Origin of the sequence: Pseudomonas sp. Fl4BN1, from assembly GCF_009908285.1 — a bacterium.
In the GTDB taxonomy this organism is placed as follows: Bacteria; Pseudomonadota; Gammaproteobacteria; order Pseudomonadales; family Pseudomonadaceae; genus Aquipseudomonas.
This window is the reverse complement of the sequence record NZ_JAAARM010000042.1, coordinates 1-49535: the sequence shown is the minus strand read 5'-3', so window position 1 is coordinate 49535 and position 49535 is coordinate 1. Positions and strand designations below refer to the sequence as shown.

At 62.1% G+C, this 49535-nt stretch carries 43 protein-coding genes and 1 pseudogene; 31 read left to right on the top strand and 13 right to left on the bottom strand.

Annotated features, from left to right (window positions below):
* Positions 1–92 precede the first annotated feature (92 nt).
* Positions 93–2942, bottom strand: coding sequence for an RNA polymerase-associated protein RapA (rapA, locus tag GV818_RS29555; protein ID WP_161760004.1), 2850 nt, complete (start codon positions 2940–2942; stop codon positions 93–95).
* Between the two features lie 218 nt (positions 2943–3160).
* Between rapA and GV818_RS29550 the strand changes: the two genes are divergently transcribed.
* From GV818_RS29550 to ccoM, 3 genes are all read left to right on the top strand, one after another.
* Complete coding sequence (locus tag GV818_RS29550) at positions 3161–3502, top strand: aspartate-semialdehyde dehydrogenase (RefSeq protein WP_161778248.1); 342 nt, start codon at positions 3161–3163, stop codon at positions 3500–3502.
* A 159-nt stretch (positions 3503–3661) separates the two neighbouring features.
* A complete protein-coding gene (locus GV818_RS34175) occupies positions 3662–3823 on the top strand; it encodes a hypothetical protein (RefSeq protein WP_177435099.1) in 162 nt (53 codons plus the stop codon).
* Between the two features lie 144 nt (positions 3824–3967).
* Positions 3968–4084: a cytochrome c oxidase subunit CcoM gene (ccoM, locus tag GV818_RS34820; RefSeq protein ID WP_015634423.1), complete on the top strand. Its 117-nt coding sequence runs from the start codon at positions 3968–3970 to the stop codon at positions 4082–4084.
* A gap of 157 nt (positions 4085–4241) precedes the next feature.
* On the opposite strand, the gene GV818_RS29545 is transcribed toward ccoM, so the two are convergent.
* Positions 4242–5717, bottom strand: coding sequence for an inorganic phosphate transporter (locus GV818_RS29545; protein WP_161760002.1), 1476 nt, complete (start codon positions 5715–5717; stop codon positions 4242–4244).
* Between the two features lie 376 nt (positions 5718–6093).
* Positions 6094–6294: a hypothetical protein gene (locus GV818_RS29540; RefSeq protein ID WP_161760007.1), complete on the bottom strand. Its 201-nt coding sequence runs from the start codon at positions 6292–6294 to the stop codon at positions 6094–6096.
* Positions 6295–6981: 687 nt separating this feature from the next.
* Here GV818_RS29540 and pcaR point away from each other — a divergent pair.
* From pcaR to pcaC, 11 genes are all read left to right on the top strand, one after another.
* Entirely contained in the window at positions 6982–7824 is an 843-nt protein-coding gene (gene pcaR / locus GV818_RS29535) for a pca regulon transcriptional regulator PcaR (RefSeq protein WP_016962563.1), read from the top strand.
* A gap of 290 nt (positions 7825–8114) precedes the next feature.
* Entirely contained in the window at positions 8115–9461 is a 1347-nt protein-coding gene (locus GV818_RS29530; protein WP_161778247.1) for an MFS transporter, read from the top strand.
* 158 nt (positions 9462–9619) lie between these two features.
* Positions 9620–10477, top strand: coding sequence for a CoA transferase subunit A (locus tag GV818_RS29525; protein WP_161760000.1), 858 nt, complete (start codon positions 9620–9622; stop codon positions 10475–10477).
* Positions 10477–11256 (top strand): CoA-transferase subunit beta, encoded by a 780-nt coding sequence (locus GV818_RS29520; protein WP_161778246.1) that lies wholly within the window; start codon positions 10477–10479, stop codon positions 11254–11256. Before GV818_RS29525 ends, GV818_RS29520 begins: the two co-directional genes overlap by 1 nt.
* Positions 11253–12458: a 3-oxoadipyl-CoA thiolase gene (gene pcaF / locus GV818_RS29515; protein WP_178125187.1), complete on the top strand. Its 1206-nt coding sequence runs from the start codon at positions 11253–11255 to the stop codon at positions 12456–12458. The genes GV818_RS29520 and pcaF overlap by 4 nt, the downstream gene beginning before the upstream one ends.
* A 37-nt stretch (positions 12459–12495) precedes the next feature.
* Entirely contained in the window at positions 12496–13200 is a 705-nt protein-coding gene (gene pcaH, locus GV818_RS29510) for a protocatechuate 3,4-dioxygenase subunit beta (protein ID WP_161759997.1), read from the top strand.
* 1 nt (position 13201) lies between these two features.
* Positions 13202–13768 carry a protocatechuate 3,4-dioxygenase subunit alpha gene (gene pcaG / locus GV818_RS29505; RefSeq protein WP_161778244.1) on the top strand — a complete coding sequence of 189 codons (567 nt, stop codon included), beginning with the start codon at positions 13202–13204 and terminating at the stop codon, positions 13766–13768.
* Between the two features lie 185 nt (positions 13769–13953).
* On the top strand, positions 13954–15249 hold the full coding sequence (locus tag GV818_RS29500; protein WP_161759995.1) for an MFS family transporter: 1296 nt from the start codon (positions 13954–13956) through the stop codon (positions 15247–15249).
* 48 nt (positions 15250–15297) lie between these two features.
* Positions 15298–16662: a 3-carboxy-cis,cis-muconate cycloisomerase gene (locus GV818_RS29495; protein ID WP_161778243.1), complete on the top strand. Its 1365-nt coding sequence runs from the start codon at positions 15298–15300 to the stop codon at positions 16660–16662.
* Between the two features lie 11 nt (positions 16663–16673).
* Entirely contained in the window at positions 16674–17462 is a 789-nt protein-coding gene (gene pcaD / locus GV818_RS29490) for a 3-oxoadipate enol-lactonase (RefSeq protein WP_161759993.1), read from the top strand.
* Positions 17463–17484: 22 nt separating this feature from the next.
* Positions 17485–17877, top strand: coding sequence for a 4-carboxymuconolactone decarboxylase (gene pcaC, locus GV818_RS29485; RefSeq protein WP_161759992.1), 393 nt, complete (start codon positions 17485–17487; stop codon positions 17875–17877).
* Between the two features lie 105 nt (positions 17878–17982).
* Here pcaC and GV818_RS29480 read toward each other — a convergent pair whose 3' ends face one another.
* The 4 genes from GV818_RS29480 to emhA form a co-directional block, all read right to left on the bottom strand.
* Positions 17983–19245, bottom strand: a complete 1263-nt coding sequence (locus GV818_RS29480; protein WP_161778242.1) for an OprD family porin — start codon at positions 19243–19245, stop codon at positions 17983–17985.
* Between the two features lie 296 nt (positions 19246–19541).
* Positions 19542–21002, bottom strand: coding sequence for an AdeC/AdeK/OprM family multidrug efflux complex outer membrane factor (gene adeC / locus GV818_RS29475; protein WP_161759990.1), 1461 nt, complete (start codon positions 21000–21002; stop codon positions 19542–19544).
* The gene (locus GV818_RS29470) at positions 20999–24145 is read right to left on the bottom strand and encodes an efflux RND transporter permease subunit (protein WP_161759989.1); all 3147 of its coding nucleotides are present in this window, start codon (positions 24143–24145) and stop codon (positions 20999–21001) included. The genes adeC and GV818_RS29470 overlap by 4 nt, the downstream gene beginning before the upstream one ends.
* 3 nt (positions 24146–24148) lie before the next feature.
* Positions 24149–25306 carry an efflux RND transporter periplasmic adaptor subunit EmhA gene (emhA, locus tag GV818_RS29465; RefSeq protein ID WP_161778241.1) on the bottom strand — a complete coding sequence of 386 codons (1158 nt, stop codon included), beginning with the start codon at positions 25304–25306 and terminating at the stop codon, positions 24149–24151.
* A 265-nt stretch (positions 25307–25571) separates the two neighbouring features.
* Here emhA and emhR point away from each other — a divergent pair, with 265 nt between their 5' ends.
* Both emhR and GV818_RS34660 read left to right on the top strand, forming a co-directional pair.
* A complete protein-coding gene (gene emhR, locus GV818_RS29460; RefSeq protein ID WP_161760006.1) occupies positions 25572–26204 on the top strand; it encodes an efflux system transcriptional repressor EmhR in 633 nt (210 codons plus the stop codon).
* A gap of 162 nt (positions 26205–26366) precedes the next feature.
* Positions 26367–26480 (top strand): annotated as a pseudogene (locus GV818_RS34660) (DMT family transporter); the annotation flags it as partial.
* A gap of 275 nt (positions 26481–26755) precedes the next feature.
* Here the strand turns inward: GV818_RS34660 and GV818_RS29450 are convergent.
* Genes GV818_RS29450 through GV818_RS29440 form a run of 3 tightly spaced genes read right to left on the bottom strand, consistent with a single transcriptional unit; the run spans position 26756 to position 29326 of the window.
* Positions 26756–27805: an alkene reductase gene (locus tag GV818_RS29450; protein WP_161759987.1), complete on the bottom strand. Its 1050-nt coding sequence runs from the start codon at positions 27803–27805 to the stop codon at positions 26756–26758.
* A 33-nt stretch (positions 27806–27838) separates the two neighbouring features.
* Positions 27839–29005: an MFS transporter gene (locus GV818_RS29445; RefSeq protein ID WP_161778240.1), complete on the bottom strand. Its 1167-nt coding sequence runs from the start codon at positions 29003–29005 to the stop codon at positions 27839–27841.
* An 18-nt stretch (positions 29006–29023) separates the two neighbouring features.
* Positions 29024–29326 (bottom strand): ArsR/SmtB family transcription factor, encoded by a 303-nt coding sequence (locus tag GV818_RS29440; RefSeq protein WP_011059679.1) that lies wholly within the window; start codon positions 29324–29326, stop codon positions 29024–29026.
* A gap of 153 nt (positions 29327–29479) precedes the next feature.
* Between GV818_RS29440 and GV818_RS29435 the strand changes: the two genes are divergently transcribed.
* Positions 29480–30070, top strand: a complete 591-nt coding sequence (locus GV818_RS29435) for an ACP phosphodiesterase (RefSeq protein ID WP_161778239.1) — start codon at positions 29480–29482, stop codon at positions 30068–30070.
* 575 nt (positions 30071–30645) lie between these two features.
* Here the strand turns inward: GV818_RS29435 and GV818_RS29430 are convergent.
* Together GV818_RS29430 and olsB are read right to left on the bottom strand one after the other, a co-directional pair.
* Positions 30646–31440, bottom strand: coding sequence for a lysophospholipid acyltransferase family protein (locus GV818_RS29430; RefSeq protein WP_161760100.1), 795 nt, complete (start codon positions 31438–31440; stop codon positions 30646–30648).
* Complete coding sequence (gene olsB / locus GV818_RS29425; RefSeq protein WP_161760099.1) at positions 31440–32195, bottom strand: L-ornithine N(alpha)-acyltransferase; 756 nt, start codon at positions 32193–32195, stop codon at positions 31440–31442. The genes GV818_RS29430 and olsB overlap by 1 nt, the downstream gene beginning before the upstream one ends.
* 140 nt (positions 32196–32335) lie before the next feature.
* On the opposite strand from olsB, the gene GV818_RS29420 reads away from it, so the two are divergent.
* The 10 genes from GV818_RS29420 (at position 32336) to GV818_RS29375 (ending at position 43476) form a co-directional block, all read left to right on the top strand.
* Positions 32336–33235, top strand: coding sequence for an acyl-CoA dehydrogenase family protein (locus tag GV818_RS29420; protein ID WP_161778238.1), 900 nt, complete (start codon positions 32336–32338; stop codon positions 33233–33235).
* 464 nt (positions 33236–33699) lie between these two features.
* Positions 33700–34797 carry a serine hydrolase domain-containing protein gene (locus GV818_RS29415; RefSeq protein ID WP_161778237.1) on the top strand — a complete coding sequence of 366 codons (1098 nt, stop codon included), beginning with the start codon at positions 33700–33702 and terminating at the stop codon, positions 34795–34797.
* Complete coding sequence (locus GV818_RS29410; protein WP_161757733.1) at positions 34794–35123, top strand: amidase; 330 nt, start codon at positions 34794–34796, stop codon at positions 35121–35123. Before GV818_RS29415 ends, GV818_RS29410 begins: the two co-directional genes overlap by 4 nt.
* A 171-nt stretch (positions 35124–35294) precedes the next feature.
* Positions 35295–36470, top strand: a complete 1176-nt coding sequence (locus GV818_RS29405; RefSeq protein ID WP_161757732.1) for a M20 aminoacylase family protein — start codon at positions 35295–35297, stop codon at positions 36468–36470.
* 100 nt (positions 36471–36570) lie between these two features.
* Positions 36571–37875: an MFS transporter gene (locus tag GV818_RS29400; protein WP_161778236.1), complete on the top strand. Its 1305-nt coding sequence runs from the start codon at positions 36571–36573 to the stop codon at positions 37873–37875.
* Positions 37876–37877: 2 nt separating this feature from the next.
* The gene (locus GV818_RS29395; protein ID WP_161757730.1) at positions 37878–39335 is read left to right on the top strand and encodes an amidase; all 1458 of its coding nucleotides are present in this window, start codon (positions 37878–37880) and stop codon (positions 39333–39335) included.
* 64 nt (positions 39336–39399) lie between these two features.
* Positions 39400–40170, top strand: a complete 771-nt coding sequence (locus tag GV818_RS29390; RefSeq protein ID WP_161757729.1) for an IclR family transcriptional regulator — start codon at positions 39400–39402, stop codon at positions 40168–40170.
* Positions 40171–40346: 176 nt separating this feature from the next.
* Positions 40347–41654 (top strand): OprD family outer membrane porin, encoded by a 1308-nt coding sequence (locus GV818_RS29385; protein ID WP_161778235.1) that lies wholly within the window; start codon positions 40347–40349, stop codon positions 41652–41654.
* An 81-nt stretch (positions 41655–41735) separates the two neighbouring features.
* Positions 41736–42317, top strand: coding sequence for a YceI family protein (locus GV818_RS29380; protein ID WP_161757727.1), 582 nt, complete (start codon positions 41736–41738; stop codon positions 42315–42317).
* A 1-nt stretch (position 42318) separates the two neighbouring features.
* Entirely contained in the window at positions 42319–43476 is a 1158-nt protein-coding gene (locus tag GV818_RS29375; protein WP_161778234.1) for a phospholipase D-like domain-containing protein, read from the top strand.
* 228 nt (positions 43477–43704) lie between these two features.
* Here the strand turns inward: GV818_RS29375 and bglX are convergent, their stop codons facing one another.
* Positions 43705–45996, bottom strand: coding sequence for a beta-glucosidase BglX (bglX, locus tag GV818_RS29370; RefSeq protein ID WP_161778233.1), 2292 nt, complete (start codon positions 45994–45996; stop codon positions 43705–43707).
* 240 nt (positions 45997–46236) lie between these two features.
* Here bglX and GV818_RS29365 point away from each other — a divergent pair, with 240 nt between their 5' ends.
* Genes GV818_RS29365 through GV818_RS29350 form a run of 4 tightly spaced genes read left to right on the top strand, consistent with a single transcriptional unit; the run spans position 46237 to position 49198 of the window.
* Positions 46237–46845, top strand: a complete 609-nt coding sequence (locus GV818_RS29365) for a LemA family protein (RefSeq protein ID WP_161778232.1) — start codon at positions 46237–46239, stop codon at positions 46843–46845.
* On the top strand, positions 46845–47768 hold the full coding sequence (locus GV818_RS34815; protein WP_161778231.1) for a TPM domain-containing protein: 924 nt from the start codon (positions 46845–46847) through the stop codon (positions 47766–47768). The genes GV818_RS29365 and GV818_RS34815 overlap by 1 nt, the downstream gene beginning before the upstream one ends.
* A 33-nt stretch (positions 47769–47801) precedes the next feature.
* Positions 47802–48551, top strand: coding sequence for a TPM domain-containing protein (locus GV818_RS29355; protein WP_161778230.1), 750 nt, complete (start codon positions 47802–47804; stop codon positions 48549–48551).
* A gap of 29 nt (positions 48552–48580) precedes the next feature.
* Complete coding sequence (locus tag GV818_RS29350; protein WP_161757721.1) at positions 48581–49198, top strand: TPM domain-containing protein; 618 nt, start codon at positions 48581–48583, stop codon at positions 49196–49198.
* Positions 49199–49535 lie beyond the last annotated feature (337 nt).

The window sequence follows — 49535 nt, the reverse complement described above, 5'->3', positions numbered from 1 at the left end:
GGGTAACTCAAGGGCGCTGTCTGGGCGGGCGCGAGGTCATAAAAAAGGCCCGCACAATGCGGGCCTTTTCTTCAGCGTGCGAAACCGGGCAATCAGCCCGCCACCAGCACCCTGATCGCTTCCAGGCGCAGGGCTGCTTTTTCCAGCAGCGCCAGGCCCTGTTCGCGTTGTTGACGCAAGGCTACCAGCTCGCTGTCACGGACTGTCGGGTTGACGGCCTGCAACGCGGTCAGGCGCGCCAGTTCTTCATCGGTATCAGCCGCCAGCCGGCGTTGCGCTTCAGCCACGCGCTCGGCGTGACGTGGCGCGATCTTGGCTTCACCGGCGTTGATCTTCGGCGCCAGTTGGTCGCGTTGGGCCTGGATGAACTTGTTGGCGCTGGCCTTGGGTACGCTTTCCAGCTGGTCGTTCAGGGTCTCGAAGGCTACCCGTGCCGACAGGTCGTTACCGTTGGCATCCAGCAGGCAGCGCAGGGCAGCCGGTGGCAGGTAGCGACCCAGTTGCAGCGAGCGCGGGGCGACCACTTCACTCACGTACAGCAGCTCAAGCAACACGGTGCCAGGTTTCAGCGCCTTGTTCTTGATCAGCGCCACGGCGGTGTTGCCCATGGAACCGGACAGCACCAGGTCCATGCCGCCTTGCACCATCGGGTGCTCCCAGGTGATGAACTGCATGTCCTCGCGGGACAGCGCCTGGTTGCGGTCGTAGGTAATGGTCACGCCTTCGTCGTCGCCCAGGGGGAAGCTGGCGTCGAGCATTTTCTCGCTGGGCTTGAGGATCAGGGCGTTTTCCGAATGGTCCTCGCTGTCGATGCCGAAGGCGTCGAACAGGGTTTCCATGTAGATCGGCAGGGCGAACTGGTCATCCTGTTCGAGGATCGCCTCCACCAGCGCCTCGCCTTCACCGGCACCACCGGAGTTGAGTTCCAGCAGGCGGTCACGGCCGGTGTGCAGCTCGGCTTCCAGGCGCTCGCGTTCGCCACGGGCTTCGTCGATCAGCGCTTGCCATTCGCCGTCATCGGCGTTTTCCAGCAGTGGCAGCAGGCGTGGGCCGAACTGGTGCTGCAGGGCGTTGCCGGTCGGGCAGGTATTGAGGAAGGCGTTCAGCGCCTCGTGGTACCACTGGAACAGACGTTCTTGCGGGCTGGTTTCCAGGTAAGGCACATGCAGTTCGATCACATGTTTCTGGCCGATCCGATCGAGACGGCCAATACGCTGTTCCAGCAGATCAGGGTGCGATGGCAGATCGAACAGCACCAGGTGGTGGGCGAACTGGAAGTTGCGGCCTTCACTGCCGATTTCCGAGCAGATCAGCACCTGGGCGCCGAACTCTTCGTCGGCAAAGTATGCCGCGGCGCGGTCGCGCTCAAGGATGTTCATGCCTTCATGGAACACTGTTGCCGGGATGCCGGAGCGCACGCGCAGGGCATCTTCCAGGTCCATGGCGGTTTCTGCGTGGGCGCAGATCACTAGGACCTTGGTGCGCTTGAGCATCTTCAACTGATCGATCAGCCACTCGACTCGAGGGTCGAACTTCCACCAGCGCTGTTCTTCGTCCACAGCGTCAGGCAATGCCTGGAAGCTGACTTCCGGGTACAGCTCGGCGTGTTCGCCCAGGGGCAGTTCCAGGTATTCGTCCGGGCACGGCAGCGGGTAGGCGTGCAGCTTGCGCTCAGGGAAACCTTGTACCGCAGCGCGGGTATTACGGAACAGCACGCGGCCGGTGCCATGGCGGTCCAGCAACTCGCGCACCAGGCGCGCGCTGGCTTCGCTGTCGCCATCGTTGACCGCAGCCAGCAGGGCTTCGCCCTCGTTGCCGAGGAAACCATGGATGGTCTTGTGTGCTTCAGGGGACAAGCGGCCCTTATCCAGCAGCTCTTGTACGGCTTCGGCCACGGGACGGTAGTTCTCGCTCTCGGCGCGGAAGGCGGCGAGGTCGTGGAAACGGTTCGGGTCCAGCAGGCGCAGGCGGGCGAAGTGGCTGTCCTGACCCAGTTGTTCCGGGGTCGCGGTCAGCAGCAGCACACCGGGGATGGTCTCGGCAAGCTGCTCGACCAGCGCGTATTGCGGGCTGGCCTGCTCTTCGTGCCACACCAGGTGGTGGGCTTCGTCCACCACCATCAGGTCCCAGCCGGCGGCGAACAGCGCGTCCTGGGCCTTCTCGTCGTCCACCAGCCATTCCAGAGCCACCAGGGCCAACTGGGTGTCTTCGAACGGATTGCTGGCATCGCTTTCGATAAAGCGCTCTTCGTCGAACAGGGCCACTTGCAGGTTGAAGCGCCGGCGCATTTCCACCAGCCACTGGTGCTGGAGGTTTTCCGGAACCAGGATCAGCACCCGGCTGGCGCGACCCGAGAGCAGTTGGCGATGGATCACCAGGCCGGCCTCGATGGTCTTGCCCAGGCCTACCTCGTCCGCCAGCAGGACCCGTGGCGCGATACGGTCAGCGACTTCACGGGCAATGTGCAACTGGTGGGCGATGGGTTGGGCGCGCACGCCGCCCAGGCCCCAGAGCGAGGACTGCAACTGGCGGCTGGTGTGTTCCAGGGTGTGGTAGCGCAGCGAGAACCAGGCCAGCGGGTCGATCTGCCCGGCGAACAGACGGTCGCTGGCAAGACGGAACTGGATGAAGTTCGAGAGCTGGGTTTCCGGCAGGGTAACGGCTTCGTTCTGCCCGTTGAGACCGTGATAGACCAGCAGGCCGTCGACGTCGTCGACTTCCTGGACAGTCATTTTCCAACCTTCGAAGTGGGTGATGCTGTCACCCGGAGAGAACCTCACGCGAGTGAGGGGCGCATTCCGTAGCGCATACTGGCGGGTGTCGCCAGTGGCCGGATAGAGCACGGTCAGCAAGCGGCCGTCCTGTGCCAGAACGGTGCCTAGACCTAGCTCGGCTTCGCTGTCACTAATCCAGCGTTGCCCCGGTTGATACTGCTGCGCCATGCTGCCTGACTCCCGCTTTGAAAAAGCCGACTATCTTAACGGAACGACGCTTCTAGTCCAAAGAACTCTGATAAAAACGCCTGGATTAAACGGTAGCGTACCGTGGTGTTCGCTGGATACGAGGGCACGATTGGCTGACGACTGGGTCACAGTTTTGCGACCGATGGCTCAAGTCGCCCATGCCGCAGCCGACATCCTGCCGACAGGAGACTAATAATATGCTGCCACCGATGCTCCCCTTGAGTGCCGTGCCTATCACCTCCCAGCAGGATCCGATCCGCCAGCGCCCGGACATCCCGCCGGTGGTGCCTGTGCAGGAAAGCTCCAACGAAAGCACCATCGACCTGCAAAAGCGCGATCACGAGCAATCGGCCCTGTTGTTGCGTGAGGAACAGCAGCGCCAGCAGGAAAAACAGCGACGTCAGCGTGAAGCCGAAGAGGATCCGGAGCAGCATCTGGCGGTGCCTGGCGACGAATTGAATGCCGATAACACCGTGCCGGTGGCGCCCTTGATTGAAGACGCCCCGCGCCAGGGCTTGTGGGTGGATGTCGAGGTCTAGGTGGTGGAAAAAACACTCAGCAGCGACTTTATTGCCTGAGGACGGGTCTGATCACTGGCCAGCGGTGACGCCACGCCGCATTATTGGTACATCCGCCGGGGTCGCTCTGCACCTCTAGCAGTGCGGCCGATATTGACTTCTAGTGATGCAAGCCAAGCCATGAATCAAGACGACAAACTGATCGACCTGAACGCTGAGCGTGCCAAGCGCGTGCATGACCTGAATGAGAAGCGCCTGAACGAGGTGCGTCAGGCATTCGAGCAAGCCATGCCTTTGGGGAAAGCCAAGAAAAAATCGAAAAACAAACCGAAAAAGCGCTGAACAGGGCGCTTTCTGTTGATACAAGTCAGTTATTCCCCCTTCCTCGCGCCCCGTCTTGGGTGACATTGACCCCGGTCAATTTTCCCTCCCGCCTCTTTGGTTAACTTAGCCCTATCGCAACGAGGCAAGAGCAGGAGGCTAGTCATGTTTTTCGACAATGTGGTGATCGCCGGAGTGCTGACAGTCGGCCTCATGGTTCTGTTTTTCGCAGGGTTTGGATTCTTCATCTGGAAAGACGCGAATAAGCGTAAAAAACCTTAAGTCTCTCCAGAGCAACGAGCACGCAAGGCATTTTGGGCAACTTCGGTTGCCCTTTTTTTTGCCTGTAAGAAAGCCAGGATACGTTCAGCCAGTTTTGTTTGAGGCATAAAAAAAGGTGCCCCTTGAGGGGGGCACCTTTTTTATTGCGGGGTAGGTATCAGGTACCCAGGACCTTGGAGGCCGCCCAGAACAAGCCGGCAGACAAGGCCACGGTCGCAGGCAGAGTCAGGATCCAGGCCAGGAGGATGGTCTTCACCGTACCGCCTTGCAGGCCGCTCTTGTTGGCGACCATGGTCCCGGCCACGCCGGAGGAGAGGACGTGGGTGGTGGAGACGGGTAGGCTGAAGATGTTTGCCAGGCCGATCAGGCCCGCCGCAGTGATTTGCGCCGACATGCCTTGGGCGTAAGTCATGCCTTGCTTGCCGATCTTCTCGCCAATGGTCTGTACCACGCGCTTCCAACCGATCATGGTGCCCAGGCCAAGAGCCAGGGCGACGGCCAGGATCACCCAGAACGGTGCGTACTCGGTGGTGGCGGTGAGGTCTTTGCGCAGCTTGTCGAGGTCAGCCTTTTCACGGGCGGTCAGGCCAGGCACCTTGCCGACCTTCTTCGCGGTGTCGTCCAGGCAGAGCAGATAGCGACGTACTTCGATGCGGCCTTCCGGCGACAGGGCGTGGTAGTCGGAAACTCCCTTGAGGCTGCCCAGCAGCGCGGCGATGGTCGGTTCGGTCTGTTGCGGATTGCAACGGAATTTACCCGGCAGATCGTCTTTCACGCTTTTACCCAGGGCCAGGAACTCGCCCAGGGAATCGTGATTGCGCTGATAGAACTGGCTCAGGTGCAGGGTTGCGTCCCGGGTCCGTTCGATCTGGTAGGTGGTGCTGTTGAGGTCGAGCACGAACTGGGCGGGCACGATACCGATCAGTACCAGCATGATCAGGCCGATACCTTTCTGGCCGTCGTTGGAGCCGTGGACGAAACTTACGGCCATGGCCGAGATAACCAGCACCAGACGGTTCCAGAATGGCGGATGCTTCTTGTCATCGACCTTGCGCCGCTGTTCCGGGGTCTTGTGCATCTTCGAGATCGGGCGCCACCATTTCAGGCCGAGCAATACCAAGGCTGCAATAAGGAAGCCGGCCATCGGTGAGAACACCAGGGACGCACCGATATCGATCGCTTTCTGCCAGTTCACGCCATCGCTCAGGGGGATGTCGTTGAGCATGGCATTGGCCAGGCCGACACCGAGGATCGAACCGATCAGGGTGTGGGAGCTGGAGGCGGGAATACCGAAGTACCAGGTGCCCAGGTTCCAGGCGATGGCCGCGGCCAACAACGAGAAGACCATGGCCAGACCGTGACCGGTGTTGACATTGATCAGCAACTCGACCGGTAACAGGTGGACGATGGCGTAGGCTACGCCCACGCCGCCCAGCAGCACACCGAGGAAATTGAATACGCCGGAAAAGAATACGGCCAGGTGCGGCGGCATCGCTTTGGTGTAGATCACGGTGGCAACCGCATTAGCGGTGTCATGAAAGCCGTTGATGAACTCGTAGGCAAGGACAAAAGCCAGGGCGAGCAAGAGGCTCACAAGCACCCAAGCATCCAGTCCGCTGAATAAATCGATCATGAAGGTTTTCTGACCCGGTCATAAGGGGGCGCGATTATGCCAGAAAACCCTGGTAATCAATGCACAAGGTGCTCATCGGTAACATTCTTCAACGAAAAAGCTGACCGAGAGCAGAGTTTTCGCCAATTTTTGCCGGGCTTGGCAAGTCATTGACTTTATTGGGTTAAAACGTCGCGAGTAGTGGTTTGACCCAGGGAATGTGGGGCTTCAAACGCTTGTATGAAATTACAAAGAAAGGGCCTGCCGGGTGTCTCTCCTCGCCCAGGTGGGGCGAGGCGGTAAGGGGCCCGGGGTAGCGAGCATCAATAGTCTGCCTGGCCGCTGAGATCATCGAGCGGTCAAGGGAGCAAGCCCTGATAAAATCAGGCCGCCAGCATTATGGCTGTTCGGCCTTGAGCTCTTTTTCCATCTTTTGCAGCTCTTGGCTGAAGGCCTGATCGATAACACTTGCGCGTTTGCGCCAGGGTTTGCGTTCAGGTTCAGGCTGGGCGGCATAGCGGGTGATTTCGCCGCCATAAACTTCCTTGTAACGTTGCTCCTGGCGCTCAAGTTCCGCGCGCAGTTCGTCTTTCGTCACAGTGTTACCTAATTGGCTAGAGGTCCATTCCGGTGCAACGCATTGCCTTGGAGCGGCCATAAAGCACCAGACTCATTGCCTGTTGGGGCGCTGACTCTTGATTCTCTAAAGCGTGCCCTTTATTGCATGCGGCCACGTCACCGGATGAAAACGACTGTCGTAGCAACAGTGTTGTTTATTGCAAGCGGGTTGGCCGAATCTGATTTGTGGTCAAGCGCTTGCGACAGATGACTGATTACAACCTAAAGCCACCTGATTGAGGCAGAGGCGGGACCGACTCCACGTTCCTCACTCGAACAGTATAGCCTCGGCGAAGAATAACTCTATGGCTCACAAGTTTAAAACTGCCAACTTTATTGTGAGCGTTTTGTGACACGAAAGTTCTAATCACTTCCTCTACGACGGTTTTTGTCTTCGCACTCTGCTGCTCGAAGTCTATATGGGGTGATTCTCCTCTTTATACAAGTGACGAGCTGAAAAGTGACCTGCCACACCAGCATCCGAATAGCGATTGCGACGATGAGTTTTTGCAATAAGTCAGCGGGTTAATGTTTTGTCGCAGCCCGGGCGGCAGGTTGCGATTATCGGTCGATGGTTCGATAATCGCCCAATGTTGCAGGTGCCGGCTTGTGCTGTGTCTCCAATACGGCTTGTAATACGTAAGAATTTCGTCGCAGAGAACCTGAAATGAACGATCAGATGCGTAATTCCTTTACCTCAGTAGCTCCACCGATTGTGGCTTCCGCGGCGAAGAGGATTCAGGCGCTGACCGGCGACCCGGACTTCATGACGTCTCTGGCTCGGGGGCTAGCGGTGGTACAGGCATTTCAGGAGCGCAAGCGACACCTGACCATCGCCCAGATCAGCCACCGCACGGAGATTCCTCGAGCGGCAGTGCGTCGCTGCCTGCATACCCTGATCAAGCTGGGTTACGCCACCACCGACGGGCGCACCTATTCATTGTTGCCCAAAGTGCTGACCCTGGGTCACGCCTACCTGTCGTCGACACCCCTGGCGGTTTCCGCACAACCCTACCTGGACCGCATGAGCGAGCAACTGCACGAAGCCTGCAACATGGCAACCCTGGAAGGCGACGACATTCTTTACATCGCCCGTTCCGCGACCACCCAGCGGTTGATCTCCGTCGACCTCTCGGTAGGCGGGCGGTTACCGGCCTACTGCACTTCAATGGGGCGCATTCTGTTGGCCGCTCTGGATGACTCCTCGCTGCACGAATACCTCGAGCACGCTGACCTGCAGGCCAAGACCAGCCGTACCCTGCATACCCCGGAGGCGCTGCTGGAATGCCTGCAGCAAGTCCGTCAGCAGGGCTGGTGCATTGTCGATCAGGAACTGGAGCAAGGGCTGCGTTCCATTGCGGTGCCGGTGTACGACGCCTCGGGCCAGGTGCTGGCGGCACTGAACGTCAGCACTCACGCTGGTCGGGTCAGTCGTGCCGAGCTGGAGCAGCGGTTTCTTCCTGGCCTGTTGAGTGCCAGCCGCGATCTCAGCGCCCAGTTGTTTGCTTAAGCTGTTCGATAAACGCACAGATAAGCCTCTGATGAATTGACGCTGTTTCCCCTGGCTCATTAATGTCGCGGCAGCGTCATCGGCGGCAACGGGTGTGACCTGCCTGCCGCCGATGACCCGCCCAATAATAAAGAAGAGGCCAACACACATGAGCACGCTTTCCCTGCGTCGTTGCCGCGACCGTTCCTGCCGTCCCGCTAGAATCGCCTGATTCCACCATCTTTTCTCAAGTGACCTGATCAGCCCTGGCGGCATGCGCTCGCCTGCGTTTTAGCGTGGAAATAAACACCATGAACCAACCCCAATCCGCTGTAGGGAACTGCCTCGATGTGCAGTCCTTCATCAATGCCCAGCCCTTGTCCCGTTACCAGTGGCGAGTGGTGATCCTGTGTTTCCTGATTGTCTTCCTCGATGGCCTGGACACCGCCGCGATGGGTTTCATTGCCCCGGCGCTTTCCCAGGACTGGGGGATCGACCGTGCCAGCCTCGGCCCGGTGATGAGTGCCGCGTTGATCGGCATGGTCTTTGGTGCCCTGGGCTCCGGGCCTCTGGCTGACCGCTTCGGCCGCAAAGTGGTGCTGGTAGGCGCGGTATTGCTGTTCGGTGCCTTCAGCCTGGCTTCGGCCTACAGCAGCAACGTCGATCAGTTGCTGATATTGCGCTTCCTCACCGGTCTGGGGCTGGGGGCGGGAATGCCCAACGCCACTACGCTGCTTTCGGAATACACCCCCGAGCGCCACAAGTCGTTGCTGGTGACCAGCATGTTCTGCGGTTTCAACCTGGGTATGGCTGGTGGCGGTTTCATTTCCGCCAAGTTGATACCGGCTTTCGGTTGGCACAGCCTGCTGCTGATCGGCGGCGTCCTGCCGTTGATCCTGGCCCTGGTGCTGGTGGTCTGGCTGCCGGAATCGGCGCGTTACCTGGTGGTACGCAATCGCGGCACCGACAAGGTCCGCAAGACCCTGGCGCCGATTGCCGTGGCCATCGTCAGCGAGGCGGGCAGTTTCAGCGTGCCGGAGCAGAAGACAGTGAAGGCGCGCAACGTCTTTGCGGTGATCTTTTCCGGCACCTACAGTACCGGCACTTTATTGCTGTGGCTGACCTATTTCATGGGGCTGGTGATCGTCTACCTGCTGACCAGCTGGCTACCGACCTTGATGCGCGACAGCGGCGCCAGCATGGAGCAGGCTGCCTTTATCGGCGCCTTGTTCCAGTTCGGCGGGGTCCTTAGTGCTGTGGGGGTGGGTTGGGCGATGGATCGCTTCAACCCGCACAAGGTGATTGGCTGTTTCTACCTGCTGGCCGGAGTCTTCGCCTACGCCGTCGGGCAGAGCCTGGGCAACATCACTGTACTTGCCACTTTGGTCCTGATCGCTGGCATGTGCGTCAACGGCGCGCAATCGGCGATGCCGTCCCTGGCTGCGCGTTTCTACCCGACTCAGGGGCGTGCTACCGGGGTGTCGTGGATGCTCGGCATCGGTCGGTTCGGCGCGATTCTCGGCGCCTGGATGGGTGCCACCCTGCTGGGCCTGGGCTGGAACTTCGAGCAGGTGCTGACGGCCTTGGTGATCCCGGCGGCCTTGGCCACCACTGCGGTGGTGATCAAAGGCATGGTCAGCCATGCGGACGCCACCTGAGAGAGGATCGATAGCCTCGCAACAATCCGTTCGATAATCGAACGCTCAGTCGATTATCGGATTGTTTGGGGTTTTGCTCCGGCTTAATCTTCAGTCACTGCGGCGCGCCCAGAGCGCCTTTTCTCCAGTCGCTGAATAACAACCGGGAGACCCCACCCATGGCTGCAATCCTTTCGCTGCACGACGCGGTGAAGCAGTTCATCAACGACGGCGATACCGTCGCGCTCGAAGGCTTCACCCATCTGATCCCTACGGCCGCAGGTCATGAAATCATCCGCCAGGGCAAGAAAGACCTGACCCTGGTACGGATGACGCCTGACCTGATCTATGACCAGTTGATCGGTGCCGGTTGCGCTCGCAAGCTGATTTTCTCCTGGGGTGGCAACCCTGGCGTGGGTTCCCTGCATCGCCTGCGCGACGCCGTGGAAAAACAATGGCCGCAGCCCCTGGAGATCGAGGAGCACAGCCACGCCGACTTGGCCAACGCTTACGTTGCAGGCGCTTCCGGCCTGCCATTCGCGGTATTGCGGGCCTATGCCGGCTCGGATCTGCCCAAGGTCAACCCGCTGATCAAGAGCGTGACCTGTCCCTTCACCGGTGAAGTGCTGGCCGCGGTGCCTTCGGTACGCCCTGACGTCACGGTGATCCACGCACAGAAGGCCGACCGCCAGGGCAACGTCCTGTTGTGGGGCATCCTTGGCGTGCAGAAAGAAGCGGCCCTGGCCGCCAAGCGTTGCATTGTCACCGTCGAGGAAATCGTCGATGACCTGAAGGCTCCGATGAACGCCTGCGTATTGCCAACCTGGGCCCTGAGTGCGGTTTGCCATGTGCCTGGCGGTGCTCATCCGTCCTACGCCCACGGCTACTCCGAGCGTGACAATCGCTTCTATCAGGCCTGGGACCCCATCGCCCGCGACCGTGAGACCTTCACCGCGTGGATCAACGAATACATCCACGGCAGTGCTGACTTCAGTGAATTCCAGGCCAAGCTGGCCGCCGCTTCGGAGGCCAAGTAATGACCTACTCCACCAACGAAATGATGACTGTTGCGGCGGCCCGTCGCCTGCAGAACGGCTCGGTCTGCTTCGTCGGCATCGGCTTGCCGTCCAAGGCCGCCAACCTGGCGCGCCTGACCTCGTCGCCGGACGTGGTGCTGATCTACGAGTCCGGCCCAATCGGTGCCAAGCCCAGCGTATTGCCGCTGTCCATTGGTGACGGCGAGCTGGCGGAAACCGCCGATACCGTGGTCCCCACCGGTGAGATCTTCCGCTACTGGCTGCAGGGTGGACGCATTGACGTGGGTTTCCTTGGTGCGGCCCAGGTCGACCGTTTCGGCAACATCAATACCACCGTGGTGGGTGACTATCACCGGCCCAAGGTACGCCTGCCGGGCGCCGGCGGTGCTCCAGAGATTGCCGGTTCGGCAAAAAGCGTGTTGATCATCCTCAAGCAGTCGTCGCGTTCCTTCGTCGACAAGCTGGACTTCGTGACTTCCGTCGGTCACGGCGAAGGCGGCGACTCGCGCAAGCGCCTGGGCCTGCCTGGAGCCGGTCCGGTGGGAATCATCACCGACCTGTGCATCATGGAGCCGGAAGCCGGCAGCCATGAATTCATCGTCACGGCACTGCACCCGGGGGTGACCCGCGAGCAGGTGGTGGCCGCCACTGGCTGGGCCATCCGTTTCGCCGATCAGGTGGCCGAGACCGCCGTCCCTACCGAAGTCGAACTCACTGCCCTGCGTGACCTGGAAGCCCGCACTGCCGCGGCCCATGGTCAAGCGCCTGGAGAAGCCTGATGCGTGAGGTATTTATCTGTGATGCGATCCGTACCCCCATTGGCCGTTTTGGCGGGGGGCTGTCGGCAGTCCGCGCCGATGACCTGGCTGCGGTACCGATCAAGGCGCTGATGGAACGTAATCCAGCAGTGGACTGGAACGCCCTGGACGAGGTGTTCTTCGGCTGTGCCAACCAGGCCGGTGAGGACAATCGCAATGTGGCACGCATGGCGTTGCTGCTGGCAGGTCTGCCGGACAGCGTGCCGGGAGTCACCCTCAACCGCCTTTGTGCTTCGGGCATGGATGCCATCGGCACCGCGTTCCGTGCCATTGCCAGTGGTGAGATGGAACTGGCGATCGCCGGCGGCGTCGAGTCCATGTCTCGCGCGCCTTTTGTCATGGGCAAGGCCGACAGCGCCTTCTCGCGCAACATGAAACTGGAAGACACCACCATCGGCTGGCGTTTCATCAATCCGCTGATGAAAGCCCAGTACGGCGTGGATGCCATGCCGCAGACCGCCGACAACGTAGCGGACGACTACCAGGTGTCCCGTGCTGACCAGGACGCCTTTGCCCTGCGCAGCCAGCAGCGTACCGCCGCCGCCCAGGCCGCAGGGTTCTTCGCCGAGGAAATCGTCCCTGTGCGCATCGCCCACAAGAAGGGCGAGACCGTGGTGGAGCAGGACGAGCATCCTCGTGGCGACACCACCCTGGAGACCCTGGGCAAGCTCAAACCGGTCAATGGCCCGGACAAGACCGTCACCGCCGGCAATGCTTCGGGGGTCAACGACGGTGCTGCGGCATTAATCCTGGCCTCAGCCGAGGCAGTGAAAAAACACGGCCTGACGCCGCGTGCGCGAGTTCTGGGGATGGCCAGCGCCGGTGTCGCACCTCGGGTAATGGGCATCGGCCCGGTGCCGGCGGTGCGCAAGCTGGTTGAGCGCCTAGGGATCGCGGTCGGTGACTTCGACGTCATCGAGCTCAACGAGGCCTTTGCCAGCCAGGGTCTGGCGGTGTTGCGCGAGTTGGGTCTGGCGGACGACGCGCCGCAGGTCAACCCCAACGGCGGTGCTATCGCCCTGGGTCACCCATTGGGCATGAGCGGCGCGCGCCTGGTGTTGACCGCACTGCATCAACTGGAAAAGACCGGTGGTAAAAAAGGCCTGGCGACCATGTGCGTGGGTGTTGGCCAAGGTTTGGCACTGGCCATCGAGCGCGTCTGAATGACTGCCCTATATAAGAAGAGAACGAGGAACCACCATGAGTGACAAGCCCGGTTACCGGCGCCCGCAAGCGGGTACTCAGCCTGATTATCTGCACCCGGCCTACCAGTCGACCAACACCCGGTCGCCGTCCAAGCCGCTGGTGTTCCTGCCCCATTCGCTGTCGGAAATCACCGGCCCAAGCATCGGCGCCGAGTACCTGCAGGACCAGGACAACGACCTGACGGCCCAGCATGCCGGTGAGCCCCAGGGCGAGCGGATCATCATCCACGGCCGGGTACTGGACGAAAACGGACTGCCGGTGCCGGGGATCCTGGTGGAGATCTGGCAGGCCAACGCCGCCGGTCGCTACAACCATGACCGCGACCTGCACGACGCGCCCCTGGACCCGAACTTCACCGGCACCGGGCGCACCGTCACCGACGCCGATGGCTGGTACCAGTTCCAGACCATCAAGCCCGGCGCTTATCCGTGGGGCAACCACCACAATGCCTGGCGTCCGGCGCACATCCATTTCTCGCTGTTCGGCCCGAGTGTCCTCACCCGTCTGGTGACCCAGATGTATTTCCCCGGGGACCCGCTGTTGGCCTACGACCCGATCTACAACTGCGTGCCGGACACCCGTGCCAAGGAACGCCTGATCGCCAGTTTCGACCTGGAGAAAACCATTCCTTCCTATGCCCTCGGTTACCGTTGGGACATCGTCCTGCGCGGCCGTGACGCCACGCCGATGGAGAAATAACATGACCCTGACCGCGACCACGTCCCACACCGTTGGCCCCTACTACCACATCGGCCTGACCTGGCTGAACCGCGAGGACCTGACCCAGGCCGGTACCCTGGGCGAGCGGGTGGCAATCACCGGCCAGGTGGTGGACGGTAACGGCAACTTCGTCAACGACGCGATGCTGGAAGTCTGGCAGGCCAACGCTGCCGGTAAGTATCGCCACCCTGAAGACGACCAGGACAAAGCCCTGGATCCGAATTTCCAGGGCTTCGGGCGGGTGCCGGTGGATGCCGAGGGGCGCTTTCGCTTCACCACCATCAAGCCGGGTACTGTCCCGGGCCTCAAGGGCACGATCCAGGCGCCGCACCTGGTGGTGCTGGTGTTCGCCCGCGGCCTGGTCAAGCACCTGCTGACCCGCATCTACTTCGACGGCGAGCCGGCCAATGCTGCCGATCCGTTGCTGGCCTGTGTGCCCGCAGAGCGTCGCGAGACCTTGCTGGCCAAGACGGATGCCAGCGGCCAGTACCAATGGAATGTGATCCTCCAAGGCACTGATGCGGAAACCGTGTTCTTCGACTACTGACGGGAGGCGACTGCCGTCCTGGTTCTTGTGGCGGCTGTCACAGGCTGCGCCAGCCCGGGCGTGGCGATTACGCTGACGCTGGCGCTATCGCCGACACGCCACCCGAGCTTTCGGCGGCGGCTACAGGGAGCGGGAATGTTGCCAGGTGTGTCTAGACTCACACTGTCCCCCACGAGTGAAAAGCCATGACTACAACTACAAGTCACTACACCGGAGAGGAACGCCGCAAAAGGATTTTTGCAATTGTCGGTGCCTCCTCCGGCAACCTGGTGGAATGGTTCGACTTCTACGTCTATGCCTTTTGCGCCATCTACTTTGCTCCGGCGTTCTTCCCCTCTGATGATCCTACGGTGCAGTTGCTCAACACTGCCGGGGTGTTCGCCGCAGGCTTTTTGATGCGCCCCATCGGTGGCTGGTTGTTCGGCCGGGTCGCCGACCGCCACGGGCGCAAGAACTCGATGATGATCTCGGTGCTGATGATGTGCGCCGGTTCCCTGGTCATTGCCTTCCTGCCGACCTATGCCAGCATCGGCGCCTGGGCACCGTTCCTGCTGCTGGTGGCGCGCCTGTTTCAGGGGCTGTCGGTAGGGGGCGAATACGGCACCACCGCCACCTACATGAGTGAAGTGGCGCTCAAGGGCCAGCGCGGTTTCTTCGCTTCCTTCCAGTACGTGACCCTGATTGGCGGGCAACTGCTGGCGGTGTTGGTGCTGGTGATCCTCCAGCAGTTTCTCGATGAAGCGGAGCTCAAGGCCTGGGGCTGGCGCGTTCCATTCGTGATCGGCGCCATGGCGGCGGTGATCTCCCTGCTGCTGCGCCGTTCGCTAAAGGAAACCACCAGCAAGGAGATGCGCGAGGACAAGGACGCCGGCAGCATCGCGGCGTTGTTCAAGAATCACTCGGCGGCCTTTATTACCGTGCTCGGCTACACCGCCGGCGGCTCGCTGATTTTCTACACATTCACCACCTATATGCAGAAGTACCTGGTGAACACCGCAGGCATGCACGCCAAAACCGCCAGCTACATCATGACCGGCGCGCTGTTCCTCTACATGTGCATGCAGCCGTTGTTCGGCATGCTCGCGGACAAGATCGGCCGGCGCCGTTCGATGCTCTGGTTCGGTGCCCTGGGTACCTTGTTCACGGTACCGATCCTGTTGACCCTGAAGACCGTTACCAGCCCTTTCCTGGCCTTCGTATTGATCACTCTGGCCCTGTCCATCGTCAGCTTCTACACCTCCATCAGCGGCCTGGTGAAGGCCGAGATGTTCCCGCCGCAGGTGCGCGCGCTAGGGGTGGGCTTGGCTTATGCGGTGGCCAATGCGATCTTCGGTGGCTCGGCGGAGTGGGTGGCCCTGAACTTCAAGAACATGGGCATGGAAAACACCTTCTATTGGTACGTCACAGTGATGATGGCGATTGCCTTTCTGTTCAGCCTGCGTTTGCCGAAACAGGCCGCGTACCTGCACCACGATCTTTGACCTGTGTGCCTGCGCCCGGCTCGGGCGCAGGCTTGCTAAGGACTGTTTATGACCTTGACTGCGAGCAATCAGTTGTTCGATGCCTACTTTACTGCCCGGGAAATGCGCAGAGTGTTCTGCGATCAGGGGCGGGTCCAGGCGATGCTCGATTTCGAAGCGGCCCTGGCCCGGGCCCAGGCCCGGGTTGGGGTGATCCCCGCCAGTGCGGTGGCGCCCATCGAGGCGGCCTGTCACGCCGCGCTGTATGACTTTCAACTGCTGGGCGAAGCGATTGCCACGGCCGGCAATTCGGCGATTCCCCTGGTCAAGGCCCTGGGCAAGCAGATTGCCCGCTGCGATGGCGAGGCCGAGCGCTTTGTGCACCTGGGAGCCACCAGCCAGGACGTGATGGACAGCGGCTTGGTGCTGCAACTGCGCCGCGCCATGCAACTGCTGGAGCAGGACCTGGAGCGCCTGGGGGGGATCCTGGCCGCCCAGGCCAAACGTTTTGCCGCGACCCCGATGGCCGGACGGACCTGGTTGCAACACGCCACGCCGGTGACCCTGGGCATGAAGATCGCCGGGTGGTTGGGGGCTCTGACCCGCAGTCGCGAGCGCCTGCAGCAACTCAAGCCGCGCCTGCTGGTGCTGCAGTTCGGCGGTGCCTCCGGGACCCTGGCTGCCCTGGGTGAACAGGCGCTGCCCATCGCCGAAGCCCTGGCCGACGAATTACACCTGAGCCTGCCGGAACAGCCCTGGCACACCCAGCGCGATCGCCTGGTGGAGTTTGCCTCGGTGCTGGGCTTGCTGGCCGGCAGCCTGGGCAAGCTGGGACGGGACATCAGCCTGCTGATGCAGACCGAGGCGGCCGAGGTCTTCGAACCCTCGGCGCCGGGCAAGGGTGGTTCGTCCACCATGCCGCACAAGCGCAATCCGGTGGGTGCAGCGGTCTTGATCAGCGCGGCGACTCGGGTGCCTGGCCTGTTGGCGACGATGTTCAGCGCCATGCCCCAGGAGCACGAACGCAGCCTGGGCCTGTGGCACGCCGAATGGGAAACCCTGCCGGAAATCTGCTGCCTGGTGTCCGGCGCCCTGCAACAAGCCTTGCTGGTGGCCGAGGGTCTGGAAGTCGACAGCACGCGGATGGCGCGCAACCTCGACCTGACCCAGGGGCTGGTGCTTGCCGAGGCGGTGAGCATCGCCCTGGCCCAGCGCCTGGGCCGGGAAACCGCCCACCATTTGCTGGAACAATGCTGCAAGCGCGCGGTGGCCGAACAGCGCCATCTGCGCGCGGTGTTGGGGGATGAGCCCCAGGTCACGGCCGAGCTGTCGGCGGCGGACCTGGACCGTCTATTGGACCCGGCGCATTACCTGGGCCAGGCGCAGGCCTGGGTCGAGCGTGCCGTGGCTGAACATTTTGCCTTGAAGGCCTGAAGGAGACTGCTGTGGGATTCGTGAAACTCGCCGAGGGCGATCTGCACTATCAACTCGAAGGGCCCGAGGGCGCGCCGGTACTGGTGCTGTCCAACTCCCTGGGCACCGATCTGAACATGTGGGACAAGCAGATGACGGCTTTCACCCGGCATTTCCGGGTGCTGCGGATGGACACCCGTGGCCATGGCCGCTCCCTGGTCACCGAAGGCCCCTATAGCATCGAGCAACTGGGGCGCGACGTCGTCGCGCTGCTGGATGCCCTGGATATCCCGCGCGCGCATTTCTGCGGTTTGTCCATGGGCGGGTTGATCGGCCAGTGGCTGGGGATCAACGCCGGCGAACGCCTGCACAAGCTGGTGGTGTGCAACACCGCGGCGAAGATTGGCGAGCCGTCGGTGTGGAACCCGCGGATCGAGACCGTGCTGCGTGATGGCCAGGCGGCCATGGTGGCGCTGCGCGATGCCTCAATCGCCCGCTGGTTCACCGCCGACTTCGCCGAAGCTCACCCTGACCAGGCCAAGCAGATCACTGACATGCTCGCGGCCACCTCGCCGCAAGGCTATGCGGCCAACTGCGCGGCGGTGCGGGATGCGGATTTCCGTGAGCAACTGGGAGTGATCAAGGTGCCGACCCTGGTGATTGCCGGCACTGAAGACGCCGTGACACCACCGTCCGGCGGGCACTTCATCCAGCAGCACGTGGCGGGCGCCGAGTACGCCGAGTTCTATGCCGCGCACCTGTCCAACGTCCAGGCCGGCGACGCTTTCAGCGCCCGGGTCGTGGATTTCCTGCTGGCCTGAGAGACGATTCAAGGAGCCCTTTGTGGACGAGAAACAACGCTATGACGAAGGCATGCAGGTACGCCGCGCGGTATTGGGCGATGCCCATGTCGACCGCAGCCTGAATGCCCTGACCGAGTTCAACTCGGAGTTCCAGGAAATGATCACCCGCCATGCCTGGGGCGACATCTGGACCCGCCCGGGCCTGCCGCGGCACACCCGCAGCCTGATCACCATCGCCATGCTGATCGGCATGAACCGCAATGAAGAACTCAAGTTGCACTTGCGGGCCGCCGCCAATAACGGCGTGAGCCGCAGCGAGATCAAGGAAGTGATCATGCAGAGCGCGATCTACTGTGGCATCCCGGCGGCCAACGCCACCTTCCACCTGGCGGAATCGGTGTGGGACGAGTTGGGCACCGAATCGCGCCTGTAGGAGCCGGCTTGCCGGCGAAGGGGCGTGTCGGTTGATCTGCGGTGCCCCTGATCGCGAGCAAGCTCGCTCCTACAGGAGCGAGATCGCGATGTGCTCGGGGCAGGTTTACAGCAGGCTGAGCGGGTAGCTGATGATCAGGCGGTTCTCATCGAACTCGTTGTTGCTGAAGTCCCGGCGCATGGTGGAGTTGCGCCATTTCAGGTTGAGGTTTTTCAGCGTGCCGCTCTGCACGGTGTACGCCAGTTCGCTTTCCCGGCCCCATTCCTTGCCGTTGCTGACGGTGGCGGTGTGTACGTTGCTGCCGCTGATGTAGCGGTTCATCAGCGTCAGGCCCGGTACGCCGAGGGCGGCGAAGTTGTAGTCATGGCGCACCTGCCAGGATTTTTCCTTGGCGTTGTCGTAGCTGGCGTTGAAGCTGTCGTTGGCCAGGGTGCCGCCGCTGGTGCCGTTGACCCGCATCCAGCCGTTGTCGCCGGTGAGCTTCTGCAAGCCGACATAGAAGGTGTTGCCGCCGTATTTGGCTGAGAACAGGCCGGACCAGGTACGGTTTTCCAGATCGCCGGCGCGGGCGCTGCCGTCTTCCTTGCCATAGAAGAAGCCGAGGTTGGCGCCCAGGGTCCAGTCGCCCAGGGGTTGGCTGTGGATCAGGTTGACGAACTGCTGGCTGTAGATGTCCTTGAGCTCGGCATTCCACAGGCCGATCTGGGTGCGTTTGTCGTTGAAGGCGTATTCCGCACCCTGGAAGTTGAAGCGATCGGAGGTGAAGGCCGCTTTGCCGAACATCGTCATGTCGCTCATGCTGCTGTCGTCGCGCGGGCTGTTGCCGCGGAACTGGCCGCCGTAGAGGGTCAGGCCGGCAATTTCCTTCGAGGTGATCTGGCCGCCACGGAAGGTCTGTGGCAATGAGCGACCATCATCCGAGCGCAGGATCGGTAGCACGGGCATCCACTCGCCGACCTTGACCTCGGTCTGCGACAGTCGAGCCTTGAAGGCCACTCCCAGGCGCCCGAAGTTGTCTGCCGGGCGGCCGTCGCGATCCAGGGGGAGCAACTGGGTGCCACCGGTGCCTTTGCCGCCATCGAGTTTCTGCGAGTACAGCCCCAGTACGTCGATACCGAAACCGACGGTGCCTTGGGTGAACCCGGACTTGGCATCGAGAATGAAGCTCTGGGTCCATTCCTCGGCCTTGCCCTGAGCCTTGCTCGGGTTGGTGAAGTTGCGGTTGATGTAGAAGTTGCGCAGGTTCAGGTTGGCCTGGGCGTCTTCGAAAAAGCCCGACTCCTCGGCCACTGCCGGCAACGCCGCACTGGCCAGTGCCAGGGCCAGAAGGCTGGGTAGAAGGGGTTGAGGTGCAGTGTTTGGCTTCATTGATCGGTCTCTCTAATTGTTAGGGGCGCAGCAACGCACTGCCGTAAAAGTCCATGCAGACAGGTTTCAAGATGTGCAAGTTGGAGCTTGAAGGTCAGCCGGAACGGGCAGGGCGTGAGGGCATGGCATCGAACCTGTTGTTATTGGTTTGTCCAGGTGCCGGGAATGGTGCGACGCCCATCAGGGGCAATCAATTGGAGGAAATGCTTTCTGGGCGATCAGCGAACACAAATGTCCTAATCAGTACATATAAAAAAACCCACCGTCAGGTGGGTTTTCATGCAACGGAGCGTGCTTTAGAACAGGTGCAGCGCCGGTGCCTTTTCAGATACCGCTTCGTTCTTCGCGGTCTGCTCGCCCCAACCACCGCCGAGGGCCTTGTACAGATTGACCTCGCTGGTCAGCTGCGACAGGCGATCAGTGATCAACGCCTGCTGGGCGCTGAACAGCGACCGCTGGGCATCGAGGAAGGTCAGGTTGCTGTCGACGCCAATGCGATAGCGGCGCTCGGCCAGACGGTAGTAGTCCTGGTTGGCGCTGACGAAATCACGCTGGGCCTGCAACTGCTGGTTGTAGGTCTGGCGTGCTGCCAGGCCATCGGAGACCTCCTGGAAGGCGGTTTGGATGGACTTCTCGTACTGCGCGACGCTGATGTCTTTCTGGATCTTCGAGTAGTCCAGGCTGGCACGCAGACTGCCTGCGTTGAAGATCGGCAGGTTGATCTGCGGCTGGAACAGCCAGGTCCCCGAGCCCCCCTTGAACAGGCCCGAGAGGTCCGGGCTCAAGGTGCCGGCGTTGGCCGTCAGGCTGATGCTCGGGAAGAACGCTGCTCGTGCCGCGCCAATGTTGGCATTGGCCGCTTTCAGCTTGTACTCGGCTTCGAGGATGTCCGGACGCCGTTGCAGCAGCTCCGACGGCAGGCCCGCTGGCAGATCGCTCAGCAGGTCGGCCGACAGCGGTTCGGCAGTCGGCAGGCTGGCCGGAATCGCCGTGCCCAGCAACAGGGTCAGGCTGTTTTCATCCTGGGCCACCTGGCGGGTGTAGCGCGCCAGTTGTACCCGGGCGTTTTCCACTGAGGTCCGTGACTGGCTCAGGTCCAGGGCCGAGGCCACACCCACTTCGTTGCTGCGGGAAGTCAGGCGGTAGCTTTCTTCGTAGGCCCCGAGGGTGTCCTGGGTCAGCTTCAGCAGTTCCTTGTCGGCTTGCCAGGTCATGTAGGCATTGGCCACGCTGGCCACCAGGCTGATCTGGGTACTGCGACGAGCCTCTTCGCTGGAGAAGTAGGTCTGCAAGGCCTGCTCGCTCAAGCTGCGGACACGGCCGAACAGGTCCAGCTCATAGGCGCTGATGCCGACGGTGGCGGAGTACTGGCTGGAGATCATCTCCTTGCCGGAGCTCGAAGCCCGGGCCGGCAGACGCTGGCGTTGGCCGCTGCCGTTGGCGGAAACCGCCGGGAACAGGTCGGCGCGCTGGATCTGGTACTGCGCGGCATAGGCGTCGATGTTCAGCGCCGCGACCTTGAGATCACGGTTGTTTTCCAGCGCGGTCTGGATCAGCTGCTGCAGCGCCGGGTCATGGAAGAACTGCCGCCAGCCCTGTTCGGCGGCCGCCACGTTGGCGGCCTCCTTTGGCGAGTAGGCAGGGCCTTGGGGGAATTGCGCCGCCACCGGCGCTTCCGGTCGCTGATAATCCGGTATCAGCGAGCAACCACTTAGCGCAATGGCGGTGATTGCCAGGGAGAGTAGCGACTTGCTCATTGGCCAGCCTCATTAGGGTTTGCAGTAGTTTCTGATTGGTCCGCTTTCCTGCGGCCCATGGACGATACGGTGACGAAGAACAACGGTACCCAGAAGATCGCCAGAATCGTCGCGGTGAGCATACCGCCAATTACCCCGGTACCGATCGCATGCTGGCTGCCCGAACCGGCGCCGGTGGAGACGGCCAGTGGCACAACCCCAAGGACGAAGGCCAGGGAGGTCATGATGATCGGACGCAGACGCATGCGGCAGGCTTCTACCGCGGCGTCCACCAGGCTACGGCCCTGCTCATGCAGTTCCTTGGCGAACTCGACGATCAGAATGGCGTTTTTCGCCGCCAGGCCGATGGTCACCAACAGCCCCACCTGGAAGTACACGTCGTTGGACAGACCCCGCAGGCTGGTGGCCATCAGTGCACCGATGATCCCCAGTGGCACCACCAACATGACCGCGATCGGAATCGACCAGCTTTCATACAGCGCCGCCAGACACAGGAACACCATCAGCAGGGACAAGGCGTACAACGCAGGTGCCTGGGAGCCTGATAGACGTTCCTCGTAGGACAGACCGGTCCAGGAGATACCGACACCTGGTGGCAGTTTTGCCGCGATGGCTTCAACTTCCGCCATGGCCTCGCCGGTACTGTAGCCAGGGGCTGGCGCACCGAGAATTTCCATGGCTTCAACGCCGTTGTAACGGGCCAGCTTCGGCGAACCGTAGATCCACTCGCCCTTGGCGAAGGAGGAGAACGGCACCATGGTCCCGGCGCTGTTGCGTACGTACCACTTCTTCAGGTCTTCGGGGCTCATGCGTGCACCGGCCTGGCCCTGGATGTAGACCTTCTTCACTCGACCACGGTCGATGAAGTCGTTGACGTAGCTACTGCCCAGGGCAATCGACAGGGTGTTGTTGATATCGGTGAGGGTCACGCCCAAGGCACTGGCGCGTTCGTCATCGATGCTCAACTGGTATTGCGGTTCATCGCTCAGGCCGTTCGGACGCACCTGAGACAGCACTTTGCTCTGGGCCGCCATGCCAAGGAACTGGTTACGCGCAGCCATCAGCTTGTCGTGACCGATACCGGCGCGGTCCTGGAGGAACACGTCGAAACCGGTGGCGTTACCCAACTCCAGTACTGCCGGTGGCGCGAAGGCGAACACCATTGCGTCACGGAAGCTGAAGAAGTGCTGCTGGGCGCGGTTTGCCAGGTTGAACACACTGTTTTCCGCAGAGCGCTCGCCCCACGGCTTGAGCATGATGAAGGCCATACCCGAGCTCTGGCCGCGACCGGCGAAGTTGAAACCGTTCACAGTGAACACCGAGGCGACGGTGTCCTTTTCCTTGTCCAGCAGGTAGGCGCGCATTTCATCGACCACTACCTGGGTCCGCTCGGCACTGGAACCGGCTGGCGTCTGTACCTGGGCGAACAGAACGCCCTGGTCTTCTTCCGGCAGGAACGCTGTCGGGATGCGGGTGAACAGCCAGATCATGCCGAGCACGATCAACACGTAGGCCAGCAGGTAAGGCACCTTGTGCCGCAGCATGTTGCCGACGCCACGCTCGTAGCTTTTGACGCTGCGATCGAAGGTCCGGTTGAACCAGCCGAAGAAACCGCGCTTCTCGGTGGCGTGTTCGCCTTGTGGCACGGCCTTGAGCATGGTGGCGCACAGGGCTGGGGTGAAGATCAGGGCGACCAGCACCGACAGGGCCATGGCCGATACCACGGTGATCGAGAACTGTTTGTAGATCACCCCGGTGGAGCCGCTGAAGAACGCCATCGGCAGCAGTACCGCGGACAGCACCAGGGCGATACCCACCAGGGCTCCCTGGATCTGGCCCATGGACTTTTTCGTTGCTTCCTTGGGTGACAGGCCTTCCTCGTGCATGACCCGTTCGACGTTCTCCACCACGACGATGGCGTCGTCCACCAGCAAGCCGATGGCCAGCACCATGCCGAACATAGTCAGGGTGTTGATACTGAACCCGGCCGCCGCGAGGATGCCGAAGGTCCCCAGCAGTACCACCGGCACCGTCATGGTGGTGATCACCGTGGCGCGGAAGTTCTGCAGGAACAGGAACATCACCAGGAACACCAGGACGATCGCTTCCACCAGGGTTTCAACCACACCCTTGATGGATTCAGTCACCACCGGGGTGGTGTCGTACGGGAATACCACCTTCATGCCCTGCGGGAAGAAGGGTTCCAGGTCCTTGATGGTGTTGCGCAGAGCCTTGGCCGTGTCCAGGGCGTTGGCACCGTTGGCCAGTTTCACCGCCAGGCCGGACGCCGGACTGCCGTTGAACTGGGCGCTGACGGCGTAGTTCTCGCCGCCCAGGCTGACGTCCGCGACGTCACCCAGGCGCACTTGCGAGCCGTCCTTGTTGACCTTAAGCAAAATCGCCTTGAACTGCTCGGCGGTCTGCAGGCGGGTCTTGCCGATGATCGTGGCGTTGAGTTGCTGGCCGGGCAGGGCGGGCAGGCCGCCGATCTGGCCGGACGACACCTGGACGTTCTGTGCCGCAACCGCGGTCTTCACATCCACTGGGGTCAGGTTGTAGTTGTTCAGCTTGGCCGGGTCGAGCCAGATCCGCATCGCGTACTGGGCACCGAACACCTGGAAGTCACCGACGCCTGCGGTCCGCGAGATCGGGTCCTGCATGTTCGACACGATGTAGTTCGACAGGTCGTCCTTGGACATGCTGCCGTCCTCGGACACCACGCCGATCACCAGCAGGAAGTTCTTCACTGCCTTGGTCACGCGGATACCCTGTTGCTGCACTTCCTGAGGCAGCAGCGGGGTGGCCAGGTTGAGCTTGTTCTGCACCTGGACCTGCGCGGTGTCCGAGTTGGTGCCCTGCTCGAAGGTCGCGGTGATGGTCATGCTGCCGTCGGAGTTACTTTCCGAGGACACATAACGCAGGTTGTCGATACCGTTGAGCTGCTGCTCGATCACCTGGACCACGGTGTCCTGCACAGTCTGTGCGGAAGCGCCTGGGTAGGTCACGGAGATCGCGATCGCCGGAGGAGCAATGCTCGGGTACTGGTTGATCGGCAATTTGAGGATCGATAGAGCCCCGACCAACATGATCACCAGGGCAATTACCCAGGCGAAAATCGGACGGTCGATAAAAAATTTCGACATGGTTTACTCCCCTTTGCCGCCTGCAGCTTTGTCAGTTGCCTGTGCGGGGGCCGGGTTCTTCGCTGCTACATTGGTCGCTTCGCTGGCTTTGACTTCAACGCCTGGCTTGACGAATTGCAGACCCTCGGTGATCAGGCGATCACCGGCTTTCAGGCCATCTTCCACCAGCCACTGGGTACCGACAGTGCGGCTGGCCTTGAGCTGACGCAGTTCGACCTTGTTATCCGGGCCAACCACCAGAGCGGTTGGGGTGCCCTTGAGGTCACGGGTCACGCCTTGTTGTGGCGCCAGGATTGCTGCAGTGTTCACCCCGGCTTGCAACTGGGCGTGTACGAACATGCCCGGCAGCAGGGTGTGCTGAGGGTTCGGGAACACTGCGCGCAGGGTCACCGAACCGGTGGTTTCATCCACCGAGACTTCGGAGAACTCCAGTTTGCCATCGAGCTTGTACTGGCTGCCGTCTTCCAGGGTCAGTTTGACCTTGGCGGCGTTCTCGCCGACTTTCTGCAGGCGGCCACTTTCCAGCTCACGACGCAACTCCAGCAGCTCCACCGAGGACTGGGTGACGTCGACGTAGATCGGGTCCAACTGCTGGATCACCGCCATGGCATCGGCCTGGCCGTTGCTCACCAGCGCGCCCTCGGTCACCGAGGAACGGCCGATACGACCGGTCAATGGCGACAGCACCTTGGTGTAGCGCAGGTTGATCTGGGCGCTTTGCAGCGAGGCTTCCGACTGCAGGCGGTTGGCCACGGCAGTGTCGTATTCCTGGCGGCTCACGGCCTGTTCATTGACCAATTGCTTGTAGCGGTCGGAAATCGACTTGGTCGATTGCAGATTGGCCTCGGCACTCTTCAGCGTTGCCTCATAGACCGATGGATCGATCTGATAAAGCTGCTGACCTTCCTTAACGTCTCCACCTTCTTTGAACAAACGCTTGAGAATGATCCCGTTTACCTGTGGGCGAACTTCTGCAATACGGAACGCAGTGGTCCGGCCCGGGAGTTCGGAAGTCAAGGTAAAGGCTTGTGTTTGCAGGGTGACCACGCCGACCTGAGGGGCTTGAGGGGCTGGCGCCGCCTCTTCCTTTTTACATCCGCTGAGCAGCGATGCCAGGGCGACGGCAGTAACCAGAGCGGTAACAGCTGGCTTGAATTGCATGAAGATCCTCGGGTCAGGCACGCGAGAGGCGCACAAGAAAAGTGGAAGGGTAAAAAGAGTTGGCTGAGTGGATTAGTAGCTTGCTAAGGAATATACTTACGTTCATGGCTGTTTGTAAATACCCTGGCGGCGTACCCATCCGGTTACAAAAGCCTCAGTAGGTGTTGAATTGTAGGCTGGGCAAACGGCACCTGAGATGCCGTTCCATATTTATTCAGAAGGTCTTCACGCATCGCTGAAAGATCCTGATCGAGGTTTTACTGCCATGGTCCGTCGTACCAAAGAGGAAGCTCAAGAAACCCGTAGCCAAATACTCGAGGCGGCCGAAAAGGCCTTTTACGAGCGTGGCGTGGCGCGTACTACCCTGGCCGATATCGCGGCGCTGGCGGGGGTGACGCGGGGCGCTATCTACTGGCACTTCAGCAATAAGGCCGACCTGGTGCAGGCCATGCTCGACAGCCTGCGTGAACCGCTGGATGAGATGGCCGCAGCCAGTGAAAATGTAGATGAGATGGATCCGTTGGGCTGGATACGCAAATTGCTCATTCATTTGTTTCATCAAGTTGCCCTGGACCCGAAAACCCGTCGCATCAATGAAATCCTGTTTCATAAGTGCGAATTCACCGATGAAATGTGCGACCTGCGCCGCCAGCGTCGCGCTGCCAGCCTGGACTGCAACGTACACATCGAGTTGGCACTGCGTAATGCAGTCAATCGTGGGCAATTGCCCGAAAACCTCGACACGACGAGGGCGGCTATCAGCATGCATGCGTTTATCGATGGCATCCTTTACCAATGGTTGCTGGCCCCGGAAAGCTTCGCCCTGCACACCGAGGCAGAGCGCTGGATCGACATCGGGCTGGATATGCTGCGCCTGAGCCCAAGTCTCCGTCATTAAGACAACATGCGTAATTGAGTCCAGTTGTGTCAACATTTAAGGCGAGGGATGTTCATTCCTGCGGTCGCCAGATCGCGATGGGGTGCTTTTATATACGGGCTGGCCGCATCTTGATAGATAGCGAGCTACGTATTTTGTAGGGGATTTGTTGCGGGTGTGTGAATGAGTGTGAACCCTTCACCGTTCAGCGGCGCAGAATAGCCGAACAAGGGGATCGCGCTGATTTGCCTGGCTGTTCTGCTCTTCGCCAGCCATGACGCGCTGTTCAAGTACCTCCTGATCTTTGGCCAGACCCCGGACAGCTACGGCCTGGTTGGCTCGCTGTGATCTGCCTAAGTGGCCTGGCAGTGGCCTGGGCCCACTGCAAACGTTGAACCTGGCACCCGCGGGCGCATGCAAAATTTGCCTCAAGCTGTGATCCAGCGACAATCCTGCGTACGCCGAAAGTCCTGCTGTCCTATACACAGCCTTCGCAGCGGCTATTGGAAATGTGCAGGCAATAAAAAGCCCCGGCTCTGGTGAGCCGGGGCTTTTTTGTCAGCTGCGCAGGCTTACAGCGTTGGGTAGTCGATGTAGCCAACCGGGCCTTTGGAGTAGAAGGTTTCCGGGTGCGCTTGGTTCAGCGGTGCGTCAGCCTTCAACCGGGCTGGCAGATCCGGGTTGGCGATGAAGGGCACGCCGAATGCCACGGCATCAGCCTTGCCGCTGGCCAGCCAGGCATTGGCACTGTCCTTGGTGAAACGCTCGTTGGCGATGTACGGGCCGCCGAAGGCCGCTTTCAGCTGCGGGCCCAGGCTGTCAGCGCCTTCTTTTTCGCGGGAGCAGATAAAGGCGATGCCGCGTTTTCCCAGCTCGCGAGCTACGTAAGTGAAGGTCTCCGCCAGGTTGTCGTCACCCATGTCATGGGAGTCGGCACGGGGGGCCAGGTGCACGCCCACTCGGCCGGCGCCCCAGATCTCGATGGCGGCGTCGGTGACTTCCAGCAGCAGGCGGGCACGGTTCTCCAGGGAGCCGCCGTACTGGTCGGTGCGCTGGTTGGTGCTGCTTTGCAGGAACTGGTCCAGCAGGTAACCGTTGGCGCCGTGGATTTCCACGCCATCGAAACCGGCAGCCTTGGCGTTTTCCGCACCGACCCGGTAAGCGTCGACGATGTCGGCGATCTCAGCGGTTTCCAGGGCGCGCGGGGTTGGGTAGTCGGCCAGTGGGCGCACCAGGCTGACATGGCCCTTGGGCTGGATGGCGCTTGGCGCCACTGGCGTTTCACCGTCCAGGTAGGACGGGTGGGAAATCCGGCCCACGTGCCACAGCTGCAGGAAGATCTTGCCGCCAGCGCCATGCACTGCCTTGGTCACGTTGGACCAGCCACGCACCTGGTCGTTGGACCAGATGCCGGGAGTGTCCGGGTAGCCCACGCCCATTGGGGTCACCGAGGTGGCCTCGCTGAGGATCAGGCCAGCGGAAGCCCGCTGCACGTAGTACTCGGCCATCAGTGCGTTGGGTACGCGGCCAGCGTCGGCGCGGCAGCGGGTCAGCGGCGCCATGATGATGCGGTTGGACAGCTCGAGGTCGCCGATCTTGATCGGATCAAAGATAGTCGTCATGGAATGCAGCCTTCTATATAGGAAAGAAACGGATCAGTGGGTCACAGGGGCCAGTTCGGCGTTGCCGCCCTGGCGAAAGGTAATCAACGTCACCAGCAGGGCCAGGATCGCCAGGACCGCCGCCGCCAATGGCACGCTGGTCAGGCCGAAACCGTGGGCGATGACGCTGCCGCCGACCCAGGCGCCCAGGGCGTTGCCGATGTTGAAGGCGCCGATGTTCAGGGTCGAAACCAGGTTCGGCGCGGCCTTGCCGAAGGTCACCACATTGACCTGCAGTGCCGGCACTGCCGCGAAGGAGGCGGTGGCCCAGAGGAACAGGGTGATTTCCGTGGGGATCAGCGCAACGCTGGTCCAGGTCAGCACAGTGGACACCACGGTCATGGCCGCGAACACGCCGATCAGGGTGGCCCCCAGGCGCTTGTCCGCTAGCTTGCCGCCAATGATGTTGCCCAGGGTCAGGCCCAGGCCGATCAGCAGTAGGGTCCAGGTCACGCCCTTGGGCGATACGCCGGTGACATCGCCAAGCAGCGGCGCGACATAGGTGAACAGGGTGAACATCGACGCCGAAAATAGCGCGGTCATGCTCAGGGACAGCCAGATCCCCGCGCCCTTGAGGGCCGCCAGTTCCGCACGCATGTCGAGTTTTTCCTCGTCACGCTTGGCCGGCAGAAAGCGCAGCAGGCCAATCAATGCCACCACGCCGATCACTGTCACCGCCCAGAAGGTCGAACGCCAGCCAGCTTCCTGGCCCAGGGCAGTGCCCAGGGGCACACCGAGCACATTGGCCAGGGTCAGGCCGGTGAACATCAATGCCACTGCCGAAGCACGCTTGTTGGCGGGCACCAGGCCTGCCGCGACTACTGAACCAATACCGAAGAAGGCGCCGTGGCACAGCGCGGTGATTATCCGGGCGAACATCAGCACGTTGTAATCACTGGCCAGTGCACACAGCAGGTTGCCGACAATGAAGATCCCCATCAAGGCCACCAGGGCGGCCTTGCGTGGCAGCCGGGCGGTCGCCAGGGCCATGAACGGTGCCCCGATAGCCACGCCCAGGGCATAACCGGTGACTAGCCAGCCGGCGCCGGGAATCGATACCCCAAGGTCCGCCGCCACATCGGGCAGCAAGCCCATGATGACGAACTCGGTGGTGCCGATAGCGAAGGCGCTCAAGGCCAGGATGAGCAGTGAAAGGGGCATTGTCGGGTCCTTGTCAGATCAGAGCTGTTGGCTCATTTGCGTGAGGAACTGCTGGATGGTTTCCTCATTGCGTTTGAAAAAATGCCATTGGCCGACTTTGCGGCTGCTGATCAGGCCTGCACGTTGCAGGGTGGCGAGGTGGGCGGAGACGGTCGACTGCGACAGGCCGCAGCGTTGATCGATCTGCCCGGCACACACGCCGTGCTCATTGCTGTGGGCCTGATCGGGAAATTCGACAGTCGGGTCTTTCAGCCAGTGCAGGATTTCTCTGCGTACAGGATGAGCCAGAGCTTTTATTATTTCGTCGAGGTCGAGGGACATGGCGGTGCTCGTTTTCCGTAAAACGTTGTATCGCGATGAGGCGAAATTTAAATCGTTATTTCGCGATATACCAATATGATTTTGATCTTAAGTCATTCTTTATCGGTATATCGAGTTATAACGATATATTTGGCGCGGTGCTAAGCTGCGCGAATGAATTATCTCGCACATCTGCACCTCGGCGGCCAGCGCCCGGGTCAATTACTCGGCAGCTTGTATGGCGATTTCGTCAAAGGGCGCCTGCAAGGGCAGTTTCCCCCCGAGGTCGAGGCGGCGATCCAGCTGCATCGGCGCATTGATACCTACACCGATAGCCACCCGCTGGTGTTGGCGGCGCTGTCGCGTTTCTCCCTGACCCGGCGACGTTATGCCGGGATTGTCATCGACGTGTTCTTCGATCATTGCCTGGCCCGGGACTGGAGCCAGTACGCCGATCGCCCCTTGCCGCAGTTCACTGCCGACGTCTATCGGGCACTGGCGGCCGAACCGCAGCTGCCGGGACGGCTGGCGCAGATTGCGCCCTACATGGCGGCCGATGACTGGCTCGGTTCCTATCGAGACTTCCAGATTCTGGATCAGGTATTGCGCGGCATCGCCCGGCGCCTGTCGCGGCCGGAGGAACTGACTGCCGCGATGATCGAGCTGGAGCGGCTATATCAGCCCTTGAGCGAAGATTTCCGAGCCTTCTACCCGCAACTGCAGAGCTTCGTCGCAGAACGCACCCAACCGAATGAGGCCTTGTAGGAGCTGGCTTGCCAGCGAAGGCGTCCTCGTCGGTGATGCCTGTCTCAAGGGCCTCTTCGCCGGCAAGCCGGCTCCTACGAGAGTATGGGAGTTCACTGGGTGGGCATGAAAAACCGCTGTAGGAGCTGGCTTACCAGCGAAGGCGTCCTCGTCGGCGGTGCCTGTCTAAAGGGCCTCTTCGCCGGCAAGCCGGCTCCTACGAGAGTATGGGAGTTCACTGGGTGGGCATGAAAAACTGCTGTAGGAGCTGGCTTGCCAGCGAAGGCGTCCTCGTCGGCGGTGCCTGTCTCAAGGGCCTCTTCGCCGGCAAGCCGGCTCCTACGAGAGTATGGGAGTTCACTGGGTGGGCATGAAAAACCGCTGTAGGAGCTGGCTTGCCAGCGAAGGCGTCCTCGTCGGCGGTGCCTGTCTAAAGGGCCTCTTCGCCGGCAAGCCGGCTCCTACGAGAGTATGGGAGTTCACTGGGTGGGCATAAAAAACCGCAGTAGGAGCTGGCTTGCCAGCGAAGGCGTCCTCGTCGGTGATGCCTGTCTCAAGGGCCTCTTCGCCCACAAGCCGGTTCCTGCGGGAGGTGCTCAGGCGGCGACCAGTTCACCGCTGCGGCGTGGTTCGGCAGGCTGTGCAACATCGCCGAACAGGGCTTTGTGCACGGCTTGCTGAGCCTGGAAGGCCAGCGCCGCACGTTCCTGGCCCTGGCAGGCAATCGGCTTGAGCAGATGGATCTCTACCCGGCCCTGATCATTGGCGAACAGCCGCATCAGGTGGGAGAGCAAGTCATCGTCGCCAATGAAGGGCGCCAGGGTATCAATCTGGCCGTCCCGCAAGTAACGGATCGCCACCGGTTGCAGGGACACCTCGGCGTCGATAGCGCTGGCCAGCAGGCGCCCGTGGAAGGTGCGCAGGCCACGGCCATCGGTAGTGGTGCCCTCGGGGAACAGCAGCAGTGGATGCTGTTCCTGCAAGTGGCGGGTCATCTGTTTGCGAATCAACTGGCTGTCGCCGGCGCCGCGACGGATGAACAGGCTGCCGGCCTTGGCTGCCAGCCAGCCGGCCACGGGCCAGGTGCGCACTTCAGCCTTGGACAGGAAGGACAGCGGAGTGAGCATGCCCAGCAGTGGGATATCGGTCCAGGACACATGGTTGCTGACCCAGAGCATCGGCTGGCGAGGCAACTCGCCGTGTACCGTGATCCGGAATGGCAGGGCATTGCTCAAGCGGGCCATGAAGAAGCGCGACCAGCGTTGGCGCCGGAGCATGGAGTTGGCGGTGCCCAGGCGCTCCAGCAGGCCAAAGATGCTGGCCATGATCAGGCCCAGCGCCACCACCAGCAATACCCGGGCGATGCGCCCGTAGACCCGCAACCGGCGCATCAGACTGCCGCCTTGAAATGCCGGGCGTAACGCGGGCACAACTCGTCACGCTTGAGCAGGATGAACACGTCGGCCACCTGGAAGTCCTGGTCCCAGCACGGTTCGCCGCAGATCTTCGCCCCCAGGCGCATGTAGGCCTTGAGCAGCGGCGGCATCTCGGCAATCACATTGGAGGGGAGGTCCAGGCTGGGCAGCGGGTGCTTTGGTTCGGCCCGCAGGTGCTCGGTGCTCAGGTAGCGTTCGCGAAGGCGCTGCATGATCGCGTGGGCCTGCACGCCGCCGTCCTGCATCGGAATACTGGCGCAGCCCATCAGGTAGCTGTAGCCGCCCTGGTTGAGCACTTCCGCCAGTTCGCCCCAGAGCACGGCGATGGTGCCGCCGTTGCGGTAGGCCGGGTCGACGCAGGTGCGGCCAATTTCCAGGATCGGGCCCTTGAGGTGCACCAGGCCATGCAGGCTGAACTCCTCTTCGCTGTAGAAACGCCCCAGGCTGCTGGCGGCCTGGTGGTCCAGCAGGCGAGTGGTGGCCACCAGGCGGCCGGTGTTCAGGTCGCGCACACCGATGTGGCTGCAATGAACGTCGTAGTCATCCATGTCCAGACCCAATTCCGCGCCCTTGAGCTTGGCGTTGAACTCGCCACTGAAGACGTTGAAACGCAGAGCCTGGGCTTCCTGCAGGGCCTGGGCGCCGATCAGGCGTTCGGCTTGCAGACGGCGTTCAGTGCCGGTGTCGCTGATGCGGGCGATCTGAGTCATCGTGAATCTCCGTGCGGGCTACCGACCCGCCTTGGGTTGCAGCCAATCGACTTTGTTGTGCAAAGTCAGGCTATGTAGCCCCGGTGTCATCGCCATGAAGCTTTGGTGATGCTTATATGACAGCCCCTGAGGACCTTCGAATGCCCTGGCAAGCCCTGCTCGACAGCCGTCAACGATTGCCCGCAAACCCCGACCTGGCGGAGGGTTACGGGGCTTTGCTGGCACATTTGGGCAGTGTCACGCCCTTCGAGTTGGCGGTGCTCGGCGGGCGCCTGATGGCCACGCCGGGGCTGGCATTCCTGGTGGGGTACCAGGCAGCGTTGCGCATGTTGTGGCCAAGCGCGCCGCAAAGCCTGGGTGCTTTATGCGCGACCGAACGCCGCAGCCTGCGTCCGGCGGACATGCAAACGCGGCTGGAGGATCTGCGCCTGCACGGGCGCAAGGACTTTGTCACCGCCGGTGATGCCGCCGACTGGCTGTTGGTGGCGGCCCGTAGCGAGGCTTCGGGGGAGCGCCCGGCGTTGCGCCTGACGGTGGTCTATGCCGGTGAGCCTGGGGTCAAGGTCGAGACGCTGCCCGCCATCGCCCTGATGCCGGAGATCAGCCACGGCTGTCTGGTGCTCGACAACGCTGCTTGCGAATTGCTGGCTGGCGATGGCTGGGACGCCTACGTCAAACCCTTCCGCAGCCTGGAGGACATCTATGTCCTGAGTGCCATGCTCGCCTGGCTGTATGGCGTGGGGCAGGACAGCGGCTGGCCGCAGCCCCTGCAACTGCAGTTGCTGGGATTGCTTGCGGGCTGCGCCGAAGTCAGTCGGCAAAACCCCTGCTTGAGTAGCGGGCACATTCTATTGGGCGGCTTGTTCATGCAGTTCCAGGCATTGCGACCTGACATCGACGCCGCGTTCGCCAACGGCCCTGAGCCTTGGCGCAGCCAATGGACCCGGGACCAGGCCCTGCTGGACCTGGCCGCCAGCGCCCGGGAGCAACGCCTGGCCAAAGCCCTGGCCTCGTTTCAGGAACGGCGCCCCCTTGCGTAAGAGCCGGCTTGCCGGCGAAGGGGCCCGAAGGTTTTGCACAAGGCTCGATGACGCCTTCGCTGGCAAGCCAGCTCCTACGAGGCGGGATGCCGCGGGCGGTTGTAGGAGCCGGCTTGCCGGCGAAGAGGCCCGAAGGTTCTGCACAAGGCTCGATGACACCTTCGCTGGCAAGCCAGCTCCTACGAGGCGGGATGTCGCGGGCTGTTGTAGGAGCCGGCTTGCCGGCGAAGGGGCCCGAAGGTTTTGCACAAGGCTCGATGACGCCTTCGCTGGCAAGCCAGCTCCTACGAGGCGGGGTGCCGGGGGCTGTTGTAGGAGCCGGCTTGCCGGCGAAGAGGCCTGAAGGTTTTGCACAAGGCTTGATGCCCCCTACGCCAGCCAGCGCCAACAAGCGAGGGCCCTTGCAGTGAAACTGTCATCCGCCTCAACTAGGCTCGGCCACTGACGTCATTCGAGGCTCATCCATGGTCAAAGGTCCGATCCTGCTGGCGTTGCTTGCATGTCTCTGCATGCCGGCCCGGGCCGAGGAGTGGCCGGCGCAACAATGGAGTCGCGGCCCGGCCGTTGATAGCCCGGCGCTCAAGGCTCTGGAGGACTACGCCTTCGTGCCCAGGGACGACCAGTCCCACGAAGGCATTCGCACTGACGCCTTGCTGGTGATCCGCGATGGCCAGGTGCTTTACGAACGTTATGCCGGCGCCACCGGACCACAGACCCCTCATCTCATCTGGTCTGCCAGCAAAAGTCTGTTGGCGGTGGTGTTGGGCGTTGCCTTCGGTGAAGGCCGCTTCCAGCTCCAGGACCCGGCGGCGAAGTATTACCCGGCGCTGCAGCAGTATCCGGCTATCACCCTGGAGCACTTGCTGCACTGGGCCTCGGGCCTGGACTGGCAGGAAGACTACGAATACGCCCCGCTCAATTCCTCGGTGGTGGCCATGCTCTACACCCGCGGGCACCAGGACATGGCCGCGTTTGCCGCACAACAACAGGCCGCCAGCCCACCAGGCCAGGACTTCCGTTACTCCAGTGGCGACAGCAACCTGCTGGCCGCCAGTCTGCGAGGCATGGTGGGCAGCGAGCAGTATGCAAACTATCCCTGGCAGGCCCTGTTCGAACCTCTGGGCATTACCCAGGCGGTGTGGGAGCGTGATGCCGCAGGTACTTTCGTCGCCTCGTCCTACCTCTATCTGACTGCGCGTGACTTGGCGCGTGTCGGTCTACTGATGCAGCGCGAGGGCCGCTGGCGCGACCGGCAACTGTTGCCCAAGGCTTGGGTCGACTTCTGCCGCACGCCGTTCACGGGTTACCGGGCCAACCAGGATGTGGCTGTGGCGGGCGGACACTGGTGGCTCAACCGCTCGGTGGACGGCGCCCCCCAGCCCTGGCCAGATGCGCCAGCGGATACCTACGCCGCCCTGGGACACTGGGGGCAGGCGTTGTACGTGCTGCCCGCAGAACGCCTGGTGATCGTGCGATACGGCGACGATCGCGACGACAGCTATCAGCACAATGAACTGCTCAAGCGTGTCCTCGCTGCGTTTGTCGTCCCGGAGCAACCATGAAGCGCCGGGCCTTTGTCCGTCGTCGCCCATGGCTCAGTCTGCTGTTGCTGGGGCTGATCCTGCTGCTGGGCTGGACCTGGCAACAGCGGGTGGCCTTGCAGGCCTTTCCGGATATCCTCGGCGCCTACACCGCCAAGGAGTACTGCTCCTGTCGTTACGTCATGCAACAACCCGCCGACTACTGTCGCTCCTATGTGCACCAGTACCTGCCCATCAGCGGGTTTGCCGATGAAGTGCAGTCGCTGCGTGTCACCGCCAGCGCCCTGGGGCGTACCCACAGCGCCATCTGGCTGGGCCCGCGGGAAGGTTGTCGTCTCGCGCCCTGATGCTGGCTGATCCGTTGCTGGCACATTTGTGTTCCATCCAGTGGAACCACATTTGATTGTCCTGTGCTCTGGCTCGCGGTTATCTGACGCAGAGCTTCGAGTACGCCTTGGCATCTCGTGCATCGCTCCAAAAAAAGAACGGGAACCCACCCGGCCCAGAGGAGATACGCCATGACCCGACACCAGCACATCCTTGCCTGGCTTAGCGACATTGCCAGTGACCTGCGAGCCATCCGCCACGACATTCATGCCCATCCCGAGTTGGGTTTCGAGGAGAATCGCACCGCAGCGCTGGTGGCCCGTTGCCTTGAAGAGTGGGGCTACGAAGTGCACACCGGCGTCGGCAGGACCGGGGTTGTTGGCGTGCTGCGCAACGGCAGTGGCTCGCGCACCCTGGGGTTGCGGGCGGACATGGATGCCTTGCCGATCATCGAGAACACCGGAGTGCCCTACAGCAGCCGCTTCAGCGGTTGCATGCATGCCTGCGGACATGATGGCCACACCACCATCCTGCTGGGGGCGGCCCGTTATCTGGCGGCCACTCGCCAGTTCGACGGCACCCTGAACCTGATCTTCCAGCCGGCGGAAGAGGGCCAGGGCGGCGCCGAGGCGATGCTTGCCGATGGCCTGCTGGAGCGCTTTCCCTGTGATGCACTGTTCGGCCTGCACAACATGCCAGGGCTGTCGGCCGGGCACCTGGGCTTTCGCGAGGGGCCGATGATGGCTTCCCAGGACTTGCTCAATGTGATCGTCGAAGGTGTCGGCGGCCATGGTTCCATGCCGCACCTGGCGGTGGATCCGTTGGTAGCGGCGGCTAGCATGGTCATGGCCTTGCAGACCGTAGTGGCGCGCAATATCGATGCCCAGGAAGCGGCAGTGGTGACCGTCGGCGCCCTGCAGGCCGGTGAGGCGGCTAACGTGATTCCCCAGCAGGCGCTGCTGCGTCTGAGCCTGCGGGCCCTCAATGCGCCGGTGCGCGAGCTGATGCTGGAGCGGGTCAAGGCCATTATCCAGACCCAGGCCGAAAGCTTCGGTTGCCGCGCCAGCATCGACCATCGCCCGGCGTATCCGGTGCTGGTCAACAGCCCGGAAGAAACCGAGTTCGCCCGGCGGGTCGGCGTCGAGCTGGTGGGGGCCGAGGCGGTCAACGGCAACACGCCGAAGCTGATGGGCAGTGAAGACTTCGGCTGGATGCTGCAACGCTGTCCCGGCAGCTACCTGTTCATCGGCAATGGCGTGGCGCAGCCGATGGTGCATAACCCGGGTTACGACTTCAACGACGACATTCTCCTGACGGGCGCGGCCTATTGGGGCGCCCTGGCGGAAAGCTGGCTCAAACCCTCCTGACCCTTCCTGTTCCTGTGTTGCTGACCGCCCCGGGGCTTAGTTTGCACCCGGCACTTTTCCGAGCCCGGCAGAAGGCTCAAAAGTATCCAAGGAACATCCTATGAGTGTCTCGATACCCTCTGTTTCCAAGACTCGGCAGGTGGTAGCCGCCGTCGTTGGCAACGCTCTGGAATGGTATGACTTCATCGTCTACGGCTTTCTCGCCAGTGTTATCGCCCGCCAGTTCTTCCCGGCAGAGGATGAGTACACCTCGCTGCTGATGGCCCTGGCCACCTTCGGTGTGGGTTTTTTCATGCGCCCGGTAGGCGGCGTGTTGCTGGGGATCTATTCCGATCGCAAGGGCCGCAAGGCGGCGATGCTGGTGATCATCCAACTGATGACCCTGGCCATCGCGATGATTGTGTTCGCCCCCAACTACGCCGCCATCGGCCTCGGGGCGCCGCTGCTGATCGTGGTGGCGCGCATGCTCCAGGGCTTTGCCACCGGCGGTGAGTACGCCAGTGCCACGGCCTACCTGGTGGAGAGTGCCCCCCCCCACAGAAAAGGCCTGTACGGCTCCTGGCAGTTGGTGGGGCAGTGCCTGGCGGTGTTCAGCGGCGCGGCGATGGTGGCGGCGGTGACGCATTTCTTCTCGCCGCAGACCCTGGATCTCTGGGGCTGGCGCCTGCCGTTCGTGATCGGTCTGTTGATCGGGCCGGTGGGCCTGTGGATCCGCAAGTACATGGAAGAGCCGGAGGCGTTTCTTGAGGCGCGCAAACAGGTGCGCGGCAACGGCCCTGGGCTGTGGCAGGTGGTGTCGGCCTATCGCCGGGCGATCCTGGTGTCCATGGGCATGTGTTGCGGCGGCACGGTGTCCTTTTATGTGGTGCTGGTGAACATGCCGACGTTCGCCCATACCAACCTCGGCCTGCCCCTGGACCAGGTGTTGCTGGTGCAGATGTTTGCCGTGGCCCTGATGACCCTGGTGATTCCCTTTGCCGGGGCGCTGTCCGACCGCATTGGTCGACGCCCGGTACTGATGGCTTTCACCCTGGCGTTCTTCGTCATGGTCTATCCCTTGTATGTGTGGGTCGCCGCGGCGCCGTCCATCGAGCGCCTGTTGGTGATGCAGATATTGTTGTGTGGTGCCATTGGCGGTTTCTTCGGCCCCGGCCCCACGGCCCTGGCCGAGCAGTTTCCCATCGAGGTGCGCTCCACGGGGGTATCGGTGGCGTATAACGTCACAGTGATGCTGTTCGGTGGCTTCGCGCCACTGATCGTGACCTGGCTGAGCAAGGTCATGGCCACCCCGGTGGCTCCCGCTTTCTACGTCTTGCTGACCTCGGTCCTCAGCCTGCTGGGTACTTATTGCATGTATGACGCAGTCAGAGACGACAAACCCGACGCCGTGACCCTGGGAGGCTAATCTTGAGCAACCACCCCGAACCGACCGACTCCATCGTCGATCTGGATGCCCTGGAGTTGTCCAGGGCGATCCATGCCCGCGAGCTGTCCTGTCGCGAAGTGATGCAGGCCTATCTGGCGCAGATCGAGCGTTTCAATCCGCAGGTCAACGCCCTGGTGTCCCTGTGCGCTCCCGAAGTCCTGCTGGCCCAGGCCGACGAGCGTGACCGGCAGCTGGATCAGGGGCAGTCCATGGGCTGGATGCACGGCATGCCCCAGGCGATCAAGGACCTGGCGGCCACCGCCGGGTTGACCACCAGCATGGGCTCGCCGTTGTTCGCCGAGCAGGTGCCGGCCGTGGACGCCATCAGTGTGGCGCGGGTCCGGGCCAGCGGCGCGATCATCGTCGGCAAGAGCAACGTGCCGGAGTTTGGCCTCGGCTCACATACCTATAACCAACTGTTCGGCACCACCGGCAATGCCTATGACAGCACCTTGAGTGCTGGCGGCAGCAGCGGTGGGGCCGCGGTGGCCCTGGCCCTGCGCATGCTGCCGGTGGCCGATGGCAGCGACATGATGGGTTCGCTGCGCAATCCGGCGGCGTTCAATAACGTGTTCGGCATGCGTCCCTCCCAGGGCCGGGTACCATTCGGCCCGACTCCGGAATTGTTCGTGCAGCAACTGGCTACCGAGGGGCCGATGGGGCGCACTGTTGCCGATGTGGCGCGGCTGCTGGGGACCCAGGCCGGTTACGACCCGCGGGTGCCCTTGTCGCTCACGGATGATCCGGCGCTGTTGAATGCTCCCCTGCAACGCGACGTGCGGGGCCTGCGCCTGGGCTGGATGGGCGACTACAACGGTTACCTGGCCATGGAGCAAGGTGTGCTGGGGCTGTGCGAAAAAGCCTTGGCGGACTTCACCAGCCTGGGCTGCGAAGTGGAGAACTGCCAGCCGGAGTTCTCCCTGGCGCAGCTGTGGGACTGTTGGCTGGTGCACCGGCATTGGCTGGTCCAGGGCTCTTTGGGGCTGCTGCACAGCGACCCGGACAAACGCCGTTGGCTCAAGCCCGAGGCACGCTGGGAGGTGGAGGGCGCGGCGAACCTGAGTGCCGCGGATGTGTACCGCGCTTCCCAGAGCCGCAGCGATTGGTATCGCGCCCTGCAGCGGCTGTTTGAACGTTACGATTTTCTGCTGCTGCCCACTGCTCAGGTGTTCCCTTTCGATGCACGACAGGCTTGGCCAAGGCAGATCGATGGGCAGGAAATGGACACTTATCACCGCTGGATGGAAGTGGTGATCGGTCCGACCCTGGCCGGTCTGCCCAGTATCAGCATTCCGGTGGGGTTCAACCTGGCCGGCTTGCCCATGGGCTTGCAGATCATCGGCCCGGCCCAGGCCGACCACGCGGTGCTGCAACTGGCTCATGCCCACGAACAGCTCACGCAATGGGTACGGCAACGGCCCCCGGGCAACCTGCTGTAACCAAGCAAGTGCTATTGAACAGGCGGTAAAGCCTTTACCCATCTTCTGTCAGGGAGTTCGGACTATGGCCAGCAAGGTAGAAAGCGGCGGCGTGCGTTCTGTGGAACGGGCGCTGGCCATCGTCGAGTTGCTGGGCCAGCACCAGGCCCTGGGCCTGGAGGAGCTGCACTACCTGACGTGCCTGCCCAAGGCCACCGTGTCGCGCATGTTGCTGACCTTACAGGAGCAGGGCTGGATCTACCGTGGCCTGAGTGACCGGCGTTATCACCTGAGTGCGCGAAGCCTGTTCGGTGACCATCGGCAGCGTTTCAAGCGCCACCTGGTAGAGCAGGCGGCGCCCTGGCTGTTGGAATTGAGTGCACGCACTGGGCTGGTCAGTGACCTGTCGAGTTTCGATGGCGATTGCCTGGAAGTCCTGGAAAGCTCGGTGCCCGCAGTGTTGCGCAAGCGCTACCCGAACAACAGCCGGATTGTCGGTCAGCACGCCAGCCTGTTTCACTCGGCCATGGGCAAGGCCTGCCTGGGAGGCCTGGCCCGCGATGAAGTCGAGCGCCTGGCCGCACGTGAGCGGGTGCCCACCGAGGATCAGCTGCAGACCTGCGCCGAGTCCCAGCAGTTGGGGTTCGGCCAGCGTACGGAAGGCCATTGGGAGTATCCGGTGCGCCTGCCTTTTCTGATTCGTGCGGTGGCCTTGCCGTTGCAGGCTGAAGGTCGAGTGATCGGCAGCATTGCCCTGCATTGGCCGATGGACCTGACCTGTGTCGAACAGGTGCGCAGTCGTCACTTGGGGCTGCTGGCCGAAACCATCGAGCAACTGCAGAAAACCCTCGCCTGAGCCATTCCTCGCCCTCAGCGCTTGGCCCCGAACCGCGCGTAAAACCGCGCTGCCCCTTCGGGTTCCATCCTGTGGAACCTATAGCGATTGCCCTTTGCCCCGCGGCTCCGAGAATGAAGCCTGGTCCGCCATCGGCGGCCATGACGCCACTTCCAATAATAAGAACAGGTGATCTCATGTGGGCTGAACAACGTTATATGACGGGGTTGTTGTGCTGTCTGGTATGCACCGGGGCAGGAGCTGAAGGGTTTCTCGAGGATAGCCGCACGTCCTTGCGCTACAGCCAATCCTATTGGAAGGAAAATGACGGGGGAGGGTTCGGCCCGACCCGGGATGAATGGGTGCAGGCCACCCAGTTCAGTTTCAGTTCCGGCTGGTACCGCGACGTGCTGGGCATCGATTACAGCTACGGCCTGGCAGATGCGCTGCATGTAGGGCGTGAGGCCAACAGCATCAGCAACCTGCGGGCCGATCGCAGCGTGCAGCAGCCCCACGGCATCGCCAAACCCCTGGAGCTGTACCTGCGCGGACGTTGGGTCGACGAGAACGGAACCTTGAGTGGTGGCGTGGGGAAAAAAAGCCGGCAATACGAGCTGTACCGCGATGACCGCTATTCGCGCATCCTGCCAGCGGCCACCCTGGGCCAGGACCTGGGTTACGAGTACGGTGCCCTGAGCTTGAACCTGAGCCGTATCGACGGCTTCAGTCCGCGCAACGAATCAGGCTGGAGCCAGGACTTGCGCAATCACCAGGGGCGCACGATCGAAGACCTGCGGCTCTATGCCCTGGGTTACGTACTGCCCGATGGCAGTCGCTTGCAACTGGAACACGGCGTAGCCCGGGACTACCTGCGCAGTTCCTCGGTGAAGCTGGCCCATGGCTTCGAGCTGGCTCCCGGGCGCGGCATCGACATCCATGCCATCTGGGGCCGCCAGCAGGACGCCGGCAAGCGCTTCGAGTACGGCGGCGTGCGCGGGCTTTATGAGGCGGAGTCTTCCCACGATGCCCGTCACCTGGACCTGTCCTTCAAGTACCGGTTCAGTCGCTATTACACCGGGCTGACCTGGAACAAGGTCTGGGGCGATGACTTTGACCGCACCTTCTTCGCCCAGGACCACGGCACCTGGAACAGCAGCGGCAAGTTGTTCTACTACTTCGGTCTGGAAAACGAGGAGATGGTCAAGTTGCTGGGGGGCATGGATTTCGCCGATGTCGGCCTGCCGCGGCTCAAGCTCGACCTGCATTACGCCTTCTCCGATCACGCTCGGGGCTACCAGGGATTTTCCCGGCGGGAATTCCAGAGCGTGCTGCAATACCAGTTCGACGGTGCGCTCAAGGGCCTGGACCTGGCCTGGCTGCACGGACGTTTCCGCACCCAGGGCGAACCCGATGGGGTCCAGCGCCAGAGCATCTCCCGGGGGCCGGCGGGCATCATCAGTCACAGCGCCGAACGCTTCTACCTGAACTATACCTATCGCTTCTAGCTCTATTGCGCCGCCTGCCGCGAAGTTTGCCAGCCCCCTGGTGTCCGGTTAAGGTGGCGCCTTCTGTTCTAGGGAGCTTGCATGCGTACGCCGATCCGCCTTCTTCTCAGCCTGCTCGGGGTGCTGGCCCTGCCGGTCCAGGCCAACTGGTACCTGGATAACGAGTCTTCCCGGGTGTCCTTCGTCACTACCAAGAACGCCAATATTTCCGAGGTCCAGCGCTTCCTGGTGCTGCACGGCAAGGTCGATGGCAAAGGCCAGGCCCAGCTGCAGATCGAGATGGATTCGGTCAGCAGCGGCATTCCCCTGCGCGACGAGCGCATGCGCCAGGAGCTGTTCCAGGTCCAGCAGTTTCCCGACGCGCTGATTACCGCAAAGATCAACCTGCGCCCGATCAATGACCTGGCCCCCGGGGCGCAGATCGAGTTGTTGCTGCCGATCACCGTGACCCTGCACGGCCAGGAACACACCTACAACGCCGAACTGCTGGCCACCCGGCTGGATGATCGGCGCTTCCAGGTGGTGACCCTGGAGCCCTTGGTGCTCAACGCTGAAGACTTCAACCTGGCCCCCGGCCTCGACAGCCTGCGCAAGGTTGCTGGCCTGTCGGCCATCAGTTTCTCGGTGCCGGTGGGTGCGGTACTGATCTTCACGGAGCGTTGAAATGCGCGGCGCGGTGTTCCCCTGGCGTGAAGGCAACCGCTTCGAGTTACTGATCGACGGCCCCCAGTTCTTTCCGCGCATGCTGGTGGCGATTGCCCGGGCCCAGCAGCAAGTGGAACTGGAGCTGTACCTGGTGGAAGCCGGGGCCTGCGCCGAAGCCATGGTCCAGGCGCTGGTGCTGGCCGCCGAGCGGGGAGTGCGGGTGCGTTGCCTGTTCGACGACTATGGCAGCCTGGCTTTTACCCAGGCTCTGCGTCAGAGCCTGACGCAAGCGGGTGTCGAATTGCGTTTCTATAACCGCCTGAAATGGCGCCAGGGCTTTCTCAACCTGTACCGCGACCATCGCAAACTGCTGTTGGTGGACCAGACCTTGGCAATGGTCGGCGGCACTGGGGTTACCGATGAGTTTTGGCAGCCGGAGGACAACAGTTGCGACTGGCATGAGGTGATGGTGGAGATTGCCGGGCCCATGGTGGGCGACTGGCAAAGGCTGTTCGATCGCCAGTGGAGCGCCAACCTGCATCGTGGCGCCTGGAAGCCCGGCGCCGATTTCGGTCTGCCACGCCTGCCGCGTTTGCCTGAAACCGGCGAGGGCATGGGCCGGGTGGCTTATGCCGACGCCCGCCAGCATCGCGACATCCTGCATTCATTGATCCGTGCCCTGCACAGTGGCCAGCGGCGCATTTGGCTGGCCACCCCCTATTTCCTGCCGACCTGGTCGGTGCGTCGCTCGTTGCGCAAGGCTGCGGCTCGGGGTATCGATGTGCGCCTGTTGCTGACCGGGCCATGCACCGATCACCCGGCAGTGCGTTATGCCGGGCACCGCTACTATCCGCGCTTGATCAAGGCTGGGGTGCGGATCTTCGAATACCAGCCGCGCTTCCTGCACCTGAAGATGGCCCTGGTGGATGACTGGGTGAGTGTCGGTTCCTGTAACTTCGACCACTGGAACCTGCGCTTCAACCTGGATGCCAACCTGGAAGCCCTGGACCCGCAACTGACCCGCGCCGTGGCAGCCAGCTTCGAGGCGGACTTCGCCCAGAGCGAAGAGGTCAACCTGGCAGCCTGGCGCAATCGTCCCCTGTGGCGGCGAGTAAAACAGCGCGTCTGGGGTTGGATCGATCGGTTGGTGGTCAACTTGCTGGACCGTCGCGGTTAGCATTTGTTCGACCCAAAACTGCCTTCTTGCAGTCGTTGCCGCAATGCGCGGACGAGCAGGCATAAACCTGGGGACCTGCTCTTCCAGGCAGCATTTTCTGCTCTGTGGCGCACGCAGCGTCGCCCAAACGAGTCGTCCAGATGTGGCTCGGGTCTTCGGTAGTGCTTGCAAGAGGGGAATAGCAGGGCGGTCCGCCGGCCTGGGTCCAGAGCCGGCGGTTGCAGGAGATCAGAGCAGTTCGAAGCTCTGTTGCTTGACGTCCTGGGAGTCCAGGCCGATCTGCACATTGAAGTCGCCCGGTTCCGCGGCGTACTTGAGCTGCGCGTTGTAGAACTTCAGGTCGTCCTCGCTGATGGTGAAGTGAATGGCTTTCTCTTCACCGGCCTTGAGCATGACTTTCTGGAAGTTCTTCAACTCCTTGATCGGGCGGATCATCGAGCCGGCCACGTCCTGGATATACATCTGCACCACGGTTTCGCCGTCACGCTGGCCGGTGTTCTTCACGGTCACGCTGGCGTCGAGCGTGCCGCTCTTGTTCAGGGTGGTGGAGGACAAGGCCATATTCGACAGGCTGAAGCTGGTATAGCTCAAGCCGTAGCCGAAGGGGAACAGCGGGCCGGTGGTGTCATCGAAGTACTGCGAGGTGTAGTTGCCCGGCTTGCCCGGGGTGAACGGACGGCCAATGGTCAGGTGGTTGTAGTAAGTCGGAATCTGCCCCACGGAACGGGGGAAGGTGATCGGCAGCTTGCCCGACGGGTTGTAGTCGCCAAACAGCACGTCGGCGATGGCGTTGCCGCCTTCGGTGCCGCTGAACCAGGTTTCCAGGATCGCGTCGGCCTGCTGGTTTTCTTCCAGCAGCGACAGCGGACGGCCGTTCATCAGCACCAGTACCAGGGGCTTGCCGGTGGCCTTGAGGGCCTTGATCAGTTCGCGCTGGTTGGCCGGGATGTGCAGGTCGGTGCGGCTCGAGGACTCGTGGGACATGCCACGGGATTCGCCCACTGCAGCAACGATCACGTCGGATTTTTTCGCGGCCTTCACTGCTTCATCGATCATCTGCTGCGCCGAACGCGGATCATCTACCACCTCCGGGGCATCGAAGTTGAGGAAGTTCAGGTAGTCCACGACCTTCTTGTCGGCGGTGATGTTGGAGCCCCGGGCATAGGTCAGCTTGGCCTTGTCGCCCAGAACATTGCGCATGCCGTCGTACAGGGTCACCGACTGCGCCGGCACTCCGGCCGCGGCCCAGCTGCCCATCATGTCGATCGGCGCCTTGGCCAATGGGCCCACAAGGACGATCTTCGCGGTCTTCTTCAGCGGCAGGGTTTCATTCTGGTTCTTCAGCAGCACCATGCTGCGCCGGGCAATATCCCGGGCGTCACTGCGGTGCAGGCGGCTTTCGGCGTTGGTGTCGGCCGGGTCGTCCTCAGCCTTGCCGATGCGCACGTACGGGTCCTTGAACAGGCCCATGTCGTACTTGGCGGCCAGCACTTCACGTACCGCGTTGTCGATATCCTTCTGCTCGATCTCGCCGGACTTGAGCAGCCCCGGCAGTTCCTTGCCGTACAGCGAGTCGTTCATGCTCATGTCGATGCCAGCCTTGATCGCCAGCTTGGCCGCTTCGCGACCGTCCTTGGCGACGCCATGGCGGATCAGCTCGATGATTGCCCCGTGGTCGCTCACCGCCAGGCCCTTGAAGCCCCACTCCTTGCGCAGCAGGTCGTTCATCAGCCAGGTATTGGAGGTGGCAGGCACGCCGTTGATCGAGTTCAGGGCCACCATCACCCCGCCGGCACCGGCGTCGATCGCCGCGCGGTAGGGCGGCAGGTAGTCCTGGTACATCTTCACCGGGCTCATGTCGACGATGTTGTAGTCGCGACCGCCTTCCACCGCGCCGTACAGGGCGAAGTGCTTGACGCTGGCCATGATGCTGTCCGACAGGGCCGGGCTCTGGCCCTGGTAGGCCTTGACCATGACCTTGGCAATCCGCGAGACCAGGTAGGTGTCCTCGCCGAAGCCTTCGGAGGTACGGCCCCAGCGCGGATCGCGGGAGATATCGACCATCGGTGCGAAGGTGATATCGAGGCTGTCGGCGCTGGCTTCCTTGGCGGCGATGCGCCCGGAGCGCCCGATGGCGTCCATGTCCCAGCTGGAAGCCAGGGCCAGGCTGATGGGGAAGATGGTCCGGTGGCCGTGGATCACGTCATAGGCGAAGAACATCGGGATCTTCAGCCGGCTGCGCATGGCTGCGTCCTGCATCGGCCGGTTTTCCGGACGGGTGATCGAGTTGAAGGTGCCGCCGATGTTGCCGGCGGCAATCTCCTTGCGGATCAGCTCCCGAGGCATTTCCGGACCAATGCTGATCAGGCGCAACTGGCCGATCTTTTCTTCCAGGGTCATGCGCTGGAGCAGATCGCTGATAAAGGCTTCTTTGTTTTCCAGGGGGACCGGGGCAACTTCGGCCAACACCGGGTGACTGGCCAGGCTGACCAGCAGGCCCAGCAAACACAGCTTCTTCATGAATATTGTTCTCAAGGGCTCAAGACCGACGCTCTAGTGAGGCGTCGAACAGCCAAAATTTAGGGAGCGACTATTGTTGTGCAGATAATTCCCGCACACTTCTGAACTCTTTTTCGCGCTGGGCATCTTTTAGCCCATCAGCCCGATGCATTCCAGTGGTGCAGGCAGATTTTGCCCCACCGGGTGTGTCAAACCGGGCAAAAGATTCATTTCAATCAGGTTGTGCAAGGAGCCCCACCCATGAACATTTCCCAAACCCTGCGCCAGAGCTGGCCCGTCGTCACTTTGCTGATGCTGACCAGTCTGCTTGGCGGCTGTGGCATCAACAACATTCCGACCCTCGACGAGCAGGTCAAGGCCGATTGGGGCCAGGTGCAGAACCAGTACCAGCGCCGTGCCGACCTGATCCCCAACCTGGTGGAAACCGTCAAGGGCTACGCCAAGCATGAGGAAGAGACTCTGACCGCAGTGATCGAGGCGCGGGCCAAGGCCACTTCGATCCAGGTGGACGCCAACACCCTGAACAACCCGGAAAAACTCAAGCAGTTCCAGCAAGCCCAGGATCAGTTGAGCGGTGCCCTGAGCCGCCTGATGGTGGTTTCCGAGCGCTACCCGGACCTCAAGGCCAACCAGAACTTCCTGGCCTTGCAATCCCAACTGGAAGGCACCGAGAACCGCATCGCCGTGGCCCGTCGCGACTTCATCCTCGCGGTGCAGAAGTACAACACCGAGATCCGTACCTTCCCCGGTCGCCTGTGGCACAGCCTGATGTACAGCGATATGCCGGTGCGTGAGTCGTTCGAGGCCACCAGCCCCGACGCCGACAAAGCCCCGCAAGTCAAATTCTGATGCGTGGGGTACAGCGCGCACTACAAGGTGCGCTGCTGTCGCTGTGGCTGGTGAGCGGCGGCGCCCTGATGGCGCAGCCTGCAGTTGCAACGCCCACGGACGGGCTGGCAGTGAGCCAGGCCGCACCGCAGGCGGCCAGCCCGGCGCCAGTGCCGATTGAAAGCCTGTTTCCCACGTTGACCGGGCGCGTGGTGGACACCGCGCAGTTGCTCACGCCTTCGGCGCAGGTCTACCTGACGCAGATGCTCGAACGGCTTGAGCAGAGCACCACCGACCAGGTGGTAGTGGTCACCGTGCCGAGCCTGGGCGGCTACAGTATCGAAGAGTTCGGCCTGCAACTGGGCCGGCACTGGGGCATCGGCCAGAAGGACAAGAACAACGGCGTCCTGCTGCTGGTGGCCAAGGACGACCGCAAGGTGCGGATCGAAGTGGGCTACGGTCTGGAAGGACGGATCGACGATATATGGGCGCACCTCATCATCAACGACTCGATCATTCCGTACTTCAAGGATGAGCTGTACTCCTCCGGGATCATTACCGGCACCACCTCTATCGTGCGTCTGCTGGAGCCCAACAGCACGCGGATGCTGGCGCACCGCTGGGTGGTGCAGAGTTGGTACCAGCAGATCGAATGGATGTGGTGGTTCAAACTGGTGTTTTTCTCGGTGTTTGTCGGCGTGCCGCTGGCCGGGCTCTTGCTCTCCAGGCGCGACGACGGTGAAGCGGCAGGCGATGGTCGGCCCTACACCAGCGATGAGTCGCCCAAGCGCGAGTCCAAAGCGGAGCGCGATTCAAGTTCGAGCAGCAGTTCATTCGACTGGTTCGACTCCAGCAGTTCGAGTTCCAGCTCCAGCTCGGATTCGGACAGCTTCAGAGGCGGCGGTGGCGGTTTTGGCGGTGGCGGGGCGTCTGGTAGCTGGTAGCTCAAGCGGACAAACATTAAGGACGAGGTGCTGATGCGACTCTATAAAATCGGCCTGGTGCTGTTGCTCTGGGTCTTCGCGGTCACGGCCCAGGCCGAGCTTAAATTCCCGGCCCTGAGCGGGCGGGTGGTGGATGATGCGCAACTGATCGAACCGGCCACCCGGGCCCAGTTGAGCCAGGAACTGCAGGCCCATGAACAGGCCACCGGCGAGCAAGTGGTGGTGGTGACCCTGCCGGACCTGCAAGGCGCCAGCATCGAGGACTTCGGCTACCAACTGGGTCGGCACTGGGGCATTGGCCAGAAGGACAAGAACAACGGCGCGTTGCTGATCGTCGCCCGCGACGAGCGCAAGCTGCGCATCGAAGTCGGCTACGGCCTGGAAGACCGGCTGACCGACGCCCAATCCTCGGTGATCATCAACCAGGTGATCACCCCGGCGTTCAAGACCGGGCAGTTCAGTAAGGGCATCAGCGACGGCGTTTCGGCCATGTTGCTGGTGCTCGGCGGCACGCCGCTGGATGAGCCGGCCACGGTGTACGGCAGTGGCGAGGGCGCAGGCCAGCCTGATTTTGTCGAGCGTCATCCGTTGTTGTTCATCTTCCTGGTGCTGCTGTTGATCCTCACGGCGATAGTCGCGCAGATGCTCGGTATCCTGCCCAGTGGCAGCGGACGGGGGGGCTCCGGTGGTTTCGGTGGCGGTGGTTTTGGGGGTGGCTCCGGTGGCGGCTTCAGCGGCGGTGGCGGTAGCTTCGGCGGCGGCGGTTCGTCCGGCGGCTGGTAACTGAATATAAAAAGCGGATATCCAACGACATGGCATTACTGAGTGAGTACGAACAGCGGCAAGTGGCCGAAGCCATTGCCCGTGTCGAGCAGCATACCGACGCTGAACTGGTGACGGTGCTGGCGGCCCGGGCCGACGACTACGCCTACATCCCGCTGCTCTGGGCCAGCCTGCTGGCGCTGGTGGTGCCGGGGCTGGTGCACTACGCCACCGGCTGGCTGAACATGCACCTGTTGCTGCTGGCGCAATGGGCGACCTTTATCGTGTTGTGCCTGGTGTTTCGCCTGCCACGCATCACCACCCGACTGATCCCGCGGTCGGTACGCCACTGGCGCGCCTCGAACCTGGCCCGGCGGCAGTTTCTTGAACAGAACCTGCACCACACCGTGGGCGGCACCGGGGTGTTGATCTTTGTCAGCGAGGCTGAGCGTTACGTGGAGATTCTGGTGGACGAGGGCATCTCCAAGCGCCTCGACGACCGCGAATGGGGTGCCATCGTCCAGACCTTCACCCAACAGGTGAAGCAGGGCCAGACCCTGCAGGGTTTCCTCGACTGCATCGAGGCCAGCGGCGAACTGCTCAAAACCCACGTGCCCCTGACCCAGGTGCGCAACGAGTTGCCCAACCGCCTGGTGGTGCTCAACTGACCCTCCCGCCGTAGGAGCCGGCTTGCCGGCGAAGAGGCCCCCGAGTTTTGCACCACCCTTGAGGACGCCTTCGCTGGCAAGCCAGCTCCTACGGCTGGCGCGATATCGGTGTTGTTCATGTAGAAGAGGCCCCCGAGTCTTGCACCGTCCTTGAGGACGCCTTCGCTGGCAAGCCAGCTCCTACGGCTGGCGCGATATCGGTGTTATTCATGTAGGAGCCGGCTTGCCGGCGAAGAGGCCCCTGAGTCTTGCACCGTCCTTGAGGACGCCTTCGCTGGCAAGCCAGCTCCTACGGCTGGCGCGATATCGGTGTTGTTCTTGTAGGAGCCGGCTTGCC

Coding starts and splice junctions, on each gene's coding strand:
- rapA (WP_161760004.1), bottom strand. CDS start 2,942: ATGGCGCAGCAGTATCAACCGGGGCAACGCTGGATTAGTGACAGCGAA.
- GV818_RS29550 (WP_161778248.1), top strand. CDS start 3,161: ATGCTGCCACCGATGCTCCCCTTGAGTGCCGTGCCTATCACCTCCCAG.
- GV818_RS34175 (WP_177435099.1), top strand. CDS start 3,662: ATGAATCAAGACGACAAACTGATCGACCTGAACGCTGAGCGTGCCAAG.
- ccoM (WP_015634423.1), top strand. CDS start 3,968: ATGTTTTTCGACAATGTGGTGATCGCCGGAGTGCTGACAGTCGGCCTC.
- GV818_RS29545 (WP_161760002.1), bottom strand. CDS start 5,717: ATGATCGATTTATTCAGCGGACTGGATGCTTGGGTGCTTGTGAGCCTC.
- pcaR (WP_016962563.1), top strand. CDS start 6,982: ATGAACGATCAGATGCGTAATTCCTTTACCTCAGTAGCTCCACCGATT.
- GV818_RS29530 (WP_161778247.1), top strand. CDS start 8,115: ATGAACCAACCCCAATCCGCTGTAGGGAACTGCCTCGATGTGCAGTCC.
- GV818_RS29525 (WP_161760000.1), top strand. CDS start 9,620: ATGGCTGCAATCCTTTCGCTGCACGACGCGGTGAAGCAGTTCATCAAC.
- GV818_RS29520 (WP_161778246.1), top strand. CDS start 10,477: ATGACCTACTCCACCAACGAAATGATGACTGTTGCGGCGGCCCGTCGC.
- pcaH (WP_161759997.1), top strand. CDS start 12,496: ATGAGTGACAAGCCCGGTTACCGGCGCCCGCAAGCGGGTACTCAGCCT.
- pcaG (WP_161778244.1), top strand. CDS start 13,202: ATGACCCTGACCGCGACCACGTCCCACACCGTTGGCCCCTACTACCAC.
- GV818_RS29500 (WP_161759995.1), top strand. CDS start 13,954: ATGACTACAACTACAAGTCACTACACCGGAGAGGAACGCCGCAAAAGG.
- GV818_RS29495 (WP_161778243.1), top strand. CDS start 15,298: ATGACCTTGACTGCGAGCAATCAGTTGTTCGATGCCTACTTTACTGCC.
- GV818_RS29480 (WP_161778242.1), bottom strand. CDS start 19,245: ATGAAGCCAAACACTGCACCTCAACCCCTTCTACCCAGCCTTCTGGCC.
- adeC (WP_161759990.1), bottom strand. CDS start 21,002: ATGAGCAAGTCGCTACTCTCCCTGGCAATCACCGCCATTGCGCTAAGT.
- GV818_RS29470 (WP_161759989.1), bottom strand. CDS start 24,145: ATGTCGAAATTTTTTATCGACCGTCCGATTTTCGCCTGGGTAATTGCC.
- emhA (WP_161778241.1), bottom strand. CDS start 25,306: ATGCAATTCAAGCCAGCTGTTACCGCTCTGGTTACTGCCGTCGCCCTG.
- emhR (WP_161760006.1), top strand. CDS start 25,572: ATGGTCCGTCGTACCAAAGAGGAAGCTCAAGAAACCCGTAGCCAAATA.
- GV818_RS29450 (WP_161759987.1), bottom strand. CDS start 27,805: ATGACGACTATCTTTGATCCGATCAAGATCGGCGACCTCGAGCTGTCC.
- GV818_RS29445 (WP_161778240.1), bottom strand. CDS start 29,005: ATGCCCCTTTCACTGCTCATCCTGGCCTTGAGCGCCTTCGCTATCGGC.
- GV818_RS29440 (WP_011059679.1), bottom strand. CDS start 29,326: ATGTCCCTCGACCTCGACGAAATAATAAAAGCTCTGGCTCATCCTGTA.
- GV818_RS29435 (WP_161778239.1), top strand. CDS start 29,480: ATGAATTATCTCGCACATCTGCACCTCGGCGGCCAGCGCCCGGGTCAA.
- GV818_RS29430 (WP_161760100.1), bottom strand. CDS start 31,440: ATGCGCCGGTTGCGGGTCTACGGGCGCATCGCCCGGGTATTGCTGGTG.
- olsB (WP_161760099.1), bottom strand. CDS start 32,195: ATGACTCAGATCGCCCGCATCAGCGACACCGGCACTGAACGCCGTCTG.
- GV818_RS29420 (WP_161778238.1), top strand. CDS start 32,336: ATGCCCTGGCAAGCCCTGCTCGACAGCCGTCAACGATTGCCCGCAAAC.
- GV818_RS29415 (WP_161778237.1), top strand. CDS start 33,700: ATGGTCAAAGGTCCGATCCTGCTGGCGTTGCTTGCATGTCTCTGCATG.
- GV818_RS29410 (WP_161757733.1), top strand. CDS start 34,794: ATGAAGCGCCGGGCCTTTGTCCGTCGTCGCCCATGGCTCAGTCTGCTG.
- GV818_RS29405 (WP_161757732.1), top strand. CDS start 35,295: ATGACCCGACACCAGCACATCCTTGCCTGGCTTAGCGACATTGCCAGT.
- GV818_RS29400 (WP_161778236.1), top strand. CDS start 36,571: ATGAGTGTCTCGATACCCTCTGTTTCCAAGACTCGGCAGGTGGTAGCC.
- GV818_RS29390 (WP_161757729.1), top strand. CDS start 39,400: ATGGCCAGCAAGGTAGAAAGCGGCGGCGTGCGTTCTGTGGAACGGGCG.
- GV818_RS29385 (WP_161778235.1), top strand. CDS start 40,347: ATGTGGGCTGAACAACGTTATATGACGGGGTTGTTGTGCTGTCTGGTA.
- GV818_RS29380 (WP_161757727.1), top strand. CDS start 41,736: ATGCGTACGCCGATCCGCCTTCTTCTCAGCCTGCTCGGGGTGCTGGCC.
- GV818_RS29375 (WP_161778234.1), top strand. CDS start 42,319: ATGCGCGGCGCGGTGTTCCCCTGGCGTGAAGGCAACCGCTTCGAGTTA.
- bglX (WP_161778233.1), bottom strand. CDS start 45,996: ATGAAGAAGCTGTGTTTGCTGGGCCTGCTGGTCAGCCTGGCCAGTCAC.
- GV818_RS29365 (WP_161778232.1), top strand. CDS start 46,237: ATGAACATTTCCCAAACCCTGCGCCAGAGCTGGCCCGTCGTCACTTTG.
- GV818_RS34815 (WP_161778231.1), top strand. CDS start 46,845: ATGCGTGGGGTACAGCGCGCACTACAAGGTGCGCTGCTGTCGCTGTGG.
- GV818_RS29355 (WP_161778230.1), top strand. CDS start 47,802: ATGCGACTCTATAAAATCGGCCTGGTGCTGTTGCTCTGGGTCTTCGCG.
- GV818_RS29350 (WP_161757721.1), top strand. CDS start 48,581: ATGGCATTACTGAGTGAGTACGAACAGCGGCAAGTGGCCGAAGCCATT.